Below are 57,150 nucleotides of genomic sequence, written 5' to 3' on the forward strand. Positions count from 1 at the left end.
AAGAATCAGGCGCACACGATCATCAAGGAGATCAAGCTCCGGCCGAAGATCGACCCGCACGACTACGAGACCAAGAAGGGTCACGTGGTGCGGTTCCTCAAGGCGGGAGACAAGGTCAAAGTCACGATCATGTTCCGTGGCCGCGAGCAGTCGCGGCCGGAGCTCGGCTTCCGGCTGCTGCAGCGGCTGGCGGACGACGTCCAGGAGCTCGGCTTCGTGGAGTCCCACGCCAAGCAGGACGGCCGTAACATGATCATGGTGATCGGTCCGCACAAGAAGAAAGCCGAGGCCAAGGCCGAAAAGGCCGCAGCCAAGGCGCAGCGTGGCGGCGAGGAGCCTTCCACACAGGAAGCGTGACCCGCAGTTGGGGTTAGCCTTACGAACGCGACCCCAGCCAAGCCACCGGCAGACGAAGACGCCGCGACCGGGTCGGCCAGCACCGGCCCGGCCAGCGGCACGACCGAAACGAGGAGAGACGGCGACATGCCGAAGATGAAGACGCACAGCGGTGCGAAGAAGCGGTTCCGGCTCACCGGCACCGGCAAGATCAAGCGTCGCCGTGCCAATCGCGCGCACTACAACGAGTGGAAGTCGTCCACGTTGACGCGCCGTCTCAAGAACGAGGTCGTCCTTTCCGACGCCGACCACAAGAAGATCAAGAAGCTGCTCGCCAAGTAGCGCGAACCCCCGGGGAGAAGAATCATGGCACGCGTGAAGCGGGCGCTCAACGCCAAGAAGAAGCGCAAGGTCGTCCTCGAGAGGGCGAGCGGTTACCGTGGCCAGCGGTCGCGTCTCTACCGCAAGGCCAAGGAGCAGATGCTCCACTCGATGACGTACGCCTACCGGGACCGCAAGGACCGTAAGGGTGCGTTCCGCCGTCTGTGGATCCAGCGGATCAACGCCGCCGCCCGCCAGAACGGCCTGACCTACAACCGCCTCATCCAGGGTCTGCGCCTGGCCAACATCGAGGTCGACCGTAAGATTCTCGCCGACCTCGCGGTCAACGACAGCCAGACCTTCGCCACGCTCGTGGAGGCGGCCAAGAAGGCGCTCCCGGCCGACGTGAACGCTCCGGCCGCGAGCTGAGGCAGTTGCTTGAACGAGGGCCCACCGATGACGGTGGGCCCTTTGCTGTAGACGCGCACGAAGCGGTGCCTGTGGCGGGTCGCCGGACGTGGCTCACTGCGGGCGTGCACGAAGCGGTGCCCGCGGTGGATCGCCGGACGCGGTCCACCATGGACGCGCCCATCGTGCATCGGCGCGACTGCGGCGGGCCGCGGGCTGCGGTCCACCGGACATGGGCTAGGGCGTGGGGGGAGCATGGCAGGGTCCGAGCTGACCAACGTGCGGTCGCCGAGGGTCAAGGCGGCCCGGCGGCTCACCAAGCGGGCCTTCAGGGAGCAGGACCGTAAATTCCTGGCCGAAGGGCCGCAGGCGGTACGCGAGGCGCTCAAGCTCGACGGCGTGACCCTTGAGCTGTTCACCACGGCCGAGGCCGAGCTGCGCCACCCCGAGCTGATCATCGAGGCCACTCTCAAGGGCGTCCCCGTGCACCGGGCCAGCGGTGAGGTCATGTCGGAGCTCTCCCAGACCGTGACCCCGCAGGGGCTGGTGGCGGTCTGCGGGCTCGTGCACGTCCCCCTGGAGCAGGCCCCGGTGGGCACGCCCCGGCTGGTGGCGCTGCTCGCGCACGTGCGCGACCCGGGCAACGCCGGCACCGTCATGCGCGCCGCCGACGCCGCCGGGGCCGACGCGGTGATCTTCACCGACGCCTCCGTCGACCCGTACAACGGCAAGTGCGTACGCGCCAGCGCGGGCAGTCTTTTCCATCTTCCCGTCGTCATCGGTGCTCCGGTGGGCGCCGCCGTGCGTCACCTCAAGGAGCGGGGGCTGCGCGTGCTGGCGGCAGACGGCACGGGCAAGCGCACGCTCGACGACGTCGATCTGTCCGGCCCCACCGCGTGGATCTTCGGCAACGAGGCCTGGGGTCTGCCGGAGGAGATCCTCGCCGAGGCGGACGATGTGGTCAGGGTGCCCATCTACGGCCAGGCTGAAAGTCTCAACCTGGCCACCGCGGCGGCGGTGTGCCTTTACTCTTCCGCCAGGGCTCAGCGAGTGCCCTAGGCGGCGGGAAACCCGCTATTGTCGGCGATGTAGGCGGAGGAGGCGAGGTCGTGCACGGGGCAGACACCGACGGGCGCGTTGTGGCCGCCGCGTGCACGATAGCCATCGACGATCTCCCTGACGGCCTCATCGTGGCCGACCGAAATGGCTGCGTGGTGGCCGTCAACCGAGCCGCCGCGCGCCTCACCGGCATCGCCATGGAGCGCGCGGTCGGCCGGCACATGACCGACGTGTTCCCCTTCCGCGACCATGACGGGCGTGACTGGTGGAAGGCCCTCGACCCCGAGGGCGGGCTGCGCACGCGGAGCAGGGTGCCGGAGCGGCCGCTGCACCTGCCGGGCGGCCAGGAGCTCCACGTCACGGCCCGGTTCATCCGCGAGCCGGAGCGCGGCGGCGAGGTCGAGCGCGTCACGATCACCCTCAGAGACGGCGGCGCCCGGGCCCGGCTGGAGCGCAGCCGCGCCGACCTGGTCTCCACGGTGGCCCACGAGCTGCGCTCGCCGCTGACGAGCGTCAAGGGCTTCACCGCGACCCTGCTGGCCAAGTGGACACGCTTCACCGACGAGCAGAAGCGCGTGATGCTCGAGACCGTCAACAACGACGCCGACCGCGTCACCCGGCTCATCACGGAGTTGCTCGACGTCTCCCGCATCGAGTCGGGGCGGCTGGAGGTGCGCCGGCAGGTCGTCGACCTTCCCGCCAGGGTGCGCAGGCTCATCGCCGGGCGGGTGGCGTCCGGCGAGTCCGAACACCGGTTCCGCCTGGTCGTCGGCGACCACCTGCCGGAGATGTGGCTCGACCAGGACAAGATCGACCAGATCCTGGGTAATCTGGTGGAAAACGCGCTGCGCCACGGGCGCGGCACGGTGACCATAGAGATCGAGTCCGTTGGATGGGGAGTTGGCGTGTCGGTGCGCGACGAGGGCGAGGGCATCGAGCCCGAGCTGGCTCCGCGCGTCTTCAGGCAGTTCTGGCGTGGCGGAAACAGCCGCAGGCGTGGCGGCACCGGGCTCGGCCTGTTCATCGTGAAAGGCCTGGTCGAGGCGCACGGCGGCACGATCGCCGTGCAGCGCGCCCCCGAGGGCGGGGCGGAGTTCCGATTTACCGTGCCCACCGGCACGCCTGACTTCGCGACTCCATAGCGAGCGATTCGGGCCCGGTGGGCGGGTCCCACTAGACTCATTTCCGCTCAAGCCCTGGATACGGAGCTCACTCTTGTCTGACTACGACCCCGTCGAGGTGACACCGTTGCATGCCGACGAGGTGTCCCGCATGGAGGCCGACGCCGTCGCGGCGATCAAGGCGGCCGACGACCTCGACGCACTCAAGCAGGCCAGGCTGGCGCACGCGGGTGACCGCTCGCCCATCGCCCTGGCCAACCGGGAGATCGGCGCGCTGCCGCCGGCCGCCCGCGCGGAGGCCGGCAAACGTGTCGGCACCGCCCGTAAGGCGATCAACGAGGCGCTGGCCGCCCGCCAGGCCGAGCTCGAGGCCGAGCGCGACGCGCGCGTGCTCGTCGAGGAGAGCGTCGATGTCTCCCTGCCGTGGGACCGCCGGCCACGCGGCGCCCGCCACCCGCTGACCACGCTGCAGGAGCGCATCGCCGACGCGTTCGTCGCCATGGGCTACGAAGTGGCCGAAGGGCCCGAGCTCGAAGGCGAGTGGTTCAACTTCGACGCCCTCAACATCGCCAAGGACCATCCGGCGCGCTCCGACCACGACACGTTCTTCGTGGGCTCCACGGAGTCCGGCATGGTGTTGCGCACGCAGACCTCGCCGGTGCAGATCCGCGCGCTGCTCCAGCGCGAGCTGCCGGTCTACGTGATCTCGCCGGGCAAGACGTTCCGCACTGACGAGCTCGACGCCACCCACACTCCCGTCTTCCACCAGACGGAGGGGCTGGCCGTCGACGAGGGTCTGACGATGGCCCACCTCAAGGGCACGCTCGACCGGTTCGCGGAGGTGATGTTCGGCAAGGGCATCTCGACCCGGTTCCGCCCCAACTACTTCCCGTTCACCGAGCCCTCCGCCGAGATGGACCTCAAGTGCTTCGTCTGCCGCGGCGCCTCGGCGACCCCCGGCAATCCGCCCTGCCGCACCTGCAAGTCGGAGGGCTGGATCGAGTGGGGCGGCTGCGGCATGGTCAACCCGCGCGTGCTCATCGCGTGCGGGGTCGATCCGTCGCGATACTCCGGGTTCGCGTTCGGCATGGGCATTGAGCGCACGCTGATGTTCCGCCACAACGCCGAGGACATGCGTGACATGGTCGAGGGAGACGTGCGCTTCACCCTCCCGTTCGGAATGGAGATCTGATGAAGGTCCCGCTTTCCTGGCTGCGGGAGTATGTCGATCTCCCAGCGGTCACCGCCCACGAGGTGGCCGACAAGCTCACGGCCGCCGGGCTGAAGCTCGAGTCGATCATCTCGCACGGCCACGACGTCAAGAACGTCGTGGTCGGCGAGGTGCTCACCATCGAGGAGCTGACCGGTTTCAAGAAGCCGATCAGGCACTGCAAGGTCGAGACGGGCGAGGCGACGCCGCGCGAGATCGTCTGCGGCGCCACCAACTTCGTCGCCGGTGACCGGGTGCCCGTCGTGCTGCCCGGAGGGGTGCTGCCCGGCGGGTTCGAGGTCGGGTCGCGCAAGACGTACGGACGCATGTCCGAGGGCATGATCTGCTCCGAGCGCGAGCTCGGGCTCGGCGACGACCACAACGGCATCATGGTGCTGCCCGCCGGCACCCCGATCGGCCGCGACGTGGTCGAGCTGCTCGGCCTGCGCGACGAGGTGATCGAGCTGGAGATCACCCCCGACATCGGCTACGCGCTGTCGATCAGGGGTGTGGCGCGCGAGGCGGCGACCGCGTTCGGCGTGGCCTTCCGCGACCCCGCAGACGTCGTGCCGCCCGCTGAGACCGGGCCGTCGTGGCCCGCCTCCATCGCCGACCCGACGGCGTGCGACCGGTTCGTGCTGCGCGAGGTGCGCGGCTTCGACCCCGCCGCGCAGACCCCGCTCTCGATGCGCGTACGCCTGGCACGGGCCGGCATGCGTCCCGTGTCGCTGGCCGTCGACATCACCAACTACCTGATGCTGGAGCTCGGTCAGCCGCTGCACGCGTTCGACCGGGGCAAGCTCAGCGGCGAGATCGTGGTGCGCCGGGCCCGGCCAGGTGAGCGGCTGGAGACGCTCGACCACGTGGTGCGCGAGCTCGACCCCGACGACATCCTGATCACCGACCAGTCGGGGCCGATCTCGATGGCGGGCACGATGGGCGGCCTGGAGACCGAGATCTCCGACGGCTCGGCCGACATCGTCATCGAGGCCGCCCACTTCTCCGCGACCGGCATCTCCCGCGAGTCCCGCAGGCACGGGCTCGTGTCGGAGGCGTCCAAGCGGTTCGAGCGCGGCGTCGACCGTGAGCTGCCGCTCGTCGCCTCGTGGCGGGCCGTGCAGTTGCTGGCCGAGCTGGGCGGCGCCGCCATCCAGCCCGGCGTCACGCACGCCGAGGCCGAGGTGTCGCCGGCGCGCATCGCGATCCCGTCGGGCCACCCCGGGGCCGTGGCCGGCACCACCTACTCCAAGGAGACCGTGGTCGCGCGGCTGCGGCAGGTCGGCTGCGTCGTCGTCGACGGTGACGACGCCGCCGTGCGCCAGGGCGGTGTCGACCCGACCGGGGTCGTGACCGGCGGCGAGCTGGCGGCCAAGCTGGCCGTCACCGGCGACGACATGATCACGGTGACGCCGCCGTCGTGGCGGCCCGACCTCACCGACCCCAACGACCTGGCCGAAGAGGTCATCCGGCTGGAGGGCTACGAGAGCCTGCCGTCGGCGCTGCCCGCCGCCCCGGCGGGCGCCGGGCTCACCGAGGGCCAGCGGCTGCGCCGGCGAGTGGGCAGGGCGCTGGCCGAGGGCGGCTACGTCGAAGTGCTCAGCTACCCGTTCGTCAGCGCCGCCGACTTCGACCACCTGCAGTTGCCCGCCGACGACGCGCGCCGCAACGCCATGCGGCTGGCCAACCCGCTGTCGGAGGACGAGCCGCTGATGCGCACGACGCTGCTGCCGGGGCTGCTCAAGACCCTGGTGCGCAACGTCGGGCGCGGGTTCGCCGACGTGGCTCTGTTCGAGAGCGGGCCGGTCTACCGGCCGCGCGAGGGCGCTCCCGAGGCGGCGCCGGTGCTCGGGGTGGGGCGCCGGCCGACGGCCGAGGAGCTCGCCCCGATCGAGGCGGCGTTGCCCGACCAGCCCTTGCGCGTCGCGGTCGTGCTGACCGGCGAGTTCGAGCGGTCCGGCTGGTGGGGTGCCGGCCGGCAGGTCTCCTGGGCCGACGCTGTGCAGGCCGCCCGGCTGGTGGCGGCCGAGGCGCGGGCCGAGCTGTCCATCAGCGCCGACCAGCACGAGCCGTGGCACCCCGGCAGGTGCGCGGCCCTCTACCTCGGCGACACGCTGGTGGGACACGCCGGCGAGCTGCACCCACGGGTCATCGAGGTCTACGGCCTGCCGGCCCGCACGTCGGCGATGGAGCTGGAGCTGTCGCGGCTCGAGGCGGCCATGCCGGGCCCTGTCGAGACGCCTCCCGTATCCGCCTATCCGGTGGCCACCCAGGACGTCGCGCTGATCGTGCCCGACTTCACGCCGGTGGCAGACGTCGAGGCGGCCCTGCGCGACGGCGCCGGTGAGCTGCTGGAGTCGATCCGGCTGTTCGACGTCTACGAAGGCGAGCAGGTGGGCGAGGGCAACAAGTCGCTCGCCTACTCGATGCGGTTCCGTGCGGCGGATCGGACCCTGACGGTCGAGGAGACCACGGAGGCGCGGGACGCGGCGGTGGCGATGGCGGCCGACCGCGTCGGTGCCCAGCTCCGCGGGTGAATGGGTTTCCGGAGGGCTGGCGCGGCGGGGCGTCGTGCCGGTCCTTGCCTGACGCCACCGATGTAGTGCGCTCATGCCGTGTGAACAGCCGTACACGCTCGCGGATCAGAGTGCCGGATGCGACTATCAGGCTATGAGTGTGCTTCTGGTGTTCGGCGAGCGGGATGACGCCGAAGAGGTCGCCGAGACGCTGGGGGAGTGGTTTGCCTCGCTCGGGGTGCCGCGGGTGGTGCGGGAGACGCTGGCCGGGGAGGACGACGCCGAGGACGCCCAGTGGCTGGTCGTCGTCGTCGAAGGCATGGACGACGGCACGCTGGCCAAGGTGGACGAGCTGGTCGCGCGGTACGAGGGGTGGCGGGAGGCGGGCTGAGGCTCAGATGCGGTCGATTGCATCGAGGTCGATGTCGAGGTCGAAGGGGATCGTCAGCTTGAGCCGGTCGTGGTGGATTCCGGTGAGGGCGTAGGACTTGGTGGCGGGGTCCAGCTCGTACGCGTAGACGACTGCTTTGCCTGACTGATTCTCTATGCGCCAGAAGTGGGGGATGCCGGCGCTCGCATAGAGCTGCGGCTTGCGCTGGCGGTCGCGCGTTCTGGACTCTGGTGAGACTACCTCCGCCACCAGCAGGACATCACTCGCGTGATAGAAGGTCTGCTCGGCGTGCTCCTCGGCGGTTGCGGAGATGAGACAGAGATCCGGCTCGGGGCGCTGGTCCCTGTCGAGGATGACGCTCATCTCCCGGCGCACCCTGAGATCTACCGGTGTCGCGCGACGCACTTCGCTCTCGAGGAGCGAGGTGACACGCATATGGAAGGACGCTTGGGGGCTCACGAAGACCAAGCTTCCGTCAATCAACTCTGTGTGCGCAGGCAAATCCGGAATGTGATCGAGGTCTTGAGCGGAGAAACCTTCGGGAGGGGGGAAGACCCAGTCAGGCAGCGAGGAAGACGACATCTCGATCACCGCTTCGGCAGTCATGGCTCAACGCTACCAATCTAATGTGCTCACGCCAGGTGAACGGGCGCACACATGCCGCATTGGTTGTTCGTCCGGTGCGAACAGTGCCCCCGCTCGTCGTCGGCCGGCGGCAGAGTGGCCGCATGCGTGTAGCCGTGTTGTCCGACATTCATGGGGTCCTGCCGGCGCTCGAGGCCGTGCTGGCCGAGCCCGAGGTTGCCGCCGCCGAGCTGATCGTGCTCACGGGTGACATGGCGGCGGGGCCGATGCCGGTTGAGACGCTCGACCTGCTGGTCTCGCTGGGGGAGCGGGCTCTGTGGGTGAGCGGGAACGCCGACCGGGAGCTGGTGGAGGCGGTTCGGGGGAAGACGAGCGAATATGCGGTCTCCCAGTGGGCGGCCGAGCAGTTGCGGGACGACCAGGTCGTGTTGCTGGCCGGGCTGCCCGAGCGGGAGGTGGTCGAGCTGGGGCGCCTGGGGGAGACGTTGTTCGTGCACGCCACGCCGCGCATGACGAGGACATGATCCTCGTGGACAGCTCGTTGGAGCGGTGGGGCGAGGTGCTGGCGGGGGAGGGCGCCGCCACCGTGGTGCTGGGCAACACCCACATGCCTTTCGTGCGGCTGGCCGATCGGGTGCTGGTGGTCAACCCGGGGTCGGTGGGGATGCCGTACGGGCGGGAGGGCGCGCACTGGGCGCTGCTCGACGGTGAGACCGGGGCCGTCACGCTGCGGTCCACGCCGCTGGACGCGGCGCGGGTGGGGGAGCGGCTGGTCGCCGGGAGCCGTTTCGCGGGGATCGAGGAATGGGTGGGTCACTACGTCACCGATGTCTATTCCGACGCCGAGGCGTTGCGGGAGTTCGCCAAGGCGGAGCGGCGGCCCGGCTAGGCGGGCCCGACCGGTCCAGGTGGCGGACCGGTCAGGTGGCGGGCTCGTCAGGCGGTGTCCTGGTTGGGTGGTGGGCCAGGCGGTGGGCCGGTTGGGTGGCGGCTCGGTCGTGTGGTGGCTGGTTGGGCGGTGGCTTCCTCGGTGTGTTCCTCGGTGGGCTTCTCGGCGGCCGACCCCCTGCGGGCTTTTTCCGCCAGGGCGTGCTCGTCCGTACGGGCGTCGTACCTGCGGAACTTTGGCAGGGCGGCGGCCAGTCCCAGGACGGCGGCGACGCACAGCAGGCCGCCGGCCCCGAGGGAGAAGCGGGTGCCGCCGAGGCTGGCCATCAGGCCGGCCCTGGCGTTGCCCAGCATCGGGCCGCTGGCGTAGGAGAGCAGCTCGATTCCCGCCAGGCGGCCGCGTAGTTCCTGCGGGATGGTCTGGTTCCACATGGTCATCCGGAAGATGCCGCTGATCATGTCGGCCGCGCCCGCCAGGGCGATGCAGACGACGATGAGCCAGACGTTCGTGGCCAGGCCGGCCAGGGCGACCGCGACGCCCCACAGCCCGGCGGCGATGATCACGCCGAGGCCGTGGCGTTGCACGCGTGCCGTCCACCCGCCGGTGAGCGAGGCGATCAGCGCGCCCACCGCGCCCGCCGAGTACAGCAGCCCCAGCGCCTGGGGCGCGCCCAGCTCGTCGGCCAGGAACGGGAACAGCGCCGTCGCCATCGCGAACACCATCGCGGCGATGTCCACCAGGTAGCTGCCCATCAGGTCGCTGCGCCCCATCGCGTAACGCATGCCCGCGACCAGCGACGTCAGCGACGCGGGCGCGGCGTCCTCGGCCGGCGGCAGCGACCGGATCCGCCACAGCAGCAGCAGCGACAGCACGAAGGTGAGCGTGTCCATCCCGTACGCGGCGGCCGAGCCGTAGGTCGTCACCAGCAGGCCGCCGAGCGCCGGGGCGACGATGGCGCCGAAGTTCCAGCGCAGGCTCGTCAGCACCGCGGCGGCGCCCTGCTGCTCGTGCCTGACCACCTGCTGGAACACGGCCTCCATGCTGGGCCGTTGCAGGCAGGCGATGCCCGTGGAGACGGCGCCCACCACGTACAGGACCCACACCTGGGGCTCGGGCAGCAGGGCGTTGGCCATGAGCGCGCCGGAGGTGACCAGCAGGCCGACCTCGCTCCACAGGATGATCGTGCGGCGGTCGTGCGCGTCGGCCATGGCCCCGCCCCACAGGCCGCACACCACCATCGGCACGAACTCGGCCAGGCTCACCAGCCCGACGGCGAGGTAGGAGTCGGTCAGTTCCTTCATCTGGAACGGGATCGCCACCATGGTGATGAGCGTCCCGAACATCGTGATGACGCCGGAGACGAAGAGCAGGCGGTAGTCGCGGGAGTCGCGCAGCGGACTCACGTCGAGGGAGAGGTGACGAAGGAAACGTTTCACTCCAGCGGGCACGAGAGTGAATTGTCCGGCGAACGTGCTGGCCCGGCAAACCGTTTTCTGCGCCAGGCTCTCTGGGGCCGGCTCTCTGGAGCACGCGGGAGGCCCCCGGCGGAGCCGGGAGGCCCCCGGCGGAGCCGGGGGGCCTCGAGGGCGTCGGGTCAGGCGGCGGGTGCCTTGTCGAGGAAGCCGAGCACCTTGCGGATCCGGCCGTCCCCCGCCAGCTCCACCACGTCGTAGCCGACCGCCACCGGCTCGCCGTCCGCCGGGCCCAGGTGCCAGGTGAACCTGGCGAGGTGGCGGTGGGCGTCGTACAGCTCGCCGGGCGTGAACACCAGGCCGGGGAACATGCCCTGCGCGCCCTCGATCACGGCGGCGATCCCGGCGTGCCCGGAAACGTCGGCGAGCGGGTCGGTGTACGTGGCGTCCTCGGTCCACAGCTCGGCCACGGCCTTGGCGCGGGCCTGCGGGTCGGTCTCGTTCCAGACGGCGATGTAACGTTCCACGAGGGTCATGGTCTTCTCCTTGGTCACGTGGTGCGGGTCTTGCGCAGGCCGACGATCTGGAGCTCGGCGAACACGGCCACGAGCAGTGCCTGGGCGATGGCCCAGACGGCGCCGGCGGTGGTGAGGTCCAGCGCCCCGGTGACGACGGCGGCGATGCTGCCGAGGGTCCAGATGATGTTCAGGGCGATCACCGCCCTGGTGGCGGCCGGGCTGATCGTGCGGCGGCTAGCCAGCAGGCCGACCGCGGCGCCGTACACGAGGAGGAAGGCGCCGATGCCGCGCGGCAGGGCCGCGTCGGGGCCGAGCAGGCTGCTCACGGGGGCGGCGGCGGCCAGGTAGAGCAGCCCGTTGCCGCCGGTGACGACGGCGTCGGACGCGAGTACGAGACGCAGGAACTTCGTCCGGTCGGTGGTGACGGTCAGGGCGGTCATTTCGGCTCCTCCAGTGGTCGGTGCGACACGTGAACGATGTCAGCCACGGGATAGGGGCCGCGATTACGCGCGAGGTAAGCAGGCGTGCGAGAGGGCTCGGGAAGGGCGTCACCACGTGCGGGAACGCTGACTCTGTGATGACCGTCACGTCGGTGTTCGCAGGCCGGTGCCCGGCGACGGACGTGATCGGGAGCGCCGCCCGGACACCTCAGGAGGAGGGCGGCCGGGCGGGCCGGTCAGGCTCCCAGGATCTCCCTGCGCAGACGGGTCTTGAGGATCTTGCCGCCGGGGTTGCGGGGCAGCTCGCCGTGGCGGAACCACACGTGCACCGGGATCTTGAACGTGGCGATCCGGCCGGTGAGGAACGCCCGCAGCTCCCCGGCCGTGACCGAGGCGCCCGGCGCCAGGCGGATGACCGCGCCGACCTCCTCGCCCAGCTCGTCGTGCGGCACGCCGATCACGGCCACGTCGTCCACCGCCGGGTGCTCGAACATCGCCGCCTCCACCTCCGCGCAGTAGACGTTCTCGCCGCCCCTGATCACCATGTCCTTGGCCCGGTCGACGATGTAGACGAACCCCTCCTCGTCGATCCTGGCCAGGTCTCCGGTGTGCAGCCAGCCGTCGATGAACGTCTGTGCCGTCGCCTCCGGCTTGTTCCAGTAGCCCAGGATGACGTTGGGGCCGCGGACGCAGAGCTCGCCCACCTCGCCAGGCGGCAGCTCGCCGCCCGCCGGGTCGACCACCCGCACGTCGACCACGGGCAGCGGCCGGCCGATGCTGTCGGGCCTGGCCTGGTAGTCGGCGCCGCCGTTGCCGATGGCCAGGGCGGTCGTCTCGGTCATGCCGTAGCCGTTGGAGGGCGCGCGGTCGGGCAGGTTCTCGCCGATGCGCTCCAGCAGCCGGGGCGGGGCGGGGGCGCCGCCGTAGCCGAGGCTGGTCAGGGACGACAGGTCGTACGTGCCGAAGTCGGGGTGGGACATCAGCTGCCAGGCGTTCGTGGGCACCCCGATCATACCGGTGATCTTCTCCCGCTCGATCAGGGCCAGCGCCTGACCGGGGTCCCACTTGTACATGAGCACCAGGCCGCCGCCGCTGAACATGGAGGTGGTCAGGGCCGAGAAGGAGCCGGTGACGTGGAAGAGCGGAACGGTCAGCAGGGTGACCCGGCGGGTGCCCACCGAGGTGGCCGGGTCCTTGCCGGCCATGGCGAGCGCGCGCATGTGCCCGTACCCGACGGTCATGGGTGACTGGCCCAGGTTGCGGTGGCTGCCCAGGGCGCCCTTGGGGCTGCCCGTGGTGCCGGACGTGTAGAAGATCGTGGCCGGGTCCTCGGGGGACAGCTCCACGTCGGGCAGCTCGGCGCCGGCGGCGACCTCGTCGAGCACCTCCGCGAACGGGCGTGCTCCTTCCGGCGCCTCGCCCCTGGCGACGATCATGGGCACGCCGGTCGAGGCCAGCCTGGCGGCGCGCTCACCGTCCGCGATCAGCACCTTGGCGCCGGAGTCGCGCACGCCGTAGGCCAGTTCGGCCTCCGTCCACCAGGCGTTCAGCGGTACGGCGATCGCTCCGGCCGCCAGCGCCGCGGAGAACGAGATCACCCACTCCGGGTAGTTGCGCATGGCCACCGCCACCCGGTCGCCCTTGCGCACGCCGTAATCGTCGACGAGGCGGCGGGCGAGGGTGGCGGCGCGGCGGAAGTGTTCCTCGAACGTGATGTGCTCGTTCTCGTAGACGAGGAAGTCCTTCTCGCCGTGGAGCCGGCTCGTCTGCAGGAGCGCGCGGAAGTGTCCTGGAGCGTGTTTCCAGGTGCGAATCCCGGTGTCGCCGATCTCCTCGATCTCGAACAGCTGGCCGGGGCCGGTGAGCTGGTCCTGGGCCTGGGCGTGCGAAAGAGACATGCGCAGAACTCCCGCAGTGGACGATTATTCCGGAAACACTGTACCGACCGGTAGGTACGTCACGCTAGACCAGGAACAATGGGCCGATCGGGGGTTTCTGGAGCGGCGCGATCGGGGAAGGTTGCCTGATGCCGTGACGACCGGGATTCGGTGCGCGGCGCCTCCGGATGATGAAAGTTTCACACTCCTTCCGATAATTTCTGCCTCCCAACTGCTTCTTTAGGGCGGGCTCGGGCTTGGCGTTGACCGCATGGGCGCATGTCCATACCGTCTCCGGTGCGATCCTGTCCGGGTCGAAAACTTTCGGAACCGAGTGCCTGCCTCCGGAGGTAGATGTCCGTGCGTCCGTCCTCGCTCATCAGAGCCCTCACCCTGGTGGGGATGCTCCTGACCTTCCTCCTCCCCGTCACCTCGGCCGAAGCGTCGGCGCCCCTGCGGGCGCACGCGCAGAGCCGGGGCAAGTTCATCGGTGCGGCGCTCGCCACCAGCCCGCTGTCCAACGAGACCGCGTACCGCAACATCGCGGCCAACGAGTTCAACCAGATCACCGCCGAGAACGTGATGAAGTGGGACACCACCGAGCCCAACCAGGGCCAGTTCAACTTCTCCGGAGCCGACGCCATCGTCAACTTCGCCACCCAGAACAACCAGCAGGTCCACGGCCACACACTCGTGTGGCACAGCCAGACGCCCGGCTGGGTGCAGAACCTCGGCGCCGGCGCCATGCGCGAGGCGATGGAGAACCACATCGCCGAGGTCGTCGGACGCTACGCCGACAACCCGGCCGTGGTCTCGTGGGACGTGGTGAACGAGATATTCGACGACAACGGCGGCTGGCGCTCGTCGTTCTGGTACAACACGCTCGGCCAGAGCTTCGTCGCCGACGCCTTCAGGGCCGCGCGTGAGGCCGACCCCGACGCCCGGCTGTGCATCAACGACTACAACGTCGAGGGCGTCAACGCCAAGAGCACCGCGATGTACAACCTGGTCCGGTCGCTGCGCCAGCAGGGCGTGCCCGTCGACTGCGTCGGCATCCAGGGGCACCTCGCCATCCAGTACGGCTTCCCGAACGACCTGCAGCAGAACATGGAGCGCTTCGCCGCCCTCGGCGTCCAGGTGCGCATCACCGAGCTGGACATCCGCATGCAGATGCCCAGAGACTCCTCCAAGGACGCCACACAGGCGACCTACTACCGCAACGCCGTCAACGCCTGCCTGGCCGTCACCGCCTGTGCGGGTGTGACGATCTGGGGCTTCACCGACAAGTACTCGTGGGTGCCGGACACGTTCCAGGGACAGGGCGCCGCGCTGATCTACGACGAGAACTACCAGAAGAAGCCCGCCTACAACGCCGTGCACGACGCGCTCGACGACGGCTCGAGCAGCGACGACACCACGGCGCCGAGCACACCGGGCACACCGTCGTCGAGCAGCGTCACCGCCGGCTCCGCCAGGCTGACGTGGACCGCCTCGACCGACAGCGGGGGGAGCGGGCTGGCCGGCTACAACGTCTACCGCGAGCAGGGGGCCAGCGACACGCAGCTCGGCACGACCACCACCAACTCCATCACCCTGACCGGGCTGACCCCCGAGACCGAGTACGTGGTGTACGTGCGGGCGCGTGACGGAGCCGGCAACCTGTCCGGCAACTCGCCCACGACCACGTTCACCACGGCCGAGGGCGGCAGCGGAGGGGGCGGCTGCACCGCCGCCGGCACCGTGCAGAACCAGTGGCCCAACGGGTACGTGGTGCAACCGGTGACCGTCACCAACGCCGGCACATCCGGCATCTCGGGCTGGACCGTCACCTTCACGCTGCCGCCCGGGCACACGCTGGCCGGCTCGTGGAACGCCGCCGTGACCGTCAGCGGGCAGACCGTCACCGCCAGGAACGCCGGCTACAACGGCACCCTGGCGCCGAACGCCAGCACCAGCTTCGGCTTCCAGGTCACCCGGCCGAACGGGAACACGCAGACGCCGTCCGGCTACACCTGCGCCTGATGGTCCGCACGATCCCCCGGGTGAGGCCCTCGGGGGATCGTCGCCGTCGTGCCGGAGTGCGGGGCGGTCAGGGCTCCAGGGTGACGCCTTCGCGCCGGAGGTCCTCGATGATGCCGTCGACGAGCTTCGTCGCGGCGGTGTGGTGGAGGCGGCCGTCGTCACGCAGCTCGCGGACGGCGGGCACGGGGTCGGGGTCGGCGAACAGCCGCTCGTCGGCGTGGTCGGCGGGGCGGCCGGTCGGGTCGAGCGTCCACCAGGAGGCCTCAAGGGCGATCCCGTTGGGGTCGCTGAAGTAGATCGAGCGCAGGAAACCGTGGTCGATGACGTCGGTGACCTCGCAGCCATGCGCCTTGAGCCGGTCGCGCAGCCGGTTGAGCGCGTCCTCGTCCGGCAGGTGCAGGGACAGGTGGTCGAACTGCGCCGCCCTGGCGTACGGCACGCCGGCGGGTTTGGCGAAGCTGTCGATGGGCTGGTCGGTGTATTCGAAGAAGGCGATGGTGTTGCCCTGCGCCACCTCGAAGAAGTAGTGCCTGAACGCGGGGACGGCGAGGGTGGCGACCAGGCGGGCATCGAGCACGCCGTGCCAGAACCGCACGGTGGCGTCCATGTCCGCGGTCACCAGGGCGAGGTGGTGCACGCCGCGCCAGTGCACCGTTTCCGGGGTCGAAGCCATGCGACAACAGTACGCCTTTCAACTAGTTCTGTTCAGTCAGAACTTCCTTCCGGTCCGCCGGCGCGGCCCTCGCCGGTCAGGGGGCGACGGCGCAGTGTTCGCCGCTGCCGCCGGCGTAGCTGAAGCACGCCTCGTCTCCGCTGACGAGCGGCGTCAAGGGCCGGAACTCTCCTTCGATCGCCTCGCCGACGACCTGCGTGGTGACGGAGCCGGAGGCGGGAGTGCCGTTGACGGTAAAGGTCAGGCCTATCGGCGCCGGGGCGTTGTTGATCCTGAACCAGAATCGGAAGTCGCCGGGCGCTCCGCGGACCTCCTGGCAGGCAGGAGCGTCCGGCAGGCAGACCAGCACCGACGAGGGGGAGGGCGGCGCGGCCAGCGCGGCCGCGGGGGAGAGCGTCGCGGTGAGGGCGAGCATCCCGGCCGCCGTGGCCGCCACGGCCCCGAGGGCTCGCGGGAGACGGGGGCTCGGACACGAACTGGCCTGCGCGGGCATGGGGGCTCCGTTCTCTGCCGAATGGTGACACCCATGTCTAACGTTCGGTCAGGCTTTCGGCAAGAGGCGACGGGCCCCCACGGGCCGGATCGTGCGCCCGGCGACGGCCAGGCGCGGCACACCTCAGCCCTTCACCGAGCCTGCGAAGCTGAACGAGCCGGCCAGATACTTGTTCACCGCCACGTAGAGGATCACCGCCGGGGCCGTGTAGAGGATGGAGAACGCGGCCAGCTGGCCGTAGGCGACCTGCCCGTACTGGGAGAAGAAGGTGTAGATGGTTACCGCGGCCGGCTGCTTCTCCGGCGTGTCCAGCAACACGAACGGGGCGAAGAAGTTGCCCCATTGCCCGACGAACACGAAGATCGCCACCACCGCGATGCCCGGCGCCATCAGCGGGCCCACCACGGCCGTCAGCGACCGCACCCAGCCGGCGCCGTCCACCCATGCCGCCTCCTCCAGGCTCACCGGCACCCCGTCCATGAAGTTCTTCATCATCCAGATCGAGAACGGCAGCGAGCTGGCCGTCAGGAACAACACCATCGCCGGCACGGAGCCGTACAGGTTGAAGCGGAAGAACATCGCGTAGACCGGCACCAGGACCGCCGTCATCGGCAGGCCGGTGGTGAACAGCAGCGTCAGCATGAAGTGCCGGCGATAGCGGAGCTGGTAGCGGGAGAGCGGGTAGGCCGCCAGACCCGCCACGAACACCGTCAGGACGGCCGTGGACCCCGAGATCACGATGGAGTTGATCAGTGGGAGGATCAGCGTCTCCCACGTCAGCACCGCCGTGAAGTTGTCCAGCGAGAAGTTCAGGGTCGGCTGCGCGGCGAGTGTCGCCTCCGGCTGGACCGAGGAGATCACCACCCACAGGAACGGGCCGAGGAAGGCCAGGCAGATGATCAGGAGCGACAACCCTGCCGCCCCGCGGGCCGCGAGCCTGGTCACGCGTCCTCCACTTTGATCAGGCGCAGGTAGATCAGCGAGAACAGGGCGCCGATCACCAGCATGACGAGGGCGATCGCGGAGCCGTAGCCGATCTCGAAGTAGCGGAACGCCTGCTCGTACATGTAGAGCGGCGTGGTCTGGCTGGCCGTGCCCGGCCCGCCGCCGGTGAGGGCGTAGATGAGGCCGAAGCTCGCCAGGGTCTGCAGGGTGATCAGCATGAGATTGGCCATGATGGATCTGCGGATCAGGGGCAGGGTGATGTGCAGCAGGCGGCGGCCCGGGCCCGCTCCGTCCACGGCGGCGGCCTCCACCAGGTCCTTCGGCACCTCGGAGAGGGCGGCCGAGTACACCAGCATGGAGAACGCGGTGCCGCGCCAGACGTTGGCCAGGATCACCGCCAGCATCGGGGCCGTGTAGAGCCACTCCTGGGAGATGCCGAGCACCGAGTTGAGCGTGCCCTCCTCGGCCAGGAACGAGAACCAGCAGGCCGCCGCCACCACCTCGGGCACCACCCAGGCGGCGATGACGACCCCGTTGACGACGCTGCGCGTCACCCTGCCGCGCCCGCGCTGGAGGAGGGCGATGAGCAGGCCCAGGGTGTTCTGGCCGATGACGGCCGACCCGATCACGAAGACGAACGTGAGGACGAAGGAGTTGATGAAGTTCGGGTCGTTGAAGAGCCTGGTGAAGTTGGCCACGCCCACGAACTGGGAGTTGACCGAGGCCGAGCCGGTGAGCGTCTCGTTGGTGAAGGCGACGTAGACGCTCCACAGGATGGGGCCGGCGAGGAAGAGCGCCAGCAGGACGATGGCCGGCCCCAGGGGGAGCAGCCAGCGCAGCACACCGCGCCGCGACGAGCCGCTGGGGGGCGTGCTCGTCACGGGCGGGGCCGGCGCTGTGGCGACCGTCATTTGGCCAGCACCTTGTCGGGGCCGCCCACGGCGGTGGGCAGCGCCTTCGCGTAGGTGGCGGTGGCCTCCTCAGGAGTCTGGGAGCCCGTCGTGACGGCCTCCAGGGCCTCCTGGATCTGGGCCGACACCTTCGGGTACGCCTCGAAAGCCGGCCGGTAGTGGGTCACCGAGGCCAGGTCGGTGAAGAACTTCACGCTCGGGTTGTCGGCGGTGTACTTCGGATCGGCGGCGACGTCCTTGCGGGGGGTCAGGTCGCCCGAGCCCAGCGCGTACGTCAGCGAGTTCTCCTTGTTGGTGGCCACCGCGATGAAGTCCCACGCCTCCTGCTTGTTCCTGGCGTAGGAGCTCATCGCCATCACCCAGCCGCCCGACATGCTGACCGCGCCCGGCTCCTCGCCGTTCTGCGTCGGCATGGCCGTCCAGCCGATCTTGTCCTTCCACTCCGCCCACGGCTTGGTGCTGGTCGGCTTCCACGCCGCGGCCGTCCACGCGCCGTCGAGCGCGATGCCCAGCTTGGCGTTGGGGAACCACTCGTAGTTGGCCTTGTCGGCGAGCTTGGCGTTGTGCGCGTCGGCCTGCTTGGGCCCGAGCTCCTCGCGGTAGATGGTGTTGACGAACGTCAGCGCGTCGGTGAACTGCTTGCCGCCGGCCACCCACTTCTTCTGCGCCTCGTCGTAGAGGGTGCCGCCGGGCGTGCCGTACAGGAGCATCTCGAAGCCCTGCATGGTCGACGCCTCACCGTGGATCTTCGTCGAGTACATGGTGAACGGGATCACGTCGGGCAGCTTCGTCTTGATGGTGCGAGCGGCCGTCAGGACGTCGTTCCAGGTCTTCGGCTCCCACGGGACGGGGAGGCCGGCCTTGGCGAAGACGTCCTTCTGGTACCAGAGGCCGCGCGTGTCGGTGCTGATCGGGACACCGTAGATCTTGCCGTCGCCGCCCTTGGCGGCCTGCTTGACCGAGTCGGGAAACTGCTCGCTCCAGTCGGGCCACTTGGCCAGGTAGTCGTCCAGAGGGGCCAGCTTGCCCGCCGCGACGTCGGCGTTCACCTGGAACGTGTCGTGCAGATAGACGTCGGGAGCCGAGTCAGGAGACCGGTTGAGCAGGGCCAGCTTGGTGTAGTAGGCCTCGTTGTTGCCCTGGACGGGTGTGAGTTTGATGGTGACGCCGGAGTGAGCGGCTTCGTACTGCTTCTTGGCGTCCGTGAGCATCTTCTCCAGATGCGGCCACGTCGGCTCGACCTTGTAGAGGACCTCGAGTTCCTTGCTGCCGGAGGCGTTCTGCTCGGTGTCGGCGCCACAGCCGGCCACGGCTGTCAGCAGCAGGAGGGAACCGGCCAGCGTACGTCTCATCACGGGCTCCCGGTGGTTCTTGGGTTGCCAGGGAAGTTTCCTTGGGGTTGCCGAGAAGCTAAATCTATTTGATTTACAAAGTCAACAGTTTGTGTGATATTGGCGACATGCAGCTGGGCACGAACCTGCCCAAGGTGGGGAGCTACAACCGCGCCGTGGTATTGGAGGCGATCCAGGCCTCCGACGGGATCAGCCGCGTCCAGATCGCGGCCCGCACCAGGTTGACCGCGCAGACCGTGTCGGTGATCGTCCGCCGGTTGCTGGAGGAGGGGCTGGTCATCGAGGACGGCTCCGCCCCGTCCAACGGGGGCAAGCCGCGCACGATCCTGCGGATCGACCCGGGCGCCGGCTACGCCATCGGCGTGCACTTCGATCCTGGGGAGATCTCCTGCGTGCTCGCCGACCTGGCCGGGCGGCCGGTCGCCCGGCTGCGCCTGCCGGTGCGGCCGGGGCACAGGCCGGATGCCGTGGTGCGGCAGATGGCCAGGGCCGCGCGGCGCATCCTGAGGGAGGCGGGGGTCGCCGACGGCAAGGTGCTGGGAGTGGGCCTGGCCTGCCCCGGCCCGCTGGACGGCGACGGCGTGATGGTGTCGCCGCCGCGCTTGCCCGGCTGGGACCAGGTGCCGATCAAGAGCCTGCTGGAGGAGCACACCCGCTTTCCCGTCACCGTGGACAACGACGCGACGGCCGCGGCGATCGGGGAGCGGTGGGCCGGGACCGCGCGGGCCACGCCGAGCTTCGCCTACCTCTACCTGGGGACGGGCATCGGGGGCGGGATCTTCCTCGACAACCAGGTGTATCGCGGGCGGTCGCTGAACGCCGCCGAGTTCGGGCACATCACGGTCGAACCGGACGGCCCCGAGTGCTACTGCGGCAACCGGGGATGTGTGGAGGCCGTCTGCTGCCCGAGCGCCATCGAGGCGGCGCTGGGCAACGGGGCCGACCACGCCGCCATCTGCGCGGCGGCCGCGCGCGGCGAGACCGAGGCCCGCGCCGTGATCTAACGCGTGGCCGGGCGGCTGGCCGACGCCGCCGTCAGCGTCGTGAACATGCTCGACATCGACCTGCTCGTGCTCGGCGGGCCAGCGCTCAGGGAGGTGGGCGGGCTCTACCGCGACGTGATCGCGGCGGCCGTGTCGACCAGGTCGCTCGCCAGGCGGCTGCACGCGGTCCAGGTGGAGACCTCGCCGATCGCGGCGGACGCCGCCGCGATCGGCGCGGCCTCGCTGGTCTTCCACGCCACGTACGCGCCCCGCCTGGGGGCGCTGCTCAGCGGCTGAGCGGGCCGCCCGGCCCTCGCCGGGCGGCCCTGGCCCGATCATGCGCGCTTCAAGCGCAAGGTCACCAGCTCGAACGGGCGCAGCGCCAGCAGCACCGGGCCGTCGTGGCGGCGCGGCTCGGCCGTGGGACGCTCCAGCAGGTCCGTGGCGACCACCTCGGCCACGGGGAAGCCCGGCGTCAACGTGGCCCGCGCCCGGCCGCCCCTCGACTCGTGGAAACGCACGATCACGTCACCGCTCTCGTCGTCGGCCAGCTTGACGGCGGTCACCACCACCGCGTCGTCGTCCACCGACACCAGCGGCGCGACCTCCGCGTCGCCGGGCACGCGGCGCTCGGGCAGGTTGACGACATAACCCTCGCGGACCGCGTCGCCGATCGCGGCGCCCGGCACGAGCGCGTGGCGAAAGCGGTGCACGCCCTGGTCGGTCTCCGGGTCGGGGAAACGGGGGGCGCGCAGCAGCGAGACCCGTACGGTCGTGGTCGTGCCCGCGCCACCGGCGGTGCGGGTGACGTCGTGGCCGTAGGTCGAGTCGCTGACCAGCGCGACGCCCCAGCCCGGCTCCTCCACGTGCACGAAGCGGTGGTTGCAGGCCTCGAACTTGGCCGCCTCCCAGCTCGTGTTGGTGTGCGTGGCACGGAAGACGTGGCCGTACTGGCTCTCGGAGGCGTACCGGTCGGCGTGCACGTCCAGCGGGAACGCCAGCTTCAGGAACTTCTCCGTCTCGTGCCAGTCGACCTCGGTGTCGACGTCGAGCCGCCGGCCGGTCAGCGTGAACACCTGCGTCACGCTCGACGAGCCGAAGGAGCGGCGGACGCGGACCGAGCCGTCCACCAGGCTCACGTCGTCGGCCTCGGTCAGGTCGGTGCCCGTGTTGCGGTAGAACTCGTCGACGTCCCAGGCGTCCCACTTGTTGGGGAAGTCGGGGTGCAGCTGCAGCAGCCCGGCCACCTGACCGGGCGCGACCGTCTCCCGATCCGCGGCCACGTCGTAGATCGACACGATCAGGCCGCGGGCGTCGACCTCCACCCTCAGCAGGCCGTTGTCCAGGACGTGGCCGCCGCCGTCGCGGTCGCGCACGGAGGTCCGCACGCCGGGTTCGGGCCGTGCCGCGCCGCCGGCGGGGACGCCGCGGCGGGCGTGCGGGGCGCCGTTGAAGACGAGCGTGCCGCCGGAGGCGTCGCCGGCCAGCGCGCGCTGCGCGGTGTCGATGACGGCGTTCAGCTCCTCCGCCACCAGCTCGTACGTCCTGCGCGCCTCCCGGTGCACCCACGCGATCGACGAGCCGGGCAGGATGTCGTGGAACTGGTGCAGCAGCACCGTCTTCCAGATCCGGTCGAGCTGCGCGTACGGGTAGGGCGCCCCGGCGCGCACGGCCGCGGTCGCCGCCCAGAGCTCGGCCTCTCGCAGCAGGTGCTCGCTGCGGCGGTTGCCCTGCTTCGTCTTGGCCTGGCTGGTCAGGGTCGCCCGGTGCAGCTCCAGGTAGAGCTCGCCGGCCCAGACCGGCGGGTTCGGATATTCCGCCTCGGCCTTGGCGAAGAAGTCGGCCGGCGTCTCCCACGCAACGGCGGGCGAGCCCTCCAGGTCGCGGACCCTGGCGGCCTTGGCGACCATCTCGCGCGTCGTGCCGCCGCCCCCGTCGCCCCAGCCGGTCGGCGCGAGCGAGTGCCGGGCGACGCCCTTGTCCTTGAAGTTGCGGGCCGCGTGGGCCAGCTCGCCGCCCGTCATCGAGCAGTTGTAGGTGTCGACGGGCGGGAAGTGCGTGAAGATCCTGGTGCCGTCAAGGCCCTCCCACAGGAACGTGTGGTGCGGGAAGGTGTTCGTCTGGCTCCACGAGATCTTCTGCGTGAGCAGCCGCTTCGACCCGGCCGCCTTGATGATCTGCGGCAGCCCGGCCGCGAAGCCGAAGGTGTCGGGCAGCCACACCTCCTCGTTGTCGACGCCGAACTCGTCGATGAAGAACCGTTTGCCGTGCACGAACTGCCGGGCCATCGCCTCCGAGCCGGGCATGTTCGTGTCGGACTCCACCCACATGCCGCCCGCCGGGACGAACCGGCCGGAGGCCACCGCCTTGGTCACCTTCGCCCAGACCTCGGGCCGGTGCTCCTTGATCCACGCCCACTGCTGCGCCTGCGACATCGCGAACACGAAGTCCGGCTCGTCCTCCAGCAGCGCCGTCATGTTGGACGCGGTGCGGGCCACCTTGCGCACGGTCTCGCGCAGCGGCCACAGCCAGGCCGAGTCGATGTGCGCGTGGCCGACGGCGCTGATGCGGTGCGCCGACGGCACGGCGGGGGCCGACAGCACGCCGGTCAGCTCGGCCCTGGCGGCGGCGGCCGTGCCGTTGACGTCCTGGAGGTCCACGGCGTCCAGCGCCCGGTTCAGTGCCCGCAGCAGCTCCCAGCGGCGGCCGCCGTCGACCGGCAGCTCGTGCATCAGCTCGCCGAGCACCTCCAGGTCCATCACGAGCTGCCACACGGTCTCGTCGAAGACGGCCAGGTCCATGCGGGTCACCCGGTAGAGGGGGTCGCTCCCGGCCGTCTCCTTGTCGCCGAGCCGGGTCGGCTGGAACGGGTGGTGGCCGAGGATGACGGGGTTGGAGGCGGCCTCGACGTGCAGGCGCACCCGCTCTCCGCCCTCGGCGGGGGCGCCGACGCGGACCCACTGGTTGCGCGGGTTGAGCCCCTTCACCGGGGTGCCGTCGGGGAGGTAGACCAGGCCCTCGCACTGGAAACCGGGCATGTCCTCGTCGAAGCCCAGGTCGAGCAGGGCTTCGACGGTCCGGCCCGCCCACCGCTCCGGCACCGTGCCGGTGACGGTGAACCAGCTCGTGCCCCACGGCGCGCCCCACGCATCGCCCACCGCGATCGGCTCAGGCGTCGCGGCCAGCCCCTCGGTGACCGGCACGGGCTCGTCCGGCGCATGCCAGACGGCCACCTCCAACGGCACCGACTCAGGGTAAAGGGCGGGGCGGATCCGCTCGTTGAGCACACGCTTCAGGCGGGCTTCGACCAGGTTGCGGTCGTCGTGCATCAGGGACTCCTTACGCAAAAGGGTTTGTCAGCCTTTGATGGCGCCTTCCTCCACGCCCCTGAAGAAGAAGCGCTGGAGTGCCGCGAAGACGATCACGATCGGCAGGAAGGAGATCATCGTGCCTGCCGCGATCAGTCGCGGGTTGGCGCTGAACGTGCCGTTCAAATACTGTAGGCCGACCGTGAGCGTGTAGTTGGCGGGGTCGGTCAGGACGATGAGCGGCCACAGGAAGTCGTCCCAGGCCCCGATGAACACGAAGATCGTGACCACGCTGAGCATGCCGCGCACGTTCGGCAGGCCGATGTGGCGCAGCCGCTGCCACGCCGTCGCCCCGTCGATGATCGCGGCTTCGTCCATTTCCCGGGGGATCGCCTGAAACGCTGTACGCATCAACAGCACGTTAAGCATCCCGATCGCGCCCGGCAACGCCACCCCGAGCAGGGTGTCGGCCAGGCCGAGCGAGCGGACGGTGACGTACTGCGAGACGATCGTCACCTCGCCGGGGAGCACCAGCGTCGCCAGGAACAGCCCCAGCAGCAGCTTGGCGCCCCTGAAGCGGAGCTTGGCCAGGGCGAACCCGGCGATCGTGGCGCCCACGGCGTTGCCCGCGACCACGATGGCGGCCACGACCAGCGAGTTGGCCGCGTACGACCACACGGGGATGGTCTCGGCCACCTCGGCGTAGTTGGCGAGCGTCGGCTGCTGGGGCAGGAAGCTCGGCGTCCGGGTGTAGATGTCCTCCTGGACGCTCTTGAGCGAGGTGGACAGCTGCCACAGGAACGGCGAGACGGTCAGGGCGAGCACGAGCAGGAGCAGGACGTAACGCAGCGCCTTCTCGCGGGTGGAGACGGTGTTGATGTCAGGCCGCCTTCCTGTTGAGCCGCAGCAGCAGGAGCATCGGCCCGATGGTGATGACCAGCAGCACCAGGCTGAGCGCGGAGGCGTAGCCGAGGTGGCCGGTGAAGCCGCGGCTGTAGAGCTGGATGAGCATCACGAGCGACATGTCCCTGCCACCGGGGCCGCCGGTGCCGTTCGACAACACGTACAGCTCGGAGAACACGCGCAGCGCCGAGACCGACACCAGCACGGAGATCAGCAACATCGTGTTGCGCACGCCGGGCACCGTGACGCTCCGGAAGCGCCGCACCGGGCCCGCGCCGTCCACGGACGCGGCCTCGTGCAGCTCGCGCCGGACGTTGCCGAGCGCCGACAGATAGATGATCATGTAGTAGCCCAGCCCCTTCCAGATGGTCAGGCTGATCGCACTGAACAGCAGCAGCCACCGGTCGGTCAGGAACGGCACCGGCGCGGCGATCACGCCCAGCCACTGCGCGAAACCGTTCACCAGCCCGCGGTCGTCCAGCAGCCAGCCCCAGATCAGCGCGACCACCACGGCCGAGGCGACCACCGGGGTGTAGAAGGCGGTGCGGAAGAACATGATGCCTGGCAGCTTCTTCTCCACCAGGATCGCGATCAGCAGCGGCAGCAGGGTGAGCAGCGGCAGGCACACCAGCATGTAGACGATGCTGTTGACCAGCGCGTCGGCGAGCTGGTCGTCGTTCAGGGCGCGGCCGAAGTTGGCCAGGCCGGTGAAGTGGCCGCCGCCGAGCGGCTTGGCGTTGGTGAACGCCAGGACCAGCGTGTTGATCGACGGGAAGACGGAGAAGACGCACAACCAGACCGCGGCGGGCGCCACCAGCAGCCACGGCGTGAACCAGCGGTGGTGGGTCATCAGCTCTTGAGCAGCTCGTCGCACTTGGCCACGGCGGCGTCCAGCGCCTCCTTGGAGGTGGCCTCACCGCTGATCGCCAGCGCGAACTGCTGCCGGACGAACTTCTTCATCGCCTCGGTGACCTGGACCGGCTCGAGCACCTTGGCCTGGGCCAGCGAGGTGAACGCGATCACCTTGGCGTCGCCCGAGTGGGTGCCGTCGCTCTTGCTGAAGAACGGGTCGTTCGCCGAGGCCTTCGTGCTGGGGAAGATGTTGACCAGGTGGGCGAAGGCGGCCTGGTTCTCGGCGTTGGTCACCCAGCGGGCCAGGGCGAGCGCGGCAGGGGCGTTCTTCGTGCGCTTGGAGATGGCCAGGCCCTGCACGTACAGCGGCGGGGTGCCCATCGCGGGCGACGGCACCACCTTGGGCGCGAGCGTCGGGTTGTCGGTGGCCAGGCTCGTGATGAAGTTGCCGCCGGCGGTCGTCCAGGCGACCGTGCCCTCGGTGAACAGCTTGGCGTTGCCGGCGTAGGTGTCGGTGAGCACGTCGCGCGGCAGGAGCCCCTCCTTGTACGCGTCGCGGTACTTGTCCAGCAGCGCGACCGCCTCCGGGGTGTTGAAGGTGAACCGCGTCCCGTCGGGCGCCATCATGGGGACGCCCGCGTTGGCCAGGTCGCCCAGCTCCGGCTTGCGGCTCATCAGATAGACCTTGCCGCCCGACTTCTCCTTCAGCGTCCTGGCCTGGGCGATGAGCTCGTCCAGGCTCGCCGGCGGCTTCTCCGGGTCCAGGCCGTTCTCGGTGAGCAGCTCCGAGTTCCAGTAGTTGACGTCGGTGTTGAGGTACCACGGGTAGCCGTACGTGCCCTCGGAGCCGGGGTAGCGGTAGGCGTCCAGGCCGCCGGGGACGTAGACGTCGGCCAGCTTTCGGTCGGCCTGCTGATCGGCTGGGCCGACGTCCAGCAGCACGCCCTGCCTGACCAGCGGGGCCGCGAAGTCGGGCGGCAGGTTGACGACGTCGGGCAGCGAGCCGCCGGCCGCCTGGGTGAGCACCTTCTCCGCGTAGCCCTCGGCGGGCTGGTCCAGCCACTCCACCTCGGTGCCCGGATGCTCCTTCTCGAAGCCGTCGATGACGCCCTGCACGTAGTCGGTGAACTTCGGTTTGAGCGCCCAGGTCTGCAGGCTGACCTTGCCCTTCACCTCGCCGGTGACGTTCGTGACCGGCGCGGCCGGGTCAGGTTCCGCGCCGCCCAGCCCGCATCCCGCGATCGCGACGGCCATCACGGCCAGTCCTGCCCAGTACCTTCGCATGGCGCTCTCCTTCGTGGCCGGCGCGCGGTACTAAACCGCTCTAGTTGCGGGACTATCCACCGGGCTAGACTCCGCTGTCAATAGGGTGTGGCCGGACCGTGAGGAAAGGAGCGGCCGCGTGGGCCGACCGACGATCGCCGACATCGCGCAGCGGGTCGGGGTGTCCAAGGGCGCGGTGTCGTTCGCGCTGAACGGGCGTCCCGGCGTCAGCGAGGCGACCAGGGCCCGCATCCTCGAGGTGGCCAGGGAGATGAACTGGCGGCCGCACAGCGCCGCCAGGGCGCTCGGCGGCGCCAGGGCCGAGGCGGTGGGCCTGGTGATCGCCAGGCCCGCCAGCACGCTGGGCGTCGAGCCGTTCTTCGCCCAGCTCCTGTCCGGCCTGCAGGCGAGGTTGTCGCGCCAGCAGGTGGCGATGCACCTGCTGGTGGTGGAGGACTCCGAGGCCGAGATCGAGGTCTACAGGGAGTGGACCTCCGCGCACCGCGTGGACGGGTTCATCCTCGTCGATCCCAAGATCCGCGACCCCCGTTTCGCCGCGCTGGAGGAGTTGGGCGTGCCCGCCGTCGTGCTCGGCGGCCCCGGCCGGCACGGGGCGCTGGCCAGCGTGTGGGCCGACGACCGCGAGGCGATGGTGTCGGTCGTCGACTACCTGGCGGCGCTCGGGCACCGCCGCGTCGCCCACGTCGCGGGGCTGCCCGGGCTCCGCCACACCCGGCGGCGCATGCGCGCGCTGCGCGACTCGGTCAAGCGCCTCGGCCTGGCGGACGCGGTCTCGCTCCCGACCGACTTCAGCGACGCCGAAGGCGCGGCGGCGACCAGGACGTTGTTGTCGCGCGACCCCCGCCCGACGGCCGTCGTCTACGACAGCGACGTGATGGCGCTGGCCGGGCTCGGCGTGGCGGGGGAGATGGGCGTGGCCGTGCCGGCCGAGCTGTCGATCGTGGCCTTCGACGACTCGGTGCTGACCCGGGTCACCCACCCGAGCATCACCTCGCTCTCGCGCGACACCTTCGCGCTCGGCGGCCAGGTGGCCGACGTGCTGCTGGAGGTCATCGCCGACCCGGGGGCCAGGCGCGACCTCAAGACCGGCACCCCCCGGCTGGTCGTCCGGCAGAGCACCGCGCCGCCCGCCCTTGGCAAGGGGACTAAAGCGGTTTAGGGTCTCGGTGATCGGCTCAACCCCCAGAAGGGATGCGCCTCCGCCGGGGGAGCACCCTCGCGGGGACGGTTCACCCCATGGAGGACCCGCGTGCCCCAGCCGCACCACAGCCCCGACCCGCTCCGCTTCGGCGCGAACTACGTGCCCTCGTCCGGCTGGTTCTACGGCTGGCTCGACCAACCGGCCGACGCTGCCCGCCGCGACTTCGAGGACCTCGCGGGGATCGGGCTCGACCACGTCCGGGTGTTCCCGATCTGGCCGTGGATCCAGCCCAACCGCACGCTCATCAGGCGGCGCGGGATCGACGACCTGCTCGCCGTGATCGACGCCGCCGCCGAGTTCGGGTTGTCCGTGGCGGTGGACCTGCTGCAGGGCCACCTGTCCAGCTTCGACTTCCTGCCGTCGTGGGTGCTCACCTGGCACCGGCGCGGCCTGTTCACCGACCCCGACGTACGCGCGGGGCTGGTTGCGTACGTGGACACGCTCACCCGGGAGATCGCCACCCGCGACAACGTCTTCGCGGTGACCCTCGGCAACGAGGTCAACAACCTCTACCCGGCCAACCCGACCACGTTCGGCGACTCCAGGAGCTGGGCCGCCGAGCTGCTCGGCGTGGCCCGCGCCGCCGCACCGCGCCTGCTCGCCCTGCACTCCCTGTACGACGCCACCTGGTACGACCCGGAACACCCCTTCCACCCGGCCGACAACGTCGACCTCGGCGACCTGACGACCGTGCACTCGTGGGTGTTCAACGGCGTGTCCGCCGTCGACGGCCCGCTCGGCCCCGCCACCGTCTCCCACGCCGACTACCTGGTGGAGCTGGCTGCGGCCACCTCTCCCGACCCGGCCAGACCGGTCTGGCTCCAGGAGGTCGGCGCGCCCAGGCCCGACGTGCCCGAGCCCGACGCGCCCGCGTTCGTGCGCGGCTTGCTGGACGCCGTTACTCCCAACCCCGCGCTGTGGGGCGTCACCTGGTGGTGCTCCCACGACCTCGACCGCTCGCTCGCCGACTTCCCCGAGCGCGAGTACGACCTCGGCCTGTTCACCGTGGACCACCAGCCCAAGCCGGCGGCCAGGGAACTGGCCGCCGCCGTCAAGGAGCGGCGTGAGAGAGCCGGGCACCGCCGGGCGCTCGTCTGCGACGTGAACCTCAGGGCCGAGCCCGAGCGCCGCGCGGAGATCGCGCCGGGCAGCGCCTTCCACAGCGCGTGGGTGCGGCTGCGCCACGACGGGCCGCTGGCCGTCGTCACCGCCGCCCGCGCTGGCGACGCCGCCCACCTCGCGGCCAGGGGGATCGACACCGTGCTCGACCGGCAATGAGAGGAGCTCAGATGCGACGCAGGCTGTTACCGGCGCTCGGCGCGGTCACGGTCGTGGCGGCCCTGCTCACCGCGCCTGCCCGGCCCGCACTGGCGGCGACGGGCGACCAGCCCTACGCCTCCTACTGGTACCCGGACACGATCCTCGGCTGGGACCCGGCCACCGACCCCGACGCCCGGTTCAACCGTTCCCGCGTGCCGCTGCGGCCACGTGCCCAGGACCCGGCGCTGAAGGCCAACACCCACGCCCGCGCGGGTGAGGGCCGCGTCGTCTCGCTCGTGTCGTTCGCCCCCACCTCGGCCAACCCGTCGCAGGGCTCGCTGGACGCGAGCTACTACGCCTTCGGCCACTGGCAGTACGTCGACAGGCTCGTCTTCTGGGGCGGCTCGGCCGCCGAGGGACTGATCCTGGCGCCGAACCCCACCGTCATCGACGCGGCGCACCGCAACGGCGTGAAGGTGTACGGAACCGTCTTCTTCCCGCCCGAGGTCTTCGGCGGGCAACTCCAGTGGGTGCGCGACTTCGTCCAGAAACGCGGCTCGTCCTATCCCGTCGCCGACAAGCTGGTCCAGGTGGCCCGGCACTACGGGTTCGACGGCTGGTTCATCAACCAGGAGACGGAGGGCGGGGACGCTGCGCTGGCCGCCGAGCTGCGCTCGCTCATCAAGTACGCCCGCGCCAAGGGCCCGGTCGAGTTCATGTGGTACGACGCCATGACCGAGAGCGGCCCGGTCGACTGGCAGGAGGCGCTCACCCCGGCCAACGACGCCTTCCTCGGCGACCCCGAGCGCGTGTCCGACTCGATGTTCCTCGACTTCGGGTGGGACGCCGGCAAGCTGGGCTCGTCGCGCGCGCTGGCCAGGTCGCTCGGCAGGGACGAGCACGAGCTGTACGCCGGCATCGACACCGAGGCCGATGGCTACGACACGAGCGTGCCGTGGGACGCGGTGTTCCCCGCCGGGCGGCCGCACGTCACCTCCCTCGGCATCTACCGTCCCGAATGGACGTGGAGGTCCTCGTCGAGCCCCGCCGACTTCCGGGCCAGGGACTCCCGCTTCTGGGCGGGCGCCAACGGGGACCCGTCCGACACGTCGACCTCGTCGGCGTGGAAGGGCCTGGCGCACCACGTCGCCGAGTCGACGCCGATCACCGGCAAACCGTTCGTGACAGGGTTCAACCTCGGGCACGGCGACTTCTACAACGTCGGCGGGGTCCGCGTGCGCGACGGCGGCTGGAACAACCTGTCCGTGCAGGACGTGCCGCCCACCTACCAGTGGATCGTCAGCTCCCGCGGCACCGAGCTGACCCCGTCGATCGACTTCGGCGACGCCTACGAGGGCGGCTCGTCGCTGCGGCTCACCGGCCGCCTCGACGCCGTCAACACCGTACGGCTCTACCAGACGCGCCTGCCGGTGGCGGCGAACACGAAGCTGTCGGCCGTGGTCAGGACACCTGCGGCGGGCGCCACCCATCTGCGGGTGGCCGTCGCGTTCACCGACGCGCCCACCAGGTTCACCACCTTCGACCTGGGGGCCACCAAGAGCACCGGCTGGGAGCGCAGGACGCTCGACCTGTCCGCCCACGCCGGCAAGATCATCACCCAGATCGGGCTGCGGACGACGGGCGTGAAGAAGGCCTACGACATCCGCGTCGGGCAGCTCGCCGTGTATGACGGCGTGGTGGACAGGCCGTCCCCGCCCACCGGGCTCACCGTGCTCGGCGTCACCGACGTGTCGGACACCCGTAAGTCGCTCCGCCTGGCCTGGACCGGCTCGCATGGCACGGTGCACCACTACGACGTCTACCGCCGCGATCCCGGTGGCGGCCGTACGTACCTGGGCGCCACCCCCAACGACGCCTACTTCGTGCCCGGGCTTGACCGGGCCGGCGGCGAGACGAGCACGATGATCGAGGTGGAGGCGGTCTCCACGGAGTACGGCCGCTCGCCCGCCGCGAAGGCCACCGTCTCCTGGACCGGCGCCTCCGGGACGGCCGTCCCGGAGGCGGGGACACGGCCGTGACGAGTGGCGGATCTACGACAAGTCGGGATCTAGCCACACCAACCTCGTAGACAGCGCCAGCTCAGGGCCGCTAGGAAGTCGGGTATTCGTGCTTACCGACTTCTGGAGGTCGTTCATGCTGCATGGGTTAGGGCGCGCGAGACGATGGCGGCGAGGGACGGTCATGGCCGCCACGGCCGCCATGACCGCCGCGCTGTTGTCGGCCCCCGGGGCGCACGCGACCGCCGCGCCGCCCGTGGAGTTCACGAGCGGCGCGGCGGGCGATGAGATCACGCTGGTCACCGGCGATCGCGTACGCGTGCGCGCCGTGGACGGCGAGCACAGGACCGTGGCGGTCACCCCCGCGCCCCGGGCGGACGGCTCGGTGCCGACGTTCCAGGTGCTGGAGTCCGGCGGAGAGATGAGCGTCATCCCCGACGACGTCGCGGCCCTGGTGCCCGAGCGGCTCGACAGCGCGCTGTTCAACGTGACGGCGCTGGCGGAGCAGGGGTACGACGAGGCCATCCCGCTGATCTTCACCTACGCGGGGAACGCCCCCAAGGCCGCGTTGCCGTCCGTGAAGCAGCTCCGCACGCTGGAGAGCATCGGCGGGACGGGTGTGTCGGTGGCCGAGCCGGACGCGGCGGCGTTCGGGGCCGAGCTGGCCAAGCTGGCCGGCCCGGACGCCCGCGCCGCCGGGCCGCTGACGGGCGTGTCGAAGATCTGGCTCGACCGCAAGGTGAAGCCGGTCCTGGAGCACAGCGTGCCGCAGATCGGCGCGCCCGAGGCCTGGGCCGCGGGGTACGACGGTGCCGGCACCACCGTGGCCGTGCTCGACACCGGCGTCGACGCCGCGCATCCCGACCTCGCGGGCAAGGTCACCGGTCAGCGCGACTTCACCGGCGAGAACGTCACGGGCGACCCGCACGGCCATGGCACCCACGTCGCGAGCACGATCGCGGGCGCCGGTGCGGACGGCGGCGGCAAGGGCGTGGCGCCCGGCGCCAAGCTGCTCAACGGCCGGGTCCTCGCCGGCGACGGCTTCGGCCAGCTGTCGTGGATCATCGACGGCATGGAGTGGGCGGCCGGCGAGCAGCGCGCCGAGATCGTCAACATGAGCCTGGGCGGCCCGGAGCCGGGCGGCCCGCTGACCGCCGCGGTCTCCCGGCTGACCGAGCAGTACGGGACGCTGTTCGTGGTGGCCGCGGGCAACGACGGTTGCGACTCGTGCGTGGGCACCCCCGGCGACGCCACCGAGGCGCTGACCGTCGGGGCGGTCGACCGCGAGGACCGGCTGGCCGATTTCTCCAGCAAGGGCCCGATCGTCGCCGACCAGGCCGTCAAGCCCGACGTGACCGCGCCGGGCGTGGACATCTCCGCCGCCAAGCCCGGCGGCGGCCACGCCGCGATGTCCGGCACCTCCATGGCCACCCCGCACGTGGCGGGCGCGGCGGCGCTGCTGCGGCAGGCCCGCCCCGGCGTCACGGGCGGAGAGCTGAAGTCGCTGCTCATGGCCACCGCCAAGCCGGGCCAGGACATCCCCGTCGACGCGCAGGGCGCGGGCAGGATCGACGTGGACGCCGCGCTGAAGAACCCGGTCGCGGTCTCGGCGGGCTCGGTCAACTTCGGCAGGCTCGCCCCCGGCGAGGAGAAGAGCCTCACCGTCACGTACCACAACCTCGGGCAGGAGCCCGCGGAGCTGGACCTGTCGGGCGGCGGCGCGTTCGCCGTCGAGCCGTCCGGGCTCACCGTGCCCGCGTCGGGGACGGCCGAGGCCACGGTCACGCTCAAGGCGGACAAGACCGGCCTGGTGCGCCAGGAGCTGACGGCCGCCGTCGCGGGCGGCGCGTCCGTGCGCACGCTGCTGACCGCCGAGGTCGAGGAGAAGCGCGTCGAGCTGCGCGTACGCGGCATCGCCAGGGATGGTCGCCCGGGCCGCGGCGGTTTCACCGTGCTCAACCTGGACGAGGGCACCCTGGTCGGCCGCGTGCTTCCGGGCGAGCCCGCGGTGCCGTGCACCGAGCAGAAGTACGGCAAGGGCACCTGCCTGCTCGTCAAGCCCGGCACGTACTCGGTGCTCGGCCACATCTTCACCATGCCGGCCACCCAGGACAGCACCGCCAAGGGCACGCCGCTCAACGAGAGCCTGCTCGGCGACCCCGAGATGACGATCACCGAGGACACCGAGGTCGTGCTGGACGCCCGCAAGGCCGTCGAGGTCGAGGTCGAGACGCCCGACCACAAGACCAAGCGGAACACCGGCTCGGCCGCCGCCCTCCAGTGGTACCGGGAGGGAGAGCAGGGCACCGCGCTGCGCGGCGGCACCACCATCTCGCCCGGCGGCCAGGTCGAGGAGCGGCTGTTCGTCCAGCCCACCAAGAAGGTCACCAAGGGCACGTTCGTCGTCTCCACCCGGTGGCGGCTGACGGCCCCCGAGATCACTCTCACCACCCCCGGGCTCGAACTGGACCCCCAGTACGTGGACCCGGTCCAGTTCAGCGACTTCGCCACCGAGTACCCGCGCCTGGACGGCACCCGGCTGCTCATGGCGGCCGACGCCGGACGCGGCGGCCCCGGCGAGATCAAGGCCCGCAACCTGCGCGGCAAGCTCGCCGTCATCCGCCGCACCCCCGGAGTTCCGGTCTCCACGCAGTCCAACGCGGCCGCGGCGGCCGGGGCGAGGATGGTGGCCGTCTACAGCGACCAGCCGGGCCACGACGTCACCACCGGCGGCAACGGCGTCAAGCTCGCCGTCCCGACCGTGCGGCTGACCCACGAGGAAGGGCTGAAGCTCGTCGAGCGGCTGCGCCGGCTGCCGGTGCCGATCGTGGCCAAGGGCATCGTCGCCAGCCCGTACGTCTACGACCTGTATCTTCAGGAGAAGGGCCAGGTGCGTGACAAGCTGCGGTACGTGGTCAGGTCGAGGTCGCTGGCCAGGATCGAGACGGACTTCCACACCCAGCTCGCCGACGACGTGACGGTGAACGAGGCCAGGTTCGTCTTCCAGCCCTGGGACACCTCGTCCATCTCCACGAACCATCCCATGGCCAGGGCGCCGCGCACCCGGACCGACTACGTCACCCCCGGGCCCGGCCTGCGCTGGACCACGTCGGCCGGCGTTCCTGAGCGGCACTACAACAGCATGTGGCCGCACCCGGACACGCCGCGCATCGCGCTGTCGTCACCGGACTTCCGCCCGTACGAGGCGGGCGAGCGGGTCGGCCGCGCGGTGTTCAAGCAGCCGCTGCTGCCGGGCATCAACCCGCGCAACCCGGTGCGCAGGGAGGGCGACACGCTGCGCGTGTCCATGCAGGGCTTCGTGGACGCCGCCCGCAACTACGGCGACACGCACACCAGCAAGTTCGAGCACGGCATGAAGACCGACTTCAAGCTTTACCAGGGCGACACGCTCCTGTGGCAGACGAACTACCGGCCGTCGGGGTCGGGCACGCTCTCCCCGGAGAAGTCGGAATACCGGATCGAGTACGACCTGGCCAACGAGGCCGGCTGGGCGAAGCTGTCCACCCGTACCAAGGGGGTGTGGACCTTCGGCTCCGAGCGGGCCGCGGAAACGACGGTGATCCCGCTGCTGCTGGCCACGTTCGACGCGCCGGTCGACCTGAAGAACCGGGCCAGGTCGCGGAAGCTGGGCCTGTCCCTCTACCACCAGGAGGGCGCGGAGCAGAGCGCGATCAAGGACGTCTCGCTGGAGGTGTCGTACGACGACGGCGCCACCTGGAAGCCCGTCCGCCTGCGGGACAAGGGCGAACGGAGCTACGAGACGACCATCGGCCGGTCGCCGTCCGGGTTCGTCTCGCTGCGGCTGAACGCCTCCGACGTCAACGGCAACACCCTGGCGCAGGAGGTGATCCGCGCCTACGCCACACGCTGAGCGTCCCGCGCGAGGGTGCTCGCGCGCCGGGACCAGGGGGGAGGGCCGCACGGCTCTCCCCCCTGGCGCAGCCGGGGCTCATATCGCCTGTCGGTTCGCCGGGGGCGCCTGCCGGGCGACCGGCGACGCGCTCACGGGACGGGTTCGAGCGTGGCCGACCCGTCCGTGCGCTTGATGTGCCGCGCGCGGAAGACCTGCCGCCTGCCTCCGGCGGTGAAGGTGGCGCGCGCGACGACGCGGCCGCGCTTCCTGGCGGGGAGCGGGAAGCCGACCGTGATCGCCGTACCCGGCTCCAGCCTCGGCACCCGGTGCGCCTGCCGCTTGCGCGGCCCGTCGAGTCCCAGCTCGACCCCGCGCCACGGACGGGACGACCCGTTGTGCAGGGTCACGATGATCTGGTCGTCCGTGAGCTCCGTGCGCAGCCCGTACAGGATGCGCGGGTCGGGCCCGATGGACGCGTCGAGGGTGGCCAGCAGCTCGGCGGTCAGCTCGGGATGGTCCGCCGCCAGGTCGAGCCTCTCGCCGGGGTCGGCGGACAGGTCGTAGAGCTCGACCCGGCCCTCGGGCCCGGCCCCGGCGATGTTCGGGGCGAACCGGACGACCTTCCACCGGCCGCGCCGGATGGCCTGGGCCTTGCGCGGACGGTTCCACACCAGGTGGTCGTGCTTGGGCGCGTCCGTGCCGGTGAGCAGGCCGCGGAACGACCTCCCGTCGAGGTGGGCGGGCACCGGCACCTCCGCCAGGTCCGCCAGCGTCGGCAGCACGTCCCAGAACACGACCGGCTGCCGCTCGACGCGGTGGCGTAACCCGGGCGACCAGGCGATCAGCGGCACGCGGATGCCGCCCTCGTAGACGTCGCGCTTGTCGGCGCGGTACGGGCCGTTGGAGTTGAACAGCCGGGGCGTCACGCCCTTCTCCCGGTGGGGGCCGTTGTCGCTGGTGAACAACACGAGCGTGCGCTCGGCGACGCCCGCGTCCCGCAGCGCCCGCAGCAGGGCGGCGACGTCGGTGTCGAGCCGGGTCACCTGTGCGGCGTGGCGGCGGTTCGGATCGCTCCACGGCTCCTTCTCGTAGACGCCCGCGTCGCCGGGGATGACGCTGGGCGCGTGCGGCAGGTTGGTGGCGTAGTAGAGCAGGAACGGGTCGTCGTCGCCCTTGGCGATGAACTCGGTCGCCTTCTCACGGAACAGGTGCGGCGCGTATGACTTGCCGGGGATGGACACCTTCTTGTCGTTGTGCCACAGGTACGACGGGAAATAGCGGTGGGCGTGACGGTGGGTGATGTAGCCGAAGAACTCGTCGAAACCGCGCACGTTCGGATGGGAGGCCTGGTGGGGCTGCTCCGGGCCGAAGCCCCACTTGCCGATGCAGGCCGTCCGGTAGCCGGACAACCGCAGCAGCTCGGCGAAGGTGAGGTCGGCGTCGGTCAGCGAACGTTGCGGCCCGCCTTCGGGGTTGTCACGCACGGTTCCGTGGCCGGCATGCAGCCCGGTGAGCAACGCGCAGCGTGCCGGCGCGCACAACGGCGCCCCCGAGTACGCCGTCGCGAACCTCACCCCCTCGGCGGCCATCCGGTCCAGGTTGGGCGTATGGATCTTGCGCTGTCCTTGGCTGCCGATCTCACCCCATCCGAGGTCGTCGGCCAGGACGAGCAGGATGTTCGGCCGTGAGGGAAGGCGGCCGCGGACGGCGGCCGCGCCTGCCGCTGAGGGGGCCGCGAGAGAGGCCGCTGAGGGCGCGGCGAGGCCGGCGAGAGTTCCGGCGAATAAGGTGCGGCGGGAGAGCCCGTTGATCACGAAGGGCAACATATCGGAGGTTGCGGGGAACGGCGGGCAAATCCCCGGCGAACTCTGTCACAGCATGGCATCCACGCCGGTGAGAAAAGTCTCACCCGAGATAGTCCCACTGGCGGCAGATCTGGTGGAGCGCCTCCGGGATCTCCCCGGCCTCGGGCAGCGGGCGGGCGGCGACGACGGTGCCGGCGCGGATCTTGTCGCGCCAGTCGCCGATGCCCTTGACGAAGGCGCCGTGGTCCTGGTCGCCGTAGGCGAGCATGGCCGGCTCGTACGCGACGTCCAGGAACGCGCAGAGCCGGCGCAGCTCGGCCTCGGGGTCGGCGACCAGGTCCTCGTAGCGCAGCGTCAGGCCCTTCAGGTGCGTGCGAGCCTCCTGGAGGTAGGTCATGTAACTCAGCGTGCGCGGCACGGCCTCCTCCATGGGCCGCTTGGGCGGGTCGGCCTCGTGCCAGGACTGCACGATCGACATGGGGTGGCGCAGCAGGAACACGAAACGCGCGTCCGGCCAGCAGGTCGAGATCCGCCGCCAGGCGAACACGTTGCTCGGCGTCTTCTCCGCCAGGATCGGCTTGCCGCTGCGGCTCAGCTCCCGGTGCAGCAGCCGGTCCCAGACAATGTGCTCGATGTCGCTGTGGGTGTGGCCGAGCAGGTCCATGGCCTGCCGTACGGGATCGGTGCCGAGGCCGACGGTCACCCGCCTGAAGTGCGTCTCGATCGGCGAGTGGATCCGCGAGTGGCTGTCGAGCATGACGCGCAGCAGCGTCGAGCCCGACCGTACGGATGACAGCAGGAAGACCGGCTCGCGCAGCAACCGGTCGTGCGCGCCGTCGACGGGCGGCCGTACCGCGTCGCCCGGCAGCCGCCGCAGCTCCGGCGGCGGCTTGGGCGCCGGTTTCGGGGCCTCCTTGCGCAGACGGCGCGTCAACGTGTATCCCGTCAGGCCTTCGAGTGTGGCGTTGGCGCGGTACCTCCAGTTCATGGGGCTACAAGCTAGGGCGGCCTAGTGAACCCCAGGTGAATCGCGCCTGTGAACCTGTCTCCGCTGGCCGGTGTGGTCGCGGGCACGCTCGCCCCGGTCAGCGTCGACTGCGAGACGATCCGGCGCGGCGCCTAGCCGCGCTTGTGGGCGGTGCGGTCGTGCACGACCGCGTACGTGTTGCGCAGCGCCTCCATCGACGCGTCGTAGGAGGCCTGCGCGACGCCGGTGAACAGGCAGTCGACGACCATGAGCTGGGCGATGCGGCTGCCCAGCGCCCCCGAGCGGAACCTGGTCTCCCGCGCGGCCGTCGTGAGCGTCACGTCGGCCGCGCCGGCCAGCGGCGACTCGCGGAAGTTCGTGATGGCCACCGTCGAGGCGCCCGACGCGCGGGCGATCGCCAGGAACTCGACCGTGTCGGTGGTGGCGCCCGTGTGCGAGACGGCCACCGCCACGCACGTGCCGTCGAGCGTGGCGGCCGACGTCCAGGCCGAGTGCGCGTCGTGCCAGTTGATCGCGGTACGGCCGATGCGCGACAATTTCTGCTGCAGGTCGAACCCCACCAGGGCGCTCGCCCCGACGCCGAAGGTGTCGATCCTGCGGGCCCCCAGCAGCAGCGCCACCGCCTCGCCGAGCGCCCCCATGTCCAGCGCACGGGCCGTGTCGGCGATGGACAGCGTCTCGTTCATCGCCACCTTGGAGACGATGCCCTCCAGGCTGTCGTGGCGGTCGATGTCGCCGGACACCTCGGGCAGGCTCGATGTGGCCAGTTCCTCCCTGGCCACCGCCCTGGTCAGGTCGATCCTGAAGTCCTTGTAGTGCGCGTACCCCATGCGCTGGTAGAAGCGCACGACCGAGGTCGTGGAGGTCTCGCAGCGGGCGGCCAGCTCGGCGATGGACAGGTTGGCAGCGGCGGCCGGATCGCCGGTGAACTCCTCCGCGATGCGCCGCTCCGACGGCCGCAGCGCGGGCATCGCCGCACGGATGCGGATCAGTACGGTCTCGGCGTCCTCGCCCATCGTCATCCCCCGCAGAAGGAAAATAAATACCATGGTGGTAGGGTCTGCGTAATTTTATGACCTACTCCTCCGAGGAGACCACATGCCCCGTGGCGCGCTCTCCGCGGTCGGCATCGCCGCGGCGCTGTCCATCGCCCTCACCAGCTGCTCGTCGTCCTCCGGCCCCGCCGCCGGCGGCGACACCCCCGCCAAGGGCCTCGTGGTCGGCGTGACCTCCGACCCCGACACGCTGTTCCCCTGGAAGGCCACCCAGTTCCAGGCCGTCAACGTGCTGCAGAACCTCTACGGCACGCTCACGGAGTTCGACAAGGACCTCAACGTGGTGCCGGGGCTGGCCGAGTCGTGGGAGACCTCGAAGGACGGCGAGAAGCTCACCCTCAAGCTCCGCCAGGGCGTGACCTTCGCCGACGGCAGCGCGTTCGACTCCAAGGACGTCAAGGCGTCCCTCGAGAAGATCATGGACGAGAAGACGGCGGCCGTGGCCAGGGCGTCGCTGTCGTCGGTGAAGTCCGTCGAGGCGCCCGACCCGAGCACGGTGGTGCTGGAGCTGACCGGCCCCGACGCGGCGCTGCCCGCCAACCTCGCCACCGTCAACATGGCCATGCTCTCCTCCGACGACACCGAGCAGGAGCTCACCACCACCCCCAACGGCACGGGGCCGTTCACGCTGAGCAAGCGCGTGGCCAGCCAGTCGATCACGCTGGCCAGGAACGACACGTACTGGGGCCCCGAGAAGCCGAAGGTCCCGACGGTCGAGTTCCGGGTGATCCCCGACGAGTCGTCCATCGTGTCGGCGATGCAGTCGGGCAACGTGCAGCTCGCGGTCTTCGACGACCCGCTCGTCGCCCAGACCGCCGAGGGCGGCGGCACCATCACGGTCGCCAAGACGCCGCAGCTCAACTACCACGTCCTCCAGCTCAACGCCGGCCACGGCGAGCTCAAGGACGTCAACGTGCGGCTGGCGATCCAGTGCGCCATCGACCGCAAGCAGGTGCTCGACACGGCCGCGCTCGGCGAGGGCGAGGTGACCGGCCCGATCACCGCGCCGGCCTACAAGTCGGACCCGGCCAAGCGCCCCTGCCCCACCCGCGACCTTGCCAAGGCGGCCGACTATCTCGCCAAGGCCGGCAAGCCCGGCGGGGTGACCGTCAAGACCATCGTCTCCCAGGGCGAGTACGCCACCTCCGTCAACGAGGCCCAGAACCTCAAGGCGCAGCTCGCCGAGGCCAAGATCAACCTGGATCTGGAGGTGCTGGAGTCGGGCGCGTTCGTGGACCGCTGGGTGGCGGCCGACTTCGACGCCGCCGTCGCGCTCAACGGCGGCCGGCCCGACCCCGACGGCTCCTACGGCCGCTACTTCACCAGCGACGGCAACCTCAACAAGGTCGCCGGCTACAGCTCGCCCGAACTGGACAAGCTGTTCGCCGAGGGCAAGGCGGCCACCGACCAGGCCGCCCGCAAGCCGATCTACGACCAGGTCGCCGCCCACCTGGAGGACAACGCCGCCTGGATCTGGTTGTTCGCCGGCTACACCTACACCGCGACCACGGCGAACGTGGAGGGCTTCGTCCCCATGGCCAGCGGCTCGCTGCAGTACCTGCGCACCACGTCCGTCAGCTGATGCGCCGGATCGCAGGCAACCGCGCCGTCCGGCGCGTGGCGAGCACGCTGGGCACCCTGTTCGGGGTGGCCGTGTTCGTGTTCGTCATGCTCCGGGCGATCCCCGGCAACCAGATCACGGCGGGGCTCGGCACCGAGGCCGCAGCGCTCACCCCGGCACAGAAGCAGGCGCTAGAGCAGTACTACGGCCTCGACCAGCCGCTGGTCACGCAGTTCTTCGCCTGGCTCGGCAACATGTTCACCGGGAACTTCGGCTACTCGGCGCGCTCCCAGCAGAGCGTGCTCGACCTGACCCTGCACGCGCTGCCGGTGACGTTCGAGCTGGCGATGTTCTCCATCGTGCTGGCCCTGCTGATCGGGGTGCCGCTCGGCATGCTCTCCGCGTCGAAGGCCAACGCGCCCAGGGACGCCGTCGGCCAGGTCGTGAGCCTGGCCGGGCTGTCCATCCCGGCCTTCCTGCTGGCCACCACGCTGCTGTCGATCTTCGCGGCGTCGTTCGGGTTCAACCCCAACGGGCAGGGCTTCGCCACGCTCACCGAGGACCCGCTGCTCAACCTGCAGCAGATGTTCCTGCCCGCGCTCGTCCTCGGCTTCGGCATCGCGGCGCCGATCCTGCGCACCACCCGCACGGCGGTGCTCGAAGTGCGCTCGCTCGACTTCGTGCGCACCGCCCGCGCCAAGGGCGTGCCGGAGCGGCGGCTGCAGGTCAGGCACGTGCTCGGCAACGCGCTCGTGCCCATCGTCACCATGACGGGCCTGCAGTTCGGCTACCTGCTCGGCGGCGCGGTGGTGGTTGAGCAGATCTTCTCCGTGCCGGGCATCGGCCGGCAGGTGCTGCTGGGCATCCAGCAGAAGGAGTACGCGGTCGTGCAGAGCACCGTGCTGGTGATCGCGCTGGCGTTCGTCGTCGTCAACCTCCTGACCGACGCGCTCTACCGGATCATCGACCCGCGGGTGAGGGCGTCATGACCGCGCTGCGGCGCAGCCCCGCCGGGGTCGCGGGCGTCGTCATCCTCGTGCTGCTGGCCGCCGTGGCGGCGCTGTCGTACGCGGGGCTGCTGCCGTACGACCCGATCGCCCAGCATCCGCCGTCGCGGTTCCGCGCGCCGTCGGGCGAGCACCTGTTCGGCACCGACCAGTTCGGCAGGGACGTGTTCTCCCGCGTGGCAGCCGGCGTGGGCAACTCCGCGTTCGTCGCGGTCGTGGCGGTGGCGTTCGCGACCGTGGTGGGGACGCTGGGCGGGCTCGTGTCGGGCTTCTACCGCGGCGTCGCCGACGGCGCGATCGGCGGCGTCACAAACGTGTTGTTCGCGTTCCCGCCGCTGCTGCTGGCGTTGTCGCTGGCCTCCGTGCTGGACCGCAACCGGTTCACCATCGCCGTGGCCATCGCGATCGTGTACGTGCCCATCTTCATCCGCGTCACCCGCGGGCCCGTGCTGTCGCTCAGGGAGATCGAGTACGTCAAGGCGGCCGTCTCGACCGGCCTGAGCCGCTGGCAGATCATGCTGCGCCACGTGCTGCCCAACATCACCTCGATCGTCGTCGTCCAGGTCGCGCTCTCGCTGTCGTGGGCGGTGCTCACCGAGGCGTCGCTGAGCTTCCTCGGCCTGGGCACACCGCCGCCGGCGCCCTCGCTCGGGTCGATGATCTTCGAGGCGCGCAGCCTGGTGTTCATCGCCCCGTGGACGCTGATCGCGCCGGGCGCGGTCGTCGTCCTGCTCGTGGTGGGCCTGAACCTGCTCGGCGACGGCCTGCGTGACACACTCGACCCGCGAAACCGAGGCAAGCGGTGAACCTCTCACACCTGACGACGGAAAAGGCCGATCCCCGGTTTGCCGGGATCGACACGATGAGCGTGGGCGAACTCGCCGCGACCATGAACGCGGCCGACGCCACGGTCCCCGCCGCGGTCGCCCAGGCCCTGCCGCGGATCACCGAGGCGATCGGGGCCACCGCCGAACGTGTGCGGGCCGGCGGCCGGCTCGTCTACGTGGGCGCGGGCACCCCCGGGCGGCTCGGCGTGCTGGACGCCTCGGAGTGCCCGCCCACGTTCGGCACGCCGCCCGAGCAGGTCTTCGCGATCATCGCTGGCGGTGAGAGCGCGATCGTGTCGCCCTGCGAAGGCGCCGAGGACGACGAGGACGCCGGGGCGGCGGCCGTCGACGCGGCCGGGGTGGGGCCGCTCGACACCGTGGTGGGCATCGCGTCCAGCGGGCGCACCCCGTACGTGGTGGCCGCGGTGCGGCGGGCGCGGGAGCTGGGCGCGCTGACCGTGGGGCTGTCGTGCAACGCGGGCACGCCGCTGAGCGCGGCCGCCGCGCACGCCGTCGAGGTGCTCGTCGGGCCCGAGGTGGTCAGCGGCTCGACCAGGCTCAAGGCGGGCACAGCGCAGAAGCTCGTGCTCAACATGTTCTCGACGATCGTCATGGTGCGGCTCGGCAAGACGTACGGGAACCTGATGGTCGACGTGAAGGCGACCAACGGCAAGCTGCGCGAGCGTGCCGTGCGCATCGTGCGCACGATCGCGGGCGCCGGGCGCGAGGAGGCGATGGCCGTGCTGGACGCCAACGGCTACAACGTGAAACAGGCGGTCGTCGCCGCCCGCTTCGGCCTGGCCCCGCGGGACGCGGCGGCGCGGCTGGCCGGGGCCGGCGGGCGGCTGCGCGCGGCGCTGGAGGAGCGGGCATGAGGGTTCTCGGGATGATCTCCGGCACGTCGCATGACGGGATCGACGTGGCCGTGGTGGACTTCGAGCTGACGGGCGGAGTGCTCCACGGCCGGGTCGGCCACACGGCGAGCACGCCGTACCCGGAGGAGCTGCGCGCCCGGCTGATCGCGGCGCTGCCGCCCGCGCCCACGACGCTGGCCGAGGTGTGCGTGCTCGACACGCTCATCGGGCAGTGTTTCGCCGAGGCCGCCGCCGCGGCGGTCGCCGAGAGCGGCCCCGCCGACCTGATCGTCTCGCACGGGCAGACCGTCTTCCACTGGGTCGAGGGGGCGCACGCGCGCGGCACGCTGCAGATCGGCCAGCCGGCCTGGATCGCCGAGCGCACGGGGACGCCCGTGCTGTCCGACGTGCGCATCAGGGACATCACGGTGGGCGGGCACGGTGCCCCGCTGGTATCGGTGCTGGACGGGCTGCTGCTCGGCGCGTACGACGGCGGCGCGGGCGCGCTCAACCTGGGCGGCATCGCCAACATGACCGTGGTGCGCGGCGCCGAGCTGTACGCCTACGACATCGGCCCGGCCAACGCGCTCATCGACGCCGTGGTGACGGGCAGAGGGCTGAACGCCCGCGGGTTCGACGAGGACGGGCGGATCGCGGCATCGGGGCGGGTGCGGTCGCGGCTGCTGGAGCTGCTGCTCGACGAGCCCTACTACCGGCTGGCCCCGCCCAAGAGCACCGGCAAGGAGCTGTTCCACCCCGGCTACGTCGAGGAGGCGCTGGCCAAGGCGGGCGGCGAGGTGGGCGACGCCGACCTGGTGGCCACGCTCACCGAGCTGACCGTGCGCACGGTCGCCGGTGACGTGCGGGCCGCGGGGGTGGGCACGCTGGTCGTCTCCGGCGGCGGCTGCCGCAACCCGGTGATCATGGACGGGCTGCGTTCGGCGCTGCCCGCCGTCGACGTGCGGCCATCCGACGACCTGGGCGCGCCCGCCGACGACAAGGAGGCCATCGCGTTCGCCCTCATCGGCTGGCTGAGCGCGCACGGCCTGCCGGGCACCGTGCCCGGCGGTACGGGCGCGCGGGCCGCCCGTGTCCTCGGCACCCTGACCCCGGGCGCGGGCCCGCTCGTGTTGCCCGCGCCGCGCGCCGGGTCCCCCCGGGCTCTGGTGCTGACGCGATGAAGGCGCCGCCCGGCGTGGTCATGGCCGCGCGCACGCCCTGGTTCGACTTCACCGAGTGCACCGGCCACCGCACCGTGCGCTGGATCGACGGCGAGCGCGAGGGCGTCGCCGCGATGACCCTGGGCACCTACCACGACCTCGCCTCGGTCACCAAGATCCTGGCCACCACGACGGCGCTCATCCGCCTGGTGTCCGACCGGCTCGTGGACCTCGACGCGCCGCTCAGCGCGTACCTGCCGCGGTCGTACGAAGCGATCACCGTGCGGGACCTGCTGCTGCACCGGGGCGGCCTGTGGGAGTGGTGGCCGCTCTACATCCAGCCGCGGCTGCCGCCGCCGCGCTACCGTCCCGGCCGCGCACGGCACTACTCCGACCTCGGCTTCATCCTGCTCGGCCGGATCGTCTCGGCCGTCACCGGGCTGCGCCTGGAGCGGGCCGTGGCCGAGCTGGTCACCAGGCCGCTGGGGCTCACCTCGACCACCTACGCCCGCCCGGCCGGCTCCGAGGCGGCCATGAGCGCCCTGGACGACCGGGTCGAGATGCGCATGCTGGACACGGGGGAGCCGTACCCCGTGCCCTACCGCAGCGGCGACTTCGCCCGCTGGCGCCGAGGGCCCGTGCTCGGTCAGGTCGCCGACGGCAACGCCTACCACGCCTTCGACGGGGTCTCCGGGCACGCCGGGCTCTTCTCGACCGTGCCCGACCTGCTCACGTACTGCACCGCGATGTCCCGCTACGAGGAACACGACCGGCTGTGGCGGCCCGAGGTGGCACGGGAGTTCTTCGCCCCCGGCCCCGACCCCGCGCAGGCGCTCGGCTTCCGCAGGTACGACCTGGCGCTCGCCGGCGAGACGGTCACCGTGCTCGGCCACCCCGGTTACGTGGGATGCGCCGTCGGCTTCGTGCCCGGCCGCGACATCGCCCTCGTGCTGGCGAGCAACCGCCTGCTCGTCGAGGGTGCCCCGGTGCCGACCGAGGAGCTCTGGGCCGACCTGCTGCAGGCCACCACCGAACGATCGAGGACCGTATGAGCCCGCTCCTGGAGATCCGCGACCTCTCGGTCGCCTTCCGCACCCGGCGGCAGGACGTCACCGTCGTCAAGAACGTCTCGATGGAGATCCTGCCTGGCCAGACCGTGGCCGTTGTCGGCGAGTCGGGGTCGGGCAAGTCCACCACGGCGGCCGCGGTCAACCGGCTGCTGCCCGGCAACGGCCGCATCACCGGCGGTCAGGTGCTCTTCGACGGCCGCGACCTGGCCACGGCGAGCGAACGCGAGATGACGGCGATCCGCGGAGCGGGCATCGGCCTGGTCCCGCAGGATCCGATGTCGAACCTCAACCCGCTCATGCGCATCGGCGACCAGATCGCCGAGGCCCTGGAGGTGCACGGCGTCGCCGCGGGGAAGGCCGCCCGCGCCCGCGTGACCGAGCTGCTGGACATGGCCGGCATCCCCGACCCCGAGCGGCGGATCGGGCAGTATCCGCACGAGTTCTCCGGCGGCATGCGGCAGCGGGCCCTGATCGCCATGGGGCTGGCCTGCCGGCCCAGGCTGCTCATCGCCGACGAGCCTACCTCCGCGCTCGACGTGACCGTACAGCGGCGTATCCTCGACCAGCTCGCGCAGCTCACCGCCGACATGGGCACGGCGGTCTTCCTCATCACGCACGACCTGGCGCTGGCCGCCGAGCGGGCCGACGTGGTGGCCGTCATGTACCAGGGCGAGATCGTCGAGACGGGGCCCGCCGCCGCCATCCTGGCCGATCCCGGGCACGAGTACACCAGGCGGCTGCTGAAGGCCGTGCCGAGCCTGTCGTCGGTGCGCCTGCTCGAACCGCCGCGCGCGTCCGGCGACCTGGCCGTCGTCGAGGACCTGCGCAAGGTCTACCCGCTCAGGGGCACCGGCGAGGAGATCACCGCGGTGGACGCGGTCTCCTTCACCATTCCGCGCGGCAGCACCGTCTCCATCGTGGGCGAGTCGGGCTCGGGCAAGTCCACCACCGCCAACCTGCTGCTCGGCCTCGAAGACCTCACCTCGGGCCGCATCCGCTTCGACGGCACGGACATGACGGCGCTGGCCAGGCGTGACCTGTTCGCGTTCCGCAGGCGCGTCCAGCCGGTCTTCCAGAACCCGTACGCCTCGCTCGACCCCCGCTACACGGTCGGCAAGTCGATCGCCGAGCCGCTGCGCGTGCACCGCGTCGGCACGGCGGCCGACCGCAGGAAAGCGGCGGCCGAGCTGCTGGAGAAGGTGTCGCTGCCGGCGTCGACGGCCGAGCGGTTGCCCCACGAGCTGTCCGGGGGACAACGCCAGCGGGTGGCCATCGCCAGGGCGCTGGCCCTCTCACCGGAGCTGGTCGTGCTCGACGAGGCCGTCTCGGCGCTCGACGTGCTGGTCCAGGCGCAGATCCTGGAGCTGCTCGCCGACCTGCAGCGGGAGCTGGGGCTGAGCTACCTGTTCATCGGCCACGACCTGGCCGTGGTACGGATGATCTCGCACGCCGTGCATGTCATGCGCGAGGGGCGGATCGTGGAGAGCGGCACCGCCGAGGAGATCTTCGACCACCCGTCGGACGACTACACCCGCGAGCTGCTCGCCGCCATCCCGGGCAACCTCACCTGAGCCACAGTGGAAACGTGAAGATCCTCCTGGTTCAACCTCCCCGCTGGTCCCCCGACGGCCACGCCAACTTCGACGCGATCGAAGAGCTCGTCGCCTCCCACGCCGGTGACGTGATGGTGCTGCCCGAGCTGGCCGGATCGAGTCTGCCCCGCGCCGGCTACCTCGCCCGGGTCCGCTCCCTGGCCCGCCGGTCCGGGATGGCCGTCGTCGGCGGCTCGCACTACGACGGCCCTGTTCACAGAGGCCCTGTCAACAGAGGCCCTGTCAACAGAGGCCCTGTCAACAGGGGCGTCAACAGTGGCGCTGTCAACAGGGGCGCCGTGTTCGGCGCGGACGGCACGCTGCTGGCCGAGTACGACAAGGTCCACCCCTATGGGGTCGAACTGCTCTCCGGAGTGCTCCCCGGCCGGCCCAGCGCCGGCTTCGAGCTGCACGGCCGGCGCCTGCGTGTCCTGCTCTGCGCCGACCTGTGGTATTCGGCGAGCCTGGCCGGGCACGACGGGCTCGACGCGGTCCTGGTGCCCGCCTTCTCCGTCACCCGCTGGGACGGCCCCGCCCCGGCGCGCGAGCTGTGGCGGCACATGAGCGTGGCGCGGGCGTACGAGTTCATGACGTACGTGGCCGTCAGCGACTGGCACCACGAGGCCACGTACCTCGGGCATCCGTGCGCCGGGGTCACCGGGTTCGCCGATCCCTGCCCGCGGACGCACGAGGGTTTCTTCTCCGGCCCTCCGGTCGCCGCCGTGTCGGCGTACGATCTCGACTTCGACCGGCTCGACGCCTTCCGGCACGACCGCGCGGAGCGGGGTTTCCGATAGGAGAGCCGTCACCTCGCGGCACCTCGCCCGGTCCGGAACGCTCGGAGCGGCGGGCGGCGTGATCTCGATGACCAGGGTGACCGGCCTGGGGGGCGCCGGGGCGGAGGGCGAGTGCTCTTCCTGGGGGCGGTCCAGAGCCAGGACGAGCGCGGCGGTGAGCAGCGCCACGCCGGAAAGAATCACGATGATTCGCGGCAGCCGGCGGCACATGATTCCGAGTCTGACGATCGGGGTGTTTCCCCCGCGTTACCAGCGAAACGGCAGGCAACCGTCACTCCCGCGGCAGGCCACTGTGCTAACGATGTGTGATTTGCTCGCTACGCAAAGTTGGCAGGGTGATGGCTAGAGTATGCCGTTCAGGAGAGGATCCCATGAATCTGATCACCCGTGCCGAGTGGCACGCGAAGAAGCCGACCAGTGGCTACACCCGCCTGGAGTCGACCAAGGGCGTGAAAATCCACTACACCGGCGGCAAGGTGCTGGCCGACCTCGCCGAGCCCGGCAACCACGACAAGTGCGGCGAGCTGGTGCGAGACATCCAGAGCATGCACATGTCGGGCGGCCGCGGCGAGACCTACATCGACCTCGGCTACAGCATGGTGTGCTGCCCCCACCGCCACACGTTCATGGGCCGCGGCCCCCACGCGCTGCCCGCAGCCAACGGCGCCGGCCTCAACGCCGGCCACTACGCGGTGCTCGCGCTGGTCGGCAGCTCGGGGCTCACCAAGCCCAACGACGACCTGCTCCACGCCCTCGTCGACGCCATCGAATACCTGCGCGAGCACGGCGACGCGGGGCGCGAGGTCAAGGGACACCGCGACGGCTACGCCACCTCGTGCCCCGGCGACCCGCTCTACGACTGGGTGCGCCGGGGTGCCGAGCGGCCCTGACCTCCGATCAGGGCAGGCAGCCGACGTGGGCCAGCGCCTGCTTCAGCAGCACGCCCTGCCCGCCCGCCATCTCCTGCTGCACCATCGGCGACGCCGCCTCCTCCGGGGTGAACCACACCAGGTCGAGGGCGTCCTGCCGGGGCCGGCAGTCACCCGCGACGGGCACGATGTAGGCCAGCGACACCGCGTGCTGGCGCGGATCGTGGTAGGGGGTGACGCCGGGCGTGGGGAAATACTCCGCGACCGTGAACGGCTGCGGCGCGGCCGGGATGCGCGGCAGCGCCACGGGGCCGAGGTCCTTCTCCAGGTGGCGCATGAGCGCGTCGCGGATGCGCTCATGGAGCAGCACCCGCCCCGAAACCAGCGCCCTGCTGACGGTCCCGTCCGCGGCGATGCGCAGCAGCAGGCCGACGCGGGTGACCACGCCGGTGTCGTCGACGCGAACCGGCACGGCGTCGACGTAGAGGACGGGCAGCTGGCCGCGCACCGACTCCAGTTCGTCGGGAGCGAGCCATCCAGGCGTGGTTTCGGTCTTTTCGGTCATCTGCTGATCGTACGTCGCCGGCCGGCGCCAGGCGGCCAGACCCCGCCTTAAGACGTGGAGCGGTGGAGCCGGCCGCCGCCGCACGGCTTCACGGCGACGCGCGCCTGCCCCTGCCCCTCCCGAGCGCCGCCGGCCGGGCCGGATACGACCTGCCCGCCAGCCAGGACGCCGTGCAGACCATCAGCACGATGCCCATGAACGGCAGATATTCGACGACCTTCCGCTTCATCGCAGATCACGCTCCGCTTTCGCCTTCGCCAGCCGCCTCCGCTGCGGCTGCACCGTGTACTTGGGGTCGTTGGCCGATTCCACCCCGGCCCTGAAGATCCCGAACCGCGTGCACGCCGATCCCGCCAGCAGGGCCGCGCCCGCCGCCATCGCCATGAGCCGGCCCCGTCCGGCCCGGCGGCCGGCGATCAGGCCGGCCACCGCGCCCACCAGCGACAGCGCCTCGCCGGCGCGCAACAGCCTGCTGCGCTTGAGAGGCTCGGCCAGCGGCCCGAGCCGCCGCTCCATCCGTGCGGCGGCCACGCACTCGACGGCCGCGCCCAGCAGCGCCGCCCGGCGGGCCGGGCCCGCCTCCGACACCGGCGCGGCCAGCATCCCCAGCCCGCCCGCCGCGGCCGCCGCCGAACCGGCGAACAGGAACGGCATCTCGCGATGGCCCTCGTGCCAGACGGGCACCGCGGTGTCGCAGATCAGCGCGGCGGTGTAGGTCGCCAGCGCCGGCCCGGCCAGCCCCGCACCGATGGTGGCGGCCCGGCCCAGCCCGGGGAACATCCCCGTCAGCCCGGTGGCCGCCGCCACCCCGGCCTGCGGGCCGTAACCGGACAGGATCCAGGTGCCGACGCTCATGGGCGAGGTCACCTTGAACACCCGCAACATGTTCACGAACCGCTCGGGACGGCCCAGGTCGTGGATCAGCGCGTAGAGAGACCCGCCCAGCGCGCACACGGCGCCGGCCTTGCACGCCCTGGCCAGACGCGGCCTGCCGGTGAGCTCGGCGGCGGCCGCCAGCGTCGACGAGGCGCCGGCCAGGCCGCCGAGGAACAGGTAGCCGGCGATGTCGGGCGCCTGCCAGGTCGGCTCGTTCAGCACCGGCCGGCCGTAGTAGGACTCGACGTCCGCCCTCGGCACCGGCAGGCGCTCGAGCCTGCGGCCCGCCGAGCCCGGCGTGGCCTCGCGCTCGCCGCGCAGCCCGGCCGAGCCGTCCAGGCACACGTCGGTCTGGCTCATGACTGTCTCCTCCACGCGCTCGCGGCCACGCCGGCGAGCAGGGCCAGGGCGGCGACCCCCACGTGCCGCCACATCGACGGCAGGTCACGGGTGGTCACCACCGGGTCGGGCGGCAGACCGTACACCTCGGGCTCGTCCAGCAGCAGGAAGAACGCACCCGTGCCGCCCACGCCGTCGTCAGGGTCGTGGCCGTACAGGCGGGCCGAGCCGGCCCCGGCCGCGCGGAGTTGCTCCAGGCGGCGCTCGGCCCGCTCGCGCAGCTCGTCCAGGTCGCCGAACTGGATGGAGTCGGTCGGGCACGTCTTGGCGCAGGCGGGCTCCTCGCCGGCGCCCAGCCGGTCGTAGCACATCGTGCACTTGGCCGCCACGCCCGTGGTCTCCCGCCTGCCGATCACCCCGAACGGGCAGGCGGGCACGCAGTAGCCGCAACCGTTGCAGACGTCCTCCTGCACCACGACGGTGCCGTACTCGGTGCGGAACAACGACCCCGTCGGGCACACGTCCAGGCAGGCCGCGTGGGTGCAGTGTTTGCACACGTCGGAGGCCATCAGCCAGCGGAAGTCCATGTCGCCGACGCCCGGCTCCTGGTGGCCGAGCGGCTGCCGCTGCTCGACGAACGCCACGTGCCGCCAGGTGTCGGCGCCCAGTCCTGCGGTGTTGTCGTACGACATGCCGGTGAAGGTCATGCCGTCGTCGGGGACCGCGTTCCACTCCTTGCACGCCACCTCGCACGCCTTGCAGCCGATGCAGATGCTGGTGTCGGTGAAGAACCCGACACGGCCGTCCGCGAGCTTCTCGTCCAGGTCGAAGGCCATGGCTCACGCCTCCGTTCCGGTGTGCTCGCCGATGCCGGCCCGCCGCTGGTAGGAGCGGACCAGCTCGCGCAGCGCCGGGCCGCGCGGCCGGCGTCCCGGGCGGATGTCCGCCGAGAGGGCCTTGACCTCCTGGATGTGGGAGTTGGGGTCCAGCGAGATCGACGCCAGCTCGTTGGCCGCGTCGCCCCTGGCCAGCCCGTTGGGCCCGAAGTGGAACGGCAGCCCGATCTGGTGCAGCACCCGCCCGTCGAGACGCAGCGACGGCATGCGGTCGGTGACCATCACCCGCGCCTCGATGGCGTTGCGCGCGGTGATGATCGTGGCCCAGTCGCCGTGCACGAGCCCGCGCTCGGCGGCCAGGCCGGGCGAGACCTCGCAGAACATCTCCGGCTGCAGCTCCGACAGGTAGGGCGTGAAACGGCTCATGCCGCCGGCGGTGAAGTGCTCGGTCAGCCGGTACGTCGTCACCACGTACGGGAAGACTGACGCGCCCGGATCATCCCCGCTCGGGTGATAACGGTTGTCCTCGTGCGGATAGAGCTTGCGTGCCGGGTTGCGCTGGTGCCCGTAGAGCGGGTTGGCCACCGGAGAGTCCTGCGGCTCGTAGTGCGTGGGCAGCGGCCCGTCCACGACCCCCGCGGGCGCGAACAACCAGCCCTTCCCGTCGGCCTGCATGATGAACGGGTCGATCCCCGACAACGCCGCCACGCCGCGGGCGTCCGGCGGCGGCCGGTACGCCGGGCTCTTGCCCACCTCGACGTCGGGCACGTCGTGACCGGTCCAGCGCTGCGCCGGCTCGTCCCACCAGACCAGTTGCTTGCGCTCGCTCCACGGGCTGCCGTCGGGCCTGGCCGAGGCCCGGTTGTACAGGATGCGCCGGTTGGCCGGCCACGCCCACGCCCATTCCGCGGCGATCCAGCTCTGCTCGGTCCAGGGCTTGCGGCGGGCGGCCTGGTTGACGCCGCCGGCGTACACGCCGCAGTAGATCCAGCAGCCGCACGCGGTGGAGCCGTCGTCGGCGAGCTCGGCGTACCCGGACAGGGGCCGTCCCTGTGCGTCCCAGCCGTTGATCTCGGCCAGCACCGCCTCCGCCGAGGGCTCGGCCGTCGCGCCCTCGACCGGATAGTCCCAGGTGAGCTCCAGCACCGGCGCGTCCTTCTGATCCTGCGAGCCGGCCAGCTTCTCCCTGATGATCCGCCCCAGGTGGTACATGAACCACAGATCGCTGCGCGCGTCACCGGCCGGCTCGACCGCCTGGTGGTGCCACTGCAACCACCGGTTGGTGTTGGTGAAGCTGCCGCTCTTCTCGGTGTGCGTCGCCGCCGGCAGGAAGAACACCTCCGTGCCGATGTCCGCCGTGGCCAGCTCGCCCGTCTCGATCTCCGGGCCGTCCTTCCACCAGGTGGCGCTCTCGATCAGGTTGAGGTCGCGCACCACCAGCCAGTCGAGCTTGGCCATGCCCAGGCGCTGCATCCTGGCGTTCGCCGAGCCGACCGCGGGGTTCTCGCCGAGCAGGATGTAGCCCTTGCACTCGCCGGCCAGCTGCGACATCACGGTGTCGTACGTGCTGTGCGAGCCGGTCAGCCGGGGCAGGTGGTCGAAGCGGAAGTCGTTGTCCGGCTGCGCCGCATCACCCCACCAGACCTTGAGCAGGCTCACCAGGTAGGCGGGCATGTTCGCCCAGAACCCGCCGTGCGGCGCGTCCGCCTGCAGGAAGTCGCGCATCCGCTCGTGCTCGTGCGCGTGCGGCATCGGGATGTAGCCCGGCAGCAGGTTGAACAGCGTGGGGATGTCGCTGGAGCCCTGGATGCTGGCGTGCCCGCGCAGCGCCTGGATGCCGCCGCCGGGCCGGCCGATGTTGCCGAGCAGCAGTTGCAGGATGCTCGCCGCTCTGACGAACTGCGAGCCGTCGCTGTGCTGCGTCCAGCCCACCGCGTAGACGAACTCGGAGGTCTTGTCGGGCCCGGAGTTCTCCGTCAGGTGGCGGCACACCTCCTCGAACAGGCGCCGGGGCACCCCGCACACCTGCTCGACCATCTCCGGCGTGTAGCGGGCGAAGTGGCGGCGCAGAATCTGCATGACGCAGCGGGGGTCGCGCAGCGTCTCGTCGCGCCGGGGCGTGCCGTCCATGGGTATGCCGGCGCTGCCGGTGATCTCGGTGCGGCCCGGCGGCACCCGGCCGGACCGCCGCTGGTAGTCGCTGTCGCGGTCGCCCGCCGCGGGCTCGGCCCGCATGCCCTCGTACTGCCAGCTCTCGTCGTCGTAGGTGTGGCCGGCGGCGTCGAAACCGGAGAAGACGCCGTCTCCGTCCTCGGCGTCGCGGTAGTCCTCGTTGAGGATGGTGGCCGCGTTGGTGTAGTTGACCACGTACTCGTGGAAGTACAGGTCGTTCTCCAGCACGTGGTTGATGATCGCGCCGAGGAAGGCCACGTCCGAGCCGGCGCGGATGGGCACGTGCAGGTCGGCCAGCGCGCTGGTGCGGGTGAAGCGCGGATCGACGTGGATGACCACCGCGCCGCGCGCCTTGGCCTCCATCACCCACTGGAAGCCCACCGGGTGCGCCTCGGCGAAGTTCGAGCCCTGGATGACCACGCAGTCGGAGTGCTGCAGGTCCTGCATGAACGTGGTGGCGCCGCCCCGGCCGAACGACGTGCCGAGCCCGACCACGGTGGAGCTGTGGCAGACGCGGGCCTGGTTCTCGATCTGCACCACGCCGAGCGACGTCAGCAGCTTCTTGATGAGGTAGTTCTCCTCGTTGTCCAGCGTGGCGCCGCCCAGGCTGGCGATGCCCATGGTGCGGGCGGCGCGCCTGCCGTCGCGCTCCTGCTCCCAGGTCTCACGCCGGGTGGCGATGATCCGGTCGGCCACCATGTCCATGGCGGTGGCCAGGTCGATCGGCTGCCAGTCGGCCGCGCCCGACGGCCGGTGGAGCGCCTGGCGCTGACGGCCGGAGCCGGTGGTGAGCTGCAGGGTGGCCGCGCCCTTCGGGCACAGCCGGCCGCGGCTGATGGGGGAGTCGGGGTCGCCCTCGATCTGGACGACCCGCTCGTCGCGTACGTACACGTCCTGGCCACAACCCACCGCGCAGTACGGGCATATCGACTTGACGACGCGGTCGGCCCCGGCCGTGCGGGCCCGCACCCCCTCCGTCGCGGCCGACTTCACCGCTTGCCCACGGCCCGTGCGGTCCTCGCCGGTCAGCTGCCGCAACAACGGCCACGTGAGATCCATGAAGCCCCCCGATGCTCCCCGGTCCGACTTGTGCCCTACCCGACGAGGGAGAAAACCGGAAAGCGCAGGTCAGAGAGGATCAGAACACGCGGGCGGCGGCCTCGTCCCAGAGCCGGTCGTCGCCGGACGGCTCGTAGCGGCGCAACGGCTGGGAGGCGGCGACCAGCGAGCGCATCTCCTCCAGATCGGAGACCAGCCCGGCCGCGCGCGCCTGCACCAGCACGTTGCCGAGCGTGGTCGCCTCCGCCGGGCCCGCCACCACCGGCAGCCCGCAGGCGTCGGCGGTGAGCCGGCACAGCAGCTCGTTGTACGACCCGCCGCCCACCAGGTGGACGACCTCGATGTCGCGCCCCGACAGCTCCATCGCCTGGCGCACGGCCCGCCGGTGCCCGAGCGCCAGGCTCTCCAGCACGCAGCGCGCGTACGCGGCGGGTGAGGAGGGAGGCCGCTGGCCCGTGCGGCGGCACTCGGCCGCGATCCTGGCCGGCATGTCGCCCGGCGGCAGGAACACCGGCTCGTCGGGGTTGACCACGGCGGCGAACGGCCGCTCGGCCGCCGCGGCCGTCAGCAGCTCGCCCAGGTCGGAGCCCGGCCAGGCCCGCATGCATTCCTGCAGCAGCCACAGGCCCATGACGTTGCGCAAATAGCGGACGGTGCCGTCGATGCCGGCCTCGTTGGTGAAGTTCGCGGCCCGGCTCTCCGGCGTCAGCACAGGGTCGGGCAGCTCGACGCCGGCCAGCGACCACGTGCCGCACGAGATGTAGGCGAAGGCCGGGCCCGACGCGGGCACCGCGGCCACCGCCGAGGCCGTGTCGTGCGAGCCCACCGCCCTGACGGGCGCGGACCAGCCGACCTCCGCGGCCACGTCGCGGCGCAGCCCGCCGATCGGCTCGCCGGGCCGGCGCAGCGGCGGGAAGAGGCCGGCCGGCAGCCCGAGCCGCTCGATCAGGGGCCGCGCCCACGACCTGGTGCGCACGTCGAGCAGCCCCGTCGTCGAGGCGTTGGTAACCTCCGCGCCCAGCTCGCCGGTGAGCCAGTAGCCGATCAGGTCGGGGATCAGCACCATCGTGGCGGCGCCGTCGAGCCGGTCGGTCAGCAGCTGGTAGAGGGTGTTGAACGGCAACACCTGCAGGCCCGACACGTCGTACAGCGTGTCGGCCCCGACCAGGGCGGCCACCTGCTCGGGCACACCTCGCGTGCGGTCGTCGCGGTAGTGCACCGGGTTGCCGATCAGCCCGCCGGACTCGTCGAGCAGTCCGTAGTCGACCGCCCACGAGTCCACGCCGATGGAGGAGACGGGCCCGGCGGCGCGCAGCCCCGTCAGAATCTCCCGGTAGAGGCCGAGGATGTCCCAGTGGAGCCGGTTCGCCACGCGTACCGGGCCGTTGGGAAACCGGTGCGCCTCGGTCAGCCGCAGCCCGCCGGACAGGTCGGCCAGCATCACCCGGCCGCTGGAGGCGCCCAGATCGACGGCGGCGAAACGGTGACTCACTGCGTGGACTCCCTGGCGAAGAGCTCGGGCTGGAACATGATGTGCTGGTGCGCGTGCGTCTCGGGGTTGTCGCACTCGTCGAGCAGCAGCTCGGTGGCGATGCGGCCGAGCTGGTAGGTGGGCTGGCGCATCGAGCTGAGCGACACGGTGGAGGCGGCGGCGAAGTCGATGTCGTCGTAGCCCATGAGCGCGACGTCCTCGGGCACCCTCACCCCCGCCCGCAGCAGCGCGCGCAGCACGCCGAGGGCCAGCAGGTCGTTGGCGCAGAAGACGGCCTCGGGCAGGCCGCTCGCGATCAGGTCGGCGGCCGCCTTCTCGCCCGCGCGGGCGGTCATCGTCATCGCCTCGATCACCCGCAGGCCCGCGGGGTCGAGGCCGGTGGCCCGCATCGCGGCACTCGCGCCCTCCCGCCGCTCCACGCACTGCCGGATGGTCAGCGGGCCGGTCACGTAGGCGACGCTGCGCGCCCCTTTGGCCAGCAGGTGGGCGACCGCGGCCCGCCCGCCGCCGACGTCGTCCACGGCCACCGCGCACTGGTCGGGCCGGTGCGCGGGATGGTCGACGAGCACCACGCTGATTCCGTGCTCGCGCAGCCGTTCGAGCCGCGCCGGGTCCTCACCCGACGGGGTGATCAGCACGCCGCGGACGCGATGCTCGGCCAGCACCCGCAGGTTGCGGTCCTCCTTGTCCTGCGAGCCGGCCGAGTTGCCGAGGATCACGGCGTAGCCCAGCTCGCTGGCGACGTCCTCGACGCCGGCGGCGACCTCGGTGAAGAAGGGATTGCCGATGTCGATCACGCTCAGGCCGATCGTCCTGCTGTGCCCGGCGCGCAGCGTCGAAGCCGAGCCGTGGCGGACGAACCCCAGTTCGCTGATGGCCGCCTCCACCCGCTCCCTGGTGGCGGGCGCGACTTTCCCTGGCCGGTTCAGTACGTTGGAGACCGTGCCGGGTGAGACACCGGCGTGCGCGGCGACGTCCTTGATGCTGACCATGGCCATGAGCCCTCATTAAAACGTACTAACGATGCGCGCGCCAGTCGCGGCACCGGTCGTGATGCCGATCCGCGT

The 57,150-nt window shown here is 71.1% G+C and carries 48 protein-coding genes and 1 pseudogene (1 of these 49 cut by a window edge); 25 read left to right on the forward strand and 24 right to left on the reverse strand.

The features are described from left to right. The 8 genes from infC to E1294_RS00970 all read left to right on the forward strand — a co-directional run. On the forward strand, positions 1 to 357 hold the 3' portion of the coding sequence (gene infC, locus E1294_RS00935; protein WP_281284075.1) for a translation initiation factor IF-3. 213 nt of this gene lie to the left of the window's left edge; only the last 357 of its 570 coding nucleotides appear in the window; its start codon lies off the left edge, out of view; it ends in the stop codon at positions 355 to 357. Between the two features lie 126 nt (positions 358 to 483). After that, the gene (gene rpmI, locus E1294_RS00940) at positions 484 to 678 is read left to right on the forward strand and encodes a 50S ribosomal protein L35 (RefSeq protein WP_132503691.1); all 195 of its coding nucleotides are present in this window, start codon (positions 484 to 486) and stop codon (positions 676 to 678) included. A gap of 24 nt (positions 679 to 702) precedes the next feature. Further along, positions 703 to 1,086 carry a 50S ribosomal protein L20 gene (gene rplT, locus E1294_RS00945; RefSeq protein ID WP_132503692.1) on the forward strand — a complete coding sequence of 128 codons (384 nt, stop codon included), beginning with the start codon at positions 703 to 705 and terminating at the stop codon, positions 1,084 to 1,086. Positions 1,087 to 1,320: 234 nt separating this feature from the next. Next, positions 1,321 to 2,124, forward strand: coding sequence for a TrmH family RNA methyltransferase (locus E1294_RS00950; RefSeq protein ID WP_132503693.1), 804 nt, complete (start codon positions 1,321 to 1,323; stop codon positions 2,122 to 2,124). A 50-nt stretch (positions 2,125 to 2,174) separates the two neighbouring features. Then, positions 2,175 to 3,266 carry a sensor histidine kinase gene (locus E1294_RS00955; protein WP_132503694.1) on the forward strand — a complete coding sequence of 364 codons (1,092 nt, stop codon included), beginning with the start codon at positions 2,175 to 2,177 and terminating at the stop codon, positions 3,264 to 3,266. Between the two features lie 130 nt (positions 3,267 to 3,396). Next, positions 3,397 to 4,437 carry a phenylalanine--tRNA ligase subunit alpha gene (gene pheS, locus E1294_RS00960; RefSeq protein WP_246082750.1) on the forward strand — a complete coding sequence of 347 codons (1,041 nt, stop codon included), beginning with the start codon at positions 3,397 to 3,399 and terminating at the stop codon, positions 4,435 to 4,437. After that, a complete protein-coding gene (locus tag E1294_RS00965) occupies positions 4,437 to 6,989 on the forward strand; it encodes a phenylalanine--tRNA ligase subunit beta (RefSeq protein WP_132503696.1) in 2,553 nt (850 codons plus the stop codon). Before pheS ends, E1294_RS00965 begins: the two co-directional genes overlap by 1 nt. A gap of 133 nt (positions 6,990 to 7,122) precedes the next feature. Continuing rightward, complete coding sequence (locus E1294_RS00970) at positions 7,123 to 7,359, forward strand: hypothetical protein (RefSeq protein WP_132503697.1); 237 nt, start codon at positions 7,123 to 7,125, stop codon at positions 7,357 to 7,359. Between the two features lie 3 nt (positions 7,360 to 7,362). On the opposite strand, the gene E1294_RS00975 is transcribed toward E1294_RS00970, so the two are convergent. Further along, positions 7,363 to 7,965 carry a Uma2 family endonuclease gene (locus tag E1294_RS00975; protein WP_246082741.1) on the reverse strand — a complete coding sequence of 201 codons (603 nt, stop codon included), beginning with the start codon at positions 7,963 to 7,965 and terminating at the stop codon, positions 7,363 to 7,365. Positions 7,966 to 8,087: 122 nt separating this feature from the next. On the opposite strand from E1294_RS00975, the gene E1294_RS57000 reads away from it, so the two are divergent. Further along, complete coding sequence (locus E1294_RS57000; protein ID WP_220447486.1) at positions 8,088 to 8,468, forward strand: metallophosphoesterase family protein; 381 nt, start codon at positions 8,088 to 8,090, stop codon at positions 8,466 to 8,468. Continuing rightward, the gene (locus E1294_RS57005) at positions 8,465 to 8,833 is read left to right on the forward strand and encodes a metallophosphoesterase family protein (protein WP_220447487.1); all 369 of its coding nucleotides are present in this window, start codon (positions 8,465 to 8,467) and stop codon (positions 8,831 to 8,833) included. The genes E1294_RS57000 and E1294_RS57005 overlap by 4 nt, the downstream gene beginning before the upstream one ends. A gap of 47 nt (positions 8,834 to 8,880) precedes the next feature. Here E1294_RS57005 and E1294_RS00985 read toward each other — a convergent pair whose 3' ends face one another. From E1294_RS00985 to E1294_RS01000, 4 genes are all read right to left on the reverse strand, one after another. Beyond that, the gene (locus tag E1294_RS00985; protein WP_132503698.1) at positions 8,881 to 10,281 is read right to left on the reverse strand and encodes an MFS transporter; all 1,401 of its coding nucleotides are present in this window, start codon (positions 10,279 to 10,281) and stop codon (positions 8,881 to 8,883) included. Positions 10,282 to 10,427: 146 nt separating this feature from the next. Next, positions 10,428 to 10,781 carry a nuclear transport factor 2 family protein gene (locus tag E1294_RS00990; protein WP_132503699.1) on the reverse strand — a complete coding sequence of 118 codons (354 nt, stop codon included), beginning with the start codon at positions 10,779 to 10,781 and terminating at the stop codon, positions 10,428 to 10,430. A gap of 14 nt (positions 10,782 to 10,795) precedes the next feature. Next, positions 10,796 to 11,203: a hypothetical protein gene (locus E1294_RS00995; protein ID WP_132503700.1), complete on the reverse strand. Its 408-nt coding sequence runs from the start codon at positions 11,201 to 11,203 to the stop codon at positions 10,796 to 10,798. A gap of 236 nt (positions 11,204 to 11,439) precedes the next feature. Next, the gene (locus E1294_RS01000; RefSeq protein WP_132503701.1) at positions 11,440 to 13,101 is read right to left on the reverse strand and encodes a class I adenylate-forming enzyme family protein; all 1,662 of its coding nucleotides are present in this window, start codon (positions 13,099 to 13,101) and stop codon (positions 11,440 to 11,442) included. Positions 13,102 to 13,434: 333 nt separating this feature from the next. On the opposite strand from E1294_RS01000, the gene E1294_RS01005 reads away from it, so the two are divergent. Next, complete coding sequence (locus E1294_RS01005) at positions 13,435 to 15,102, forward strand: endo-1,4-beta-xylanase (RefSeq protein ID WP_132503702.1); 1,668 nt, start codon at positions 13,435 to 13,437, stop codon at positions 15,100 to 15,102. A 67-nt stretch (positions 15,103 to 15,169) separates the two neighbouring features. Here the strand turns inward: E1294_RS01005 and E1294_RS01010 are convergent, their stop codons facing one another. The 5 genes from E1294_RS01010 to E1294_RS01030 form a co-directional block, all read right to left on the reverse strand. Then, positions 15,170 to 15,775 carry a VOC family protein gene (locus tag E1294_RS01010; RefSeq protein WP_132503703.1) on the reverse strand — a complete coding sequence of 202 codons (606 nt, stop codon included), beginning with the start codon at positions 15,773 to 15,775 and terminating at the stop codon, positions 15,170 to 15,172. Between the two features lie 76 nt (positions 15,776 to 15,851). Further along, positions 15,852 to 16,211: a hypothetical protein gene (locus E1294_RS01015; protein ID WP_132503704.1), complete on the reverse strand. Its 360-nt coding sequence runs from the start codon at positions 16,209 to 16,211 to the stop codon at positions 15,852 to 15,854. Between the two features lie 180 nt (positions 16,212 to 16,391). Beyond that, positions 16,392 to 17,213 carry a carbohydrate ABC transporter permease gene (locus E1294_RS01020; RefSeq protein WP_132503705.1) on the reverse strand — a complete coding sequence of 274 codons (822 nt, stop codon included), beginning with the start codon at positions 17,211 to 17,213 and terminating at the stop codon, positions 16,392 to 16,394. Next, positions 17,210 to 18,124: a carbohydrate ABC transporter permease gene (locus tag E1294_RS01025; RefSeq protein ID WP_132503706.1), complete on the reverse strand. Its 915-nt coding sequence runs from the start codon at positions 18,122 to 18,124 to the stop codon at positions 17,210 to 17,212. Before E1294_RS01025 ends, E1294_RS01020 begins: the two co-directional genes overlap by 4 nt. Then, complete coding sequence (locus E1294_RS01030; RefSeq protein ID WP_132503707.1) at positions 18,121 to 19,476, reverse strand: extracellular solute-binding protein; 1,356 nt, start codon at positions 19,474 to 19,476, stop codon at positions 18,121 to 18,123. Before E1294_RS01030 ends, E1294_RS01025 begins: the two co-directional genes overlap by 4 nt. 107 nt (positions 19,477 to 19,583) lie before the next feature. On the opposite strand from E1294_RS01030, the pseudogene E1294_RS01035 reads away from it, so the two are divergent. Then, positions 19,584 to 20,756 (forward strand): annotated as a pseudogene (locus E1294_RS01035) (ROK family transcriptional regulator). Positions 20,757 to 20,794: 38 nt separating this feature from the next. On the opposite strand, the gene E1294_RS01040 reads toward E1294_RS01035, so the two are convergent. The 4 genes from E1294_RS01040 to E1294_RS01055 are packed head-to-tail and all read right to left on the reverse strand — an operon-like array spanning position 20,795 to position 26,806. Further along, positions 20,795 to 23,788, reverse strand: a complete 2,994-nt coding sequence (locus E1294_RS01040) for an alpha-mannosidase (RefSeq protein ID WP_132503708.1) — start codon at positions 23,786 to 23,788, stop codon at positions 20,795 to 20,797. Between the two features lie 27 nt (positions 23,789 to 23,815). Then, positions 23,816 to 24,592: a carbohydrate ABC transporter permease gene (locus E1294_RS01045; protein ID WP_246082744.1), complete on the reverse strand. Its 777-nt coding sequence runs from the start codon at positions 24,590 to 24,592 to the stop codon at positions 23,816 to 23,818. Positions 24,593 to 24,647: 55 nt separating this feature from the next. Then, positions 24,648 to 25,520, reverse strand: coding sequence for a carbohydrate ABC transporter permease (locus E1294_RS01050; RefSeq protein ID WP_132503710.1), 873 nt, complete (start codon positions 25,518 to 25,520; stop codon positions 24,648 to 24,650). Beyond that, positions 25,520 to 26,806, reverse strand: coding sequence for an ABC transporter substrate-binding protein (locus E1294_RS01055; protein WP_132503711.1), 1,287 nt, complete (start codon positions 26,804 to 26,806; stop codon positions 25,520 to 25,522). The genes E1294_RS01050 and E1294_RS01055 overlap by 1 nt, the downstream gene beginning before the upstream one ends. 118 nt (positions 26,807 to 26,924) lie before the next feature. Between E1294_RS01055 and E1294_RS01060 the strand changes: the two genes are divergently transcribed. The 4 genes from E1294_RS01060 to E1294_RS01075 all read left to right on the forward strand — a co-directional run bounded on the left by E1294_RS01060 (position 26,925) and on the right by E1294_RS01075 (position 35,177). Further along, entirely contained in the window at positions 26,925 to 27,965 is a 1,041-nt protein-coding gene (locus tag E1294_RS01060) for a LacI family DNA-binding transcriptional regulator (RefSeq protein ID WP_132503712.1), read from the forward strand. 90 nt (positions 27,966 to 28,055) lie between these two features. After that, positions 28,056 to 29,285: a glycoside hydrolase 5 family protein gene (locus E1294_RS01065; RefSeq protein ID WP_132503713.1), complete on the forward strand. Its 1,230-nt coding sequence runs from the start codon at positions 28,056 to 28,058 to the stop codon at positions 29,283 to 29,285. An 11-nt stretch (positions 29,286 to 29,296) separates the two neighbouring features. Beyond that, positions 29,297 to 31,306 carry an endo-beta-N-acetylglucosaminidase gene (locus tag E1294_RS01070; RefSeq protein WP_132503714.1) on the forward strand — a complete coding sequence of 670 codons (2,010 nt, stop codon included), beginning with the start codon at positions 29,297 to 29,299 and terminating at the stop codon, positions 31,304 to 31,306. Positions 31,307 to 31,469: 163 nt separating this feature from the next. Then, complete coding sequence (locus E1294_RS01075) at positions 31,470 to 35,177, forward strand: S8 family peptidase (RefSeq protein ID WP_246082745.1); 3,708 nt, start codon at positions 31,470 to 31,472, stop codon at positions 35,175 to 35,177. A 131-nt stretch (positions 35,178 to 35,308) separates the two neighbouring features. Here the strand turns inward: E1294_RS01075 and E1294_RS01080 are convergent, their stop codons facing one another. The 3 genes from E1294_RS01080 to E1294_RS01090 form a co-directional block, all read right to left on the reverse strand. Beyond that, entirely contained in the window at positions 35,309 to 36,973 is a 1,665-nt protein-coding gene (locus E1294_RS01080) for an arylsulfatase (RefSeq protein ID WP_165977017.1), read from the reverse strand. 91 nt (positions 36,974 to 37,064) lie between these two features. After that, on the reverse strand, positions 37,065 to 37,952 hold the full coding sequence (locus E1294_RS01085; protein WP_132503717.1) for a sulfotransferase family protein: 888 nt from the start codon (positions 37,950 to 37,952) through the stop codon (positions 37,065 to 37,067). Positions 37,953 to 38,083: 131 nt separating this feature from the next. Next, positions 38,084 to 38,974, reverse strand: a complete 891-nt coding sequence (locus E1294_RS01090) for a MurR/RpiR family transcriptional regulator (protein WP_246082746.1) — start codon at positions 38,972 to 38,974, stop codon at positions 38,084 to 38,086. A 76-nt stretch (positions 38,975 to 39,050) separates the two neighbouring features. Here E1294_RS01090 and E1294_RS01095 point away from each other — a divergent pair, with 76 nt between their 5' ends. The 9 genes from E1294_RS01095 to E1294_RS01135 all read left to right on the forward strand — a co-directional run bounded on the left by E1294_RS01095 (position 39,051) and on the right by E1294_RS01135 (position 48,765). After that, positions 39,051 to 40,589, forward strand: coding sequence for an ABC transporter substrate-binding protein (locus E1294_RS01095; protein WP_132503718.1), 1,539 nt, complete (start codon positions 39,051 to 39,053; stop codon positions 40,587 to 40,589). Continuing rightward, positions 40,589 to 41,557: an ABC transporter permease gene (locus E1294_RS01100; RefSeq protein ID WP_132503719.1), complete on the forward strand. Its 969-nt coding sequence runs from the start codon at positions 40,589 to 40,591 to the stop codon at positions 41,555 to 41,557. The genes E1294_RS01095 and E1294_RS01100 overlap by 1 nt, the downstream gene beginning before the upstream one ends. Then, positions 41,554 to 42,381, forward strand: coding sequence for an ABC transporter permease (locus E1294_RS01105; protein WP_132503720.1), 828 nt, complete (start codon positions 41,554 to 41,556; stop codon positions 42,379 to 42,381). Before E1294_RS01100 ends, E1294_RS01105 begins: the two co-directional genes overlap by 4 nt. Further along, positions 42,378 to 43,277 carry an N-acetylmuramic acid 6-phosphate etherase gene (gene murQ, locus E1294_RS01110; protein WP_132503721.1) on the forward strand — a complete coding sequence of 300 codons (900 nt, stop codon included), beginning with the start codon at positions 42,378 to 42,380 and terminating at the stop codon, positions 43,275 to 43,277. The genes E1294_RS01105 and murQ overlap by 4 nt, the downstream gene beginning before the upstream one ends. Next, positions 43,274 to 44,437: an anhydro-N-acetylmuramic acid kinase gene (locus E1294_RS01115; RefSeq protein ID WP_132503722.1), complete on the forward strand. Its 1,164-nt coding sequence runs from the start codon at positions 43,274 to 43,276 to the stop codon at positions 44,435 to 44,437. Before murQ ends, E1294_RS01115 begins: the two co-directional genes overlap by 4 nt. Next, complete coding sequence (locus E1294_RS01120) at positions 44,434 to 45,468, forward strand: serine hydrolase domain-containing protein (protein WP_132503723.1); 1,035 nt, start codon at positions 44,434 to 44,436, stop codon at positions 45,466 to 45,468. Before E1294_RS01115 ends, E1294_RS01120 begins: the two co-directional genes overlap by 4 nt. Next, positions 45,465 to 47,057 carry an ABC transporter ATP-binding protein gene (locus E1294_RS01125; RefSeq protein WP_132503724.1) on the forward strand — a complete coding sequence of 531 codons (1,593 nt, stop codon included), beginning with the start codon at positions 45,465 to 45,467 and terminating at the stop codon, positions 47,055 to 47,057. Before E1294_RS01120 ends, E1294_RS01125 begins: the two co-directional genes overlap by 4 nt. A gap of 14 nt (positions 47,058 to 47,071) precedes the next feature. Beyond that, positions 47,072 to 47,875, forward strand: coding sequence for a carbon-nitrogen hydrolase family protein (locus E1294_RS01130; protein WP_165977018.1), 804 nt, complete (start codon positions 47,072 to 47,074; stop codon positions 47,873 to 47,875). Positions 47,876 to 48,246: 371 nt separating this feature from the next. Beyond that, entirely contained in the window at positions 48,247 to 48,765 is a 519-nt protein-coding gene (locus tag E1294_RS01135) for a peptidoglycan recognition protein family protein (protein WP_132503726.1), read from the forward strand. A 7-nt stretch (positions 48,766 to 48,772) separates the two neighbouring features. On the opposite strand, the gene E1294_RS01140 is transcribed toward E1294_RS01135, so the two are convergent. From E1294_RS01140 to E1294_RS01165, 7 genes are all read right to left on the reverse strand, one after another. Then, the gene (locus E1294_RS01140; protein WP_132503727.1) at positions 48,773 to 49,309 is read right to left on the reverse strand and encodes an NUDIX hydrolase family protein; all 537 of its coding nucleotides are present in this window, start codon (positions 49,307 to 49,309) and stop codon (positions 48,773 to 48,775) included. Between the two features lie 88 nt (positions 49,310 to 49,397). Beyond that, positions 49,398 to 49,538 (reverse strand): hypothetical protein, encoded by a 141-nt coding sequence (locus tag E1294_RS52310; protein WP_165977019.1) that lies wholly within the window; start codon positions 49,536 to 49,538, stop codon positions 49,398 to 49,400. Next, entirely contained in the window at positions 49,535 to 50,545 is a 1,011-nt protein-coding gene (gene nrfD, locus E1294_RS01145; RefSeq protein ID WP_132503728.1) for an NrfD/PsrC family molybdoenzyme membrane anchor subunit, read from the reverse strand. The genes E1294_RS52310 and nrfD overlap by 4 nt, the downstream gene beginning before the upstream one ends. After that, positions 50,542 to 51,360, reverse strand: a complete 819-nt coding sequence (locus tag E1294_RS01150; protein WP_132503729.1) for a 4Fe-4S dicluster domain-containing protein — start codon at positions 51,358 to 51,360, stop codon at positions 50,542 to 50,544. Before E1294_RS01150 ends, nrfD begins: the two co-directional genes overlap by 4 nt. 3 nt (positions 51,361 to 51,363) lie before the next feature. Then, complete coding sequence (gene fdh, locus E1294_RS01155) at positions 51,364 to 54,591, reverse strand: formate dehydrogenase (RefSeq protein WP_132503730.1); 3,228 nt, start codon at positions 54,589 to 54,591, stop codon at positions 51,364 to 51,366. Between the two features lie 79 nt (positions 54,592 to 54,670). After that, a complete protein-coding gene (locus E1294_RS01160) occupies positions 54,671 to 56,083 on the reverse strand; it encodes a rhamnulokinase (RefSeq protein WP_425465187.1) in 1,413 nt (470 codons plus the stop codon). Next, complete coding sequence (locus tag E1294_RS01165; RefSeq protein ID WP_132503731.1) at positions 56,080 to 57,081, reverse strand: LacI family DNA-binding transcriptional regulator; 1,002 nt, start codon at positions 57,079 to 57,081, stop codon at positions 56,080 to 56,082. The genes E1294_RS01160 and E1294_RS01165 overlap by 4 nt, the downstream gene beginning before the upstream one ends. Between the last annotated feature and the right edge of the window lie 69 nt (positions 57,082 to 57,150).

Source organism: Nonomuraea diastatica (assembly GCF_004349015.1).
Lineage (GTDB): Bacteria > Actinomycetota > Actinomycetes > Streptosporangiales > Streptosporangiaceae > Nonomuraea > Nonomuraea diastatica.

What these genes read in the sequence shown, in the direction of transcription:
- rpmI (WP_132503691.1), top strand. Translation starts at nt 484, where the DNA reads ATGCCGAAGATGAAGACGCACAGCGGTGCGAAGAAGCGGTTCCGGCTC.
- rplT (WP_132503692.1), top strand. Translation starts at nt 703, where the DNA reads ATGGCACGCGTGAAGCGGGCGCTCAACGCCAAGAAGAAGCGCAAGGTC.
- E1294_RS00950 (WP_132503693.1), top strand. Translation starts at nt 1,321, where the DNA reads ATGGCAGGGTCCGAGCTGACCAACGTGCGGTCGCCGAGGGTCAAGGCG.
- pheS (WP_246082750.1), top strand. Translation starts at nt 3,397, where the DNA reads ATGGAGGCCGACGCCGTCGCGGCGATCAAGGCGGCCGACGACCTCGAC.
- E1294_RS00965 (WP_132503696.1), top strand. Translation starts at nt 4,437, where the DNA reads ATGAAGGTCCCGCTTTCCTGGCTGCGGGAGTATGTCGATCTCCCAGCG.
- E1294_RS00970 (WP_132503697.1), top strand. Translation starts at nt 7,123, where the DNA reads ATGAGTGTGCTTCTGGTGTTCGGCGAGCGGGATGACGCCGAAGAGGTC.
- E1294_RS00975 (WP_246082741.1), bottom strand. Translation starts at nt 7,965, where the DNA reads ATGACTGCCGAAGCGGTGATCGAGATGTCGTCTTCCTCGCTGCCTGAC.
- E1294_RS57000 (WP_220447486.1), top strand. Translation starts at nt 8,088, where the DNA reads ATGCGTGTAGCCGTGTTGTCCGACATTCATGGGGTCCTGCCGGCGCTC.
- E1294_RS57005 (WP_220447487.1), top strand. Translation starts at nt 8,465, where the DNA reads ATGATCCTCGTGGACAGCTCGTTGGAGCGGTGGGGCGAGGTGCTGGCG.
- E1294_RS00990 (WP_132503699.1), bottom strand. Translation starts at nt 10,781, where the DNA reads ATGACCCTCGTGGAACGTTACATCGCCGTCTGGAACGAGACCGACCCG.
- E1294_RS00995 (WP_132503700.1), bottom strand. Translation starts at nt 11,203, where the DNA reads ATGACCGCCCTGACCGTCACCACCGACCGGACGAAGTTCCTGCGTCTC.
- E1294_RS01000 (WP_132503701.1), bottom strand. Translation starts at nt 13,101, where the DNA reads ATGTCTCTTTCGCACGCCCAGGCCCAGGACCAGCTCACCGGCCCCGGC.
- E1294_RS01005 (WP_132503702.1), top strand. Translation starts at nt 13,435, where the DNA reads ATGTCCGTGCGTCCGTCCTCGCTCATCAGAGCCCTCACCCTGGTGGGG.
- E1294_RS01010 (WP_132503703.1), bottom strand. Translation starts at nt 15,775, where the DNA reads ATGGCTTCGACCCCGGAAACGGTGCACTGGCGCGGCGTGCACCACCTC.
- E1294_RS01025 (WP_132503706.1), bottom strand. Translation starts at nt 18,124, where the DNA reads ATGACGGTCGCCACAGCGCCGGCCCCGCCCGTGACGAGCACGCCCCCC.
- E1294_RS01030 (WP_132503707.1), bottom strand. Translation starts at nt 19,476, where the DNA reads ATGAGACGTACGCTGGCCGGTTCCCTCCTGCTGCTGACAGCCGTGGCC.
- E1294_RS01040 (WP_132503708.1), bottom strand. Translation starts at nt 23,788, where the DNA reads ATGCACGACGACCGCAACCTGGTCGAAGCCCGCCTGAAGCGTGTGCTC.
- E1294_RS01050 (WP_132503710.1), bottom strand. Translation starts at nt 25,520, where the DNA reads ATGACCCACCACCGCTGGTTCACGCCGTGGCTGCTGGTGGCGCCCGCC.
- E1294_RS01055 (WP_132503711.1), bottom strand. Translation starts at nt 26,806, where the DNA reads ATGCGAAGGTACTGGGCAGGACTGGCCGTGATGGCCGTCGCGATCGCG.
- E1294_RS01070 (WP_132503714.1), top strand. Translation starts at nt 29,297, where the DNA reads ATGCGACGCAGGCTGTTACCGGCGCTCGGCGCGGTCACGGTCGTGGCG.
- E1294_RS01075 (WP_246082745.1), top strand. Translation starts at nt 31,470, where the DNA reads ATGGCCGCCACGGCCGCCATGACCGCCGCGCTGTTGTCGGCCCCCGGG.
- E1294_RS01085 (WP_132503717.1), bottom strand. Translation starts at nt 37,952, where the DNA reads ATGAACTGGAGGTACCGCGCCAACGCCACACTCGAAGGCCTGACGGGA.
- E1294_RS01090 (WP_246082746.1), bottom strand. Translation starts at nt 38,974, where the DNA reads ATGACGATGGGCGAGGACGCCGAGACCGTACTGATCCGCATCCGTGCG.
- E1294_RS01095 (WP_132503718.1), top strand. Translation starts at nt 39,051, where the DNA reads ATGCCCCGTGGCGCGCTCTCCGCGGTCGGCATCGCCGCGGCGCTGTCC.
- E1294_RS01100 (WP_132503719.1), top strand. Translation starts at nt 40,589, where the DNA reads ATGCGCCGGATCGCAGGCAACCGCGCCGTCCGGCGCGTGGCGAGCACG.
- E1294_RS01105 (WP_132503720.1), top strand. Translation starts at nt 41,554, where the DNA reads ATGACCGCGCTGCGGCGCAGCCCCGCCGGGGTCGCGGGCGTCGTCATC.
- E1294_RS01115 (WP_132503722.1), top strand. Translation starts at nt 43,274, where the DNA reads ATGAGGGTTCTCGGGATGATCTCCGGCACGTCGCATGACGGGATCGAC.
- E1294_RS01120 (WP_132503723.1), top strand. Translation starts at nt 44,434, where the DNA reads ATGAAGGCGCCGCCCGGCGTGGTCATGGCCGCGCGCACGCCCTGGTTC.
- E1294_RS01125 (WP_132503724.1), top strand. Translation starts at nt 45,465, where the DNA reads ATGAGCCCGCTCCTGGAGATCCGCGACCTCTCGGTCGCCTTCCGCACC.
- E1294_RS01135 (WP_132503726.1), top strand. Translation starts at nt 48,247, where the DNA reads ATGAATCTGATCACCCGTGCCGAGTGGCACGCGAAGAAGCCGACCAGT.
- E1294_RS01140 (WP_132503727.1), bottom strand. Translation starts at nt 49,309, where the DNA reads ATGACCGAAAAGACCGAAACCACGCCTGGATGGCTCGCTCCCGACGAA.
- E1294_RS52310 (WP_165977019.1), bottom strand. Translation starts at nt 49,538, where the DNA reads ATGAAGCGGAAGGTCGTCGAATATCTGCCGTTCATGGGCATCGTGCTG.
- nrfD (WP_132503728.1), bottom strand. Translation starts at nt 50,545, where the DNA reads ATGAGCCAGACCGACGTGTGCCTGGACGGCTCGGCCGGGCTGCGCGGC.
- E1294_RS01150 (WP_132503729.1), bottom strand. Translation starts at nt 51,360, where the DNA reads ATGGCCTTCGACCTGGACGAGAAGCTCGCGGACGGCCGTGTCGGGTTC.
- fdh (WP_132503730.1), bottom strand. Translation starts at nt 54,591, where the DNA reads ATGGATCTCACGTGGCCGTTGTTGCGGCAGCTGACCGGCGAGGACCGC.
- E1294_RS01165 (WP_132503731.1), bottom strand. Translation starts at nt 57,081, where the DNA reads ATGGCCATGGTCAGCATCAAGGACGTCGCCGCGCACGCCGGTGTCTCA.